Raw genomic sequence first — 47904 nt, forward strand, 5'->3', positions numbered from 1 at the left:
ACGTTCCTCGCGCTCCGGGCTAACAGCATTCATAGTCATCAGTGTCTCCTTCAGGGTGAAGCCTCACCCCTTACACAGACCATTTGACAGGCTCGCGCAGTTGCAGCGCGGGTTCGATGCCCTGCTGAACCCGAAAGTGAACGGGGTGCCGGTCACCGGGCCACGGTTCGACGGCCACGACGACGGTGATCGTGACGAACCGTTGCCGGGCACCGCCGATGACCGCACCCGCACGCAGAAGCAGCACGACGCGTTGGCGATCATGCTGACCACCGCCGCCGAGTCCGCTGCCCTTCCCACCCTGGGTGGTGCCGCACCCACGCTCGTGGTGTCCGTGCGGGAAAAGGACCTCGCCACCGGGCAGGGTGCCGCGTTCCTCAGCGGCCTGAACGACCCGGTATCCCTGTCCGTCGCCCGGCACATCGCCTGTTCCGGGGCGGTGCAGCGGGTCGTGCTCGGCGAGAACGACCGGATCGTGTCGATCCACACCCAGGAACGCGTGTTCAACCGCCGCCAACGCCGCGCGATCGGGCTCCGCGACGGGGGCTGCATCATCCCCGGATGCCACGTCCCCTTCGAATGGTGCGAACTGCACCATGTCGTCGAACACGCCCAGGGCGGACCCACACACACCAGCAACGGGGTGCCCCTGTGCTGGTGGCACCACCGCACCCTCGACACCAGCGGATGGCACATCCGGATGAGACGCGGCGTCCCCGAAATCCGCGGACCCGCCTGGTGGGACCCCCACCTGAAATGGCGACCCGTCACATCCTCACCCACAACACTCCTCGACCGACTCACCTCGGACGTCTGAACCGCGTCGCAACGACGCGACGATGGGTGACGATCGGTGACGACCGCGACGATCCGGGAGGACCGGCGACGACCGATTCCTCTTCGACTGAACGCCAGCGCTCGACCGAACGCGAGTGCGCGACCGACTCACCCCGGACGCCTGAGCACGTCGCAACGACGCAACGACCGGCGCCGGATATGACGCCGCCGTCGGCGAGCGTGAATGCCGCGTCGAGGCCTGTGCCGACGGCGCGCACCGCTCAGCAGCATCCGACCCCATGTGCGCGCAGGCTCGACGATCCGTCCCGCCTCACACGCCGACCCCGTCGAGGAACGTCACGAGCTCGATGAGACCGAGGTAGGCGATGGTGCCGTGTGTGGCGATCGAGATCGTGCGGTAGGTGACGTCCATGCCGAGCGATTCGGCATGCGCGACGTAGCCTTCCGTGTCGGCGGGTCGCACCAGCTCATCCTCGAGCCCCTGAACCACGAGCAGCGGCGCCGAGAACGCGGATGCTCCGACTGAGTTCTCCTCGAGCAGCGTCGCCCACGGTTCGACGGTGGTGGGATCGGCCGAGACGAAGTTGCCGACGACGGGACCGGCGATCTCGTGCAACTCGGAGATGTGGCTGAGCAAGCACAGGTCGTTCATCTGCGGCTGGATCGCCAGGGCCTCCGGCGTGAGGATGTCGCCGAGTTCCGCTCCGCGGTCGGCGTAGATCTCGGCGAAGGCCGAGAACGCGTACGACCCGATGGTGACGCCGGACACATCGTCGAGGTGCGTCTTCATGAGCGCCGTGAGGTCTGCGGCAGGAGCGGCAGCGGCGACGGCACGCACGGTGAGCTCCGGCGCATAGTCCGCGGCGAGTTCGGCGGCGAACAGCACGGCTTGCCTGCCCTGAGAGTGACCCCACAGCACGACGTCCGAGCCGGCCTGGGCGGCGGGGATCGCCTGCGCGGCTCGCACCGCATCCAGGACGCTATGCCCCTCGGTCACGCCGATGAGGTACGAGTCGGGACCGTCCGCGCCCATCCCCGTGTAGTCGGTCGCGACCACGGTGTATCCGCGATCCAGCAGAACCCGCATCCCCTCGACGCCGATGTACGGGTCCACCCCGAGCGAGGGAGCGCAGGATCGCGCAGACCCCGTCGTCGGATGCCCCCACGACACGACCGTCCGTCCACCGGCCGGCGCGGGACCCAGCGGCGTGACGACGACCCCCGTCGCGATGACGGGGTCTCCGTTCAGATCGGTCGAGCGGTACATCACGCGCCACGCCCGCGCATCCAGGGGCACCCCCAACAGCGGCTCGCTTCTCACGAGCGAGCCCGGATCTCCGTCGAGCGCGTCGACCGGCTGGTGGTAGAACGCCTCGAGACCGTCTTGCTCGATCAGGTCGCCGATCAGGCGCACCTCGATCAGCGCGACGACACCGCCCATCATGGTGAGCAGAGCCGCGAAGAGGGCGGCGACCCACCGATGCCGTGGCGATGTGCGTCCGGTCGTCCCCCGCACTCTTTCCACGAGTCCCGGTCCTTTCCTGAGAACGACGGCTGGGGTTCGGTCGACGAAAGACCTGACCCGAGTCTGGACGTCATGACGCCTGTCCGGTAGGCCCCGTCAACGGGAGTCGTTCCGGACCGTACGACCACCCGCATCCTCAGGGAAGAACGGTGCACAACGCCCGAACCTCAGGAATTGCCAAAGACTCTCAGATCCGCTTGTCCCCCTTGTGGCGGACACGTTAGCTTTTTCTCAGACGGGGAAGAAGGCACTGGGGGATCTTGGCGGATCTGCCTTTCGCCTCGTCTCATGGGGAGTCCTGGGGACTGGGGGTCACTGAACTTCCCGCCTTACGGCGGACGTCCCGGACGAGTCAGTTGGCGCTGATCGTCCGGGACGACCTGTACCGGCCCGGAGCCGTCGCGCGCCCGCTGGGGACGGGCATCGGTGCTGGGGGCACCGTGCGACGTAACCGTCGCGGGCCGGTACGGGTCACGTTAGGCAGTCATCCTCCCCCGATCCAGGGGTCGACACGTCGCTCTCTGGCGTGTAAAGGGTGATCAGGCGGTCTTTCGCCGGCGCACCAGGACGATCGCGACGACCACTCCGGCGATCACGACGAGCGCTGCGATGCCCACGAGGATCCAGGGGAACCCGGAGGCATCCGCCTCGGTGTCCGTCGACGTGGGCGAAGCGCTGGGTGTGCTCGACGGCGTCGTGAGGGCCTCGTCGACGGTCACGGTGGTCATCGCGAGCACCGTCTCACCGTCCGCCACCGTGATCGTGAAGATCCCGGGCTCCGTCGCGGTGAACTCGGCAACCGCACCGCCGTCGGCCACGGGCACCGGAACGATGGTGGCGGTCGTCGACTCGTGCGAGAGCATTCCGCCCGGCGTCCCGTCGAGACCGAAGGTCGCCTCGGCGAGATCGCCCAAGCCCTCGGCGGTCACGGTCGCGCTGTCTCCGACACCGATCGACTCGGGCGTCGCGGTGAGCGTGGCAGCGCCCGGACCGGACTCGATCGGCGCCGACACGACGACAGCGGTCGCAGCCAGAGTCGTGCCGCCTTCGACGACCATGATCTCGAACGTCCCCGGCTCGGTCGCGCTGAACTCGACCTGCGCGGTCCCGCCACTGGCGGCGACCTCGAGTGTCGCACCGGATGAACCGCCCGACGACAGCAGACCGCCCGGTGTCGCATCGAGCTCGAAGACCACCGAGTCGATGCCGCCGAGGTCGGTCGCGGTGATCGTCGAGGTCTGCCCGACCGTGATCGTCTCGGGGCTCGCCGCCACGTCGACGAGGATCGTCGCCGCGGCGCTGACGGGAGTGAACGCCGCAAGAACCGCGACCGCCGCGATCGTCAGGATCGATGTGACTCTTCTGAACATGGACGACTCCCCGGTGAACTGCGCGATGGCCGTCCTCCAGTCTGCCCGGATTCCCGCTTCCTGCCCAGTCGAGCCGAGCACTGTCGCAACAGCTCGTGACTGTCAAGCCTCGTGCGCGGCCTGGCCCGCTGGTGTTCGCTGTCCCGAAGGACGCCGAACGAGGGGAGCCCCGATGGCCGCGACGTTCGGCATCGAAGAGGAGTACGTGCTGCTCGACCCGATCACTCTTCGTCCGGTGCCGCTCGGCCTCGACGCGATCCGCGATCTGGGTGCCGCGACCGACGGCGGCCTCGTCGACAAGGAGTTCTTCCCGTCGCAGGTCGAGTTCTCCACGCCGATCTGCCGCACGTCCGCGGATGCCCTCGACGCCGTCTGCGGCTTTCGGCGCCGCCTCGCCGGCTGGGCCACGGATGCCGGAGTCCTGGCGGCCGCGTCGGGCACGCCCTTCGACCTCGCCGCTGACGCCGCGCTCACTCCCGACGACCGCTACGCGCGCATCGGCGCCGACATCGGCGCGCTCGTCCAGGACCACCAGATCAACGGACTGCACGTGCACATCGGGATCGCGGACCGCGAGGATCGCGTGCGTGCGTCCAACGCCCTGCGGCCCTGGATCCCCGTCCTGCTCGCTCTCTCTGCCAACTCTCCGTTCTGGCGCGGTCGCGACACGGGCTTCGCCAGCTGGCGCGCCGTGCACAGCCGGCGCTGGACGACCTACGGCGTTCCGCCGCGCTTCCGCGACGCCGCGCACCACGACGAGACCGTCTCGGCTCTGCGGGGGATCGGCGCCACGAGCGACTCCGCCACGATCAACTGGAACGTGCGACTGCCGACCGCCTATCCCACGCTCGAAGTGCGTGTGTGCGACGCGCAGCTCGACGCGTGGTCGAGCATCGGCCTCGCCGTGCTCATCCGCGCCCTCACCGACGTCGCGACGAAGGAGCGCGTCGACGACGCCGAGCACACGCTGACCGACGCGGCTCTCTGGCACGCGTCCCGGCACGGCACGGAGGCGACACTGGTCGACCCGTCGAGCGGACGCCTCGCACCGGCGCCACAGGTCCTGCGAGGGCTCTATCGCCGCATCATCCCGCATATCCACGACCCGATCGACCGTGCGAGCGTCGCGGACCTGATCATCCAGGCCACGGCGGGCAGAACGGGCGCGGACGCGCAGCGGCGCGCGTTCGCCGCCGGCCCGGTGGCACTCGCCGAGCTCTATCGATCGCGGCTGGTCGAGCTCCCGGCATCCGCGCCCCCTGTCGCCGCGCCCGTCGGTGCGTGACCGCGCATGAGCCGCCGGGCGGCGAGCGCCGTCCGATGCGTGCCCGACTGAGGCGTGCGCCGTTCGCCCGCGAGAGCCGTCGCTAGGCTGACGTGCATGGCCATCGCCACTGTCGTCACCGCGTCCGCCGACGCCGACGAGTCGGTGCTCCGGCGCCTGCGCGAGCTCGGTTTCGACGCGACGGATGCCACGCCCCCGACTGCCGACGTCGCTGAAGCGCGCGAGTACGCGGCCGCCCTCGACGCGGTCGCAGCGCAGAGCGTCATCGCGGCCATCGCGCAACGCGGCGCCGAGAGCCGGCACACCGTCGCGGAGCGGCTCGGCGCAGCAGCCTCCGCAGCCGCTGCCGATGCAACGGAGTCCCCCCTCGCCCTCGTCGTGCTGCCGGCCGCCTCCGCCCCGCTCGCCGGACCGGTCGCCGTCGTGACCCCCGCCGAATCGGTGTCGGCCTACGAGCTCTACGTCGGCGCGGCCCTCGCCTCGACGTCACGCCGTCGCGTCGCGCACCTCAACGGACGCGGCACACAGGGCTCGGCGGTGCACTCCGGCATCGCGGGCCGCGTCATCGCGCGCGCGGCCGCACCCGAATGGCGCGAGTTCCCGCACGCACAGCCCGAACGCTCCCTGCACACCCTCACCTCGCGACCCGGGGCTATCGTCGCCGCCGTGCCGCCCGGCTCCATCGCCGCGGCCCAGCTCATCGCCGACCACCCCGACGCCGACATCGTGCTCGTGTTCGACCGCGCGCACGCGCGGCATGGAGCAGCGGTCGCCCAGCAGGTGTCTTCGATGGTCGAGTTGGCGTTCAGTCTGGGGGCGACGGCCGCGCCCGGCATCGTCGTCTCCGACGCGCCCGCACCGCCCGCCGAGACCGCCGACGCCCCCGGGGCCGCAGAGGCGCCCGAGGATCCGGCGTCGGATCTGCCCGCCATCCGCGCGTCGGACGTCGTGCACGTTCGTCTCACCGACGAGGCGCTCGAGCTGACCAACCGCACGAGTCAACGCCTGCGCGTACATGTCGCACTGGGCGACGGCGCTGCGCCCGACGTCGCGCGCGCCGAGTTCGCCTCGGTGCTCGAACCGCGTTCGGCACGCAGCGAGGCCACGGTCGGCGTGCCCGGCCTCGAGGACCTCCCGCCGCCCCAGGCGGTCATGCGGCACTGGAGCCACGAGTCCGAGGAGGTCTACGAGGGCGGGCGACGGCGCATCCTCGTGTTCCGGATCGAGGTTCTCGCAGCCGACGGCTCCGTGCGGGCGGAACGCTCGTACCGTCCGGGCAACGGCTTGGACTTCTTCGTGACCGCCCGGGATCTGACCGCCCTGATCGGACGGCCCGTCGCGCGCAGCATCCTGCCCGATCCGGCACCCGAGCCCGCTCCGGGGACGCCTCCGGCCGACCTGCTATCGGCTCTCGCGTCTGCGGTCGCCGTCGGCGCCCAGGTGCTGACGGCCCGCGCGGGATGAGCATGAGCGTGCAGGGGCACCAGCCGGGCCGCAAAGACTGGCTGCGGCTCGCCCTCGTCACGATCGCCGTCGGCGTCGGCGCGGGGCTCGCGGGCATCGCCATCGTGCTCGTGCTCAACGCGACGGCGTACCTCGCGTTCGGGCACAGTCCCGGCTCGGGCACGCTGCTCGAGTCGATCGAGCAGACGCCGCCGTGGCGTCGCTTCGCGGCGGTGACGTCGGCGGGCATCATCGGCGCGATCGGCTGGTACCTGCTGCGGCGCCGGCCGCCCCTGCCCATCTCGGACGACGATGCCGTGCAGGGGCAGAAGATGCCGACCTTCAAGACGATCGCCGACGGACTGCTGCAGATGGTGGTCGTGGGACTCGGCGGCTCGGCGGGCCGCGAGCTCGCCCCGCGTCAGATGGGCGCGCTCGTGGGCGCCTGGCTCAGCTCGAAGTCCGGGCTCTCGAGCGAAGAGCGAAAGGCCCTCGTCGCGTGCGGCGCGGGCGCGGGCCTCGCCGCGGTCTACGACATCCCGCTGGGCGGCGCGATCTTCGCCCTCGAGGTCGTCTACCTCGGCTTCCGCGTACCGGTGGTCATCATGGCGGTCACGACCTCGGCGATCGCGGCGACGGTGGGCGGCCTGCTCGTGCCCGAGACGCCGCTGTTCGCGCTCGAGCGCATGGAGGTGACACCGCAGCTGTACATCTGGGCGATCCTCGCGGGACCGATCTTCGGTCTGGGCGGCGCCTGGTTCGCGCGGGGGATCGGCTGGCTCATCGCACGCCGCCCGACGACGGCGCGCATCCTGTGGCTCATGCCCCTCACCTACGCGGCGGTGGGGCTCATCGCGTGGCCCCTGCCCGAGATCCTCGGCGACGGCGGCCCCCTCTCGACGACCGCGTTCAACGCCGACACGACGCTCATCGTGCTCGCGCTCGCGATCGCGGTGAAGGCCGCCGTGACCCTCGCGACCTACGGTGTGGGCACGGCCGGTGGAACTCTGACACCGTCGATCGCCTTCGGCGCCTCGCTCGGCGCGCTCCTCGGCGGCATCTGGAACATCTTCTGGCCCGGTACCCCCATCGCCGCGTTCGCCGTCGTCGGTGCCGCGGCGTTCCTCGCCAGCGCGATCCACGCCCCCATCAGCGCGCTCGTGATCGTGATCGAGTTCACGGGTCAGAGCTTCGACTTCTACGTGCCGATGATGTTCGCCGTCGCGGGGTCGGCCTTCGTCGGACGCTACATCATGCGCCGCAGCATCACGGGCGCGTTCTAGCGTCGGTCAGGGGTTCTCGACGCGCACGCGGATCTTCACCAGCGCCGTGTAGATGTGCTCGCGGTCGGCGAGGTAGGCGCTCAGCGCCTCACCATCGGCGTCGTCGGCGAGCGGTTGCGTGCCGACGACGAGAACGACGTATCGACGGCCGACGGCATTGGCCGTCCAGTCGTCGGTGACGGGCTGGTCGAGCCACACACCCGCCGGGGTGCACAGCTCGACGCGCAGGGCGCGCAGCGACGCGTAGAGGATCTCGGTGCCGATCGGCAGGATGTCGCCGTCGGCGTCGAGCCGCTTGAGCCCCATGCCCGTGACGGCCTCCGCGAGCGTGCCGTCGTCGGCCCGCGTGAGCGGATGCACGAGGACATATGCCGTGGCCTCTCCGAACGGGTTGGGCGAGGACCAGGTGGTCAACCCGACCTCGAGGCCGGTGGCGGGTGCAGGGGTCGTGTCTGTCACGTTTATGAGGCTAGCGGGATGGGCGGCCGCGGCCGCCGTGTTCGGCACGATCCGGATGCCGCCGCTCGAGCATCGGCCGCAGATTGGCCACTTCGTCCGCGAGCTCGCGCACGACGGCGTCGGCGGATTCCCCGCCGTGCGCGGGAGGAGCCGGCACGCGCACGGGACGCTCTTTCACGTCGGCGTCGGCAGCGAAGGACTCGAGCTCCGCCGCGATCGCCTTCAAGGCCGGGAGGTCCGCCGACACATCCTGCGGCGGACGCGAGGCCGAAGCATCCGTGATCCGGTCGGCGACGCGTTCGGCGGCTGTCACGACGGGGATCCACGCCCACGCCTCGCGGCCCGCCGGCGGCGGCTCGGCGAGAGTGCGCTGCACGCTCACGTTGGTGTCCGACAGCGTCCGGTACGCCCGGCGACGATCCGCGGTGATCGTCGCGGCATCCTTTCCGGCTGCGACGTCGCCGGCGTACTGCGTGAGCGCGGCGACCGACGATGCGAACGGGGCGGCGATGCGCGCGTGCCGGGCGGAGGGCCAGATGAGGTAGCCGAAGACGATGACGATCGCGCTTCCGATGACGGTCGTGAGGATGCGGGCCGTCGAGAGGTCCGACACGGACTCCCCCGACGCGATCATCGTCAGCAGCACCATGATGAGCGGCGTCAGCAGCAGTGCCTGCAGGGCGTACGAGCGTGCGGCCGCCCACGGCAGTACGGCGGCCAGGACGGCGACGGCGGCGCCGAGGAGCAGCGGCTCGTGGATGACCGCACCCACGCCGATGGCGATGACGGCGCCTCCGACGGTGCCGGCGCTGCGCAGCACGCCGCGCGCGAAGACCGAGCCCAGATCGGGTTTCATCACCAGCGCGACCGTCAGCGCGATCCAGTACGGGTGCGCGAGAGGCACGAGGTAGAAGGCGATGTAGGCCAGGGCCGTGCACAACGCGAGCCGCACAGCCGTCATGAGCAGCTCGGGGCTCGGCGCCGAGACGCGGCGCCCGGGCGGCGCATCGTCCGCGGGCGCTGAGCTCTTGCCCCAGATGGCATCCTCGAGCATCCCGACCCGCACGAGCGCGCCGTCGGGTGACGTGCGAGCGGCCGGGCGGTGTCCGCTCGCCACCGCGTCGGCCGCGGTCGTGAGCCGCGTCGCGGCCGACGCGCACAGCGCACGGTCCACGTCGTGCGCGAGCAGGCGCGCGAGCAGCTGATCGGCCGCTCGCGTGATGAGAGCCGAGCGGGCGTATTCGCGGGTCGGACCCTGCGCGCTCCCCCGCAGCGCGATCTCCATCTGCGCGTAGGTGTCGATCGCGGCGACCGTGCGGGCGCGCCCGGCCACGACGTCGTCCCCGCCCTCCGCCCGCGTGTGCGACAGATCCGCGAGCGCCCGCAGCACCGCGGCGAGTGCGTCGCGCTGGGGCCGATGACGGTTGAAGAGGGCTTCGATGCCGAGCAGCAGCGCATAGAGGGCAGCGCCCGCGAGAAAGAGGACCGCCGCCGGCCAATAGGGTGCGGCCGCGGGGACGCCGATCGCGATGGCTGCCGTGAGCATGCCCTGCATCGTCGCGACCGAGAGCGGTCCCGAGTAGCCGCTGAGGATCCCGCCGCCGAACGCGAGGAGCGTCATGACCAGGATCGTGACGACGGGCGGCGCCCCGGACAACCAGCCGAGAAGGTAGGAGGCCGACGCGATGGGGGCGCAGATCAGGATGCGGCGGAACCGGGACGGATACGCGTCGGCGTGCTCACCCATCGCCAGCAGCAGCGACCCCATGCTGATCCACATCCCGACCACCGCGTGGCCCAGGAGCGAAGCGACGATGAGCGGCGCGGCGACGGAGATGCTCGTCCGAATCGATCGACCCACGGGCCAGCGGGCCGGCGCGGTCGACGCGAGCGACCTCAGCCACAGCGAGGGCCGCCACGGACGAGCAGGGGTCGGAGTGTGCACGATGCGCCTGACCCTTCAGCCGGCGGGCGGCGGAGCATGCCGCACGGTCGGGACGGAGTGCGCCGGCGGGAGTGCCCCGGTTCGGGCGGGGAGGACGTTGATCACGAGGATGACGACGCCGACGACGATGAGGAGGATCCACACCGACGTCGCCGCTTCGGCGAAATGCGCCTTCATGTCGGCGCCGAGCCCCGCCGCCAGGAGCGCGCCGGCGACCGCGACGCCGAGCACCTGGCCGACCTGTCGGCCCATCGCGATGAGGCTCGCCGCGAAGCCTGCCTTCTCGTTCGGCAGCTCGGAGATGGCGGACACGTTGACGGGGTCGTTGAGCGCTCCGAAGCCGAGGCCCACGAGGAGGAACGGAATGAGCACGAGCCAGATCGCCGCATCGGCCGTGACCCAGAATGCGGCACCGGCGACGATGATGAGCACGGCCGCGAACACCAGGACGGCACGTGCACGGCCCGCCGCGACGACGCGTCCCGCCAGGGGTGCCGCGATCATCGATCCGACCGCCATGGGCAGCGTGAACAGCCCGGCCTCTGCCGGGGAGAGCCCGCGGTAGTTCTGCAAGAAGAGACTCAACGTGAACGCGACGGCGCCCAGGCCCAGCACACCGAACACGAGCGTCAGGATCGACGTCGTGAACGCGCGGCTGCGGAACAGCTCGAACGGGATGAGCGCCTCGGTCTTGCGTCGTTCGACGACGATCATGCTGACGAGCGCGACGACGCCGATCACGCACCCGCCGATGATGAAGGGCGAGCTCCACCCGAGGGTCGACAGCTCGATGATGACGAACACGACGCTGCCGAGGACGAGCACGAGCAGGATCTGTCCCACCGGGTCGAAGGGCTTCGTCTTGGCCGCACGCGAGACCGGCGCCCAGACGAGGAGCGCGATGACGGCGATCACGCCGGGGATGATGTTGACCCAGAACACCGCGCGCCACCCGAGCGACTGCACGAGCAGCCCGCCGAGCAGGGGACCGATCGCGATGCCGGCGCTGGCGATGACCGACCACCAGCCGAGAGCCTTGGCCCGCGCCGCCGGCTGAGTGAAGGTGTTCGTCACGATCGCGAGCGCGGAAGGCGAGATCATGGCGCCGCCGATCGCTTGGAAGCCGCGCGAGGCGATGAGCAGACCCTCGTCGGGCGCGAGACCGCACAGGAACGATCCGACCGTGAACACCGCGACGCCGATCGCGAGGATCCGGCGTCGACCGAAGCGATCCGCGAGCATTCCCGCCATGAGCACGAAGCTCGCGATGACGAGGATGTAGGCGCTCACGATCCACTGCAGCGACTGCAGCGAGGCGCCGAGGTCCTTAGCGATCGTCGGCAGGGCGACGTTCACGACCGTGCCGTCGATGGTCATCATGAGGAACGGCAGACCGCAGACGAGCAGGACGAGGTAGGGGCTGCGGGTCGTCGCTGCTCTCGTCATCATCGTCGGACGGTCCTCACTGGTGTCGCCGGCGGGCTTTCCCGCAGACGCGGAGGAGGCGGGCGGAGGCTCGTCGCCCCGCCCGCCTCCTCACGGGTCACGCGAAACTGCCGGCCGGCGTCGGGTCGACGTTCTTGCGCTTCATGACGAGCGCCGCGATCAGGATCAGGACCGCGATGAGCGCCGAGAGGAAGATCGATGCACCGTTGGCTATGAGCGCATCGGCGAGGAAGCCGATCGCACCGCCACCCGCGAACCCGAGGAGCGTCAGGAAGAAGATGCCTGCCCACTTGAGGTTCGGCGTGCCGTTGATGCCTTCCTTCTTGAAGGCGGCCTGCACGAGGAAGTTGAAGGCCATCTGCACGACGAAGGTGACCGCGACGGCTCCATAGAGCATGCCGTGGTTCTTATGGAACGCGTTGCCCTGTGCTCCGGCGACGAAGCTGATGCCGTACGCGATGTACTGCGCGTGCTCCTTCGGGAGCTTGCCGAGGTCCAGTCCGCTGTCCCACGGCACCGGCGACGAGCCGACGACGACCAGTGCGAAGATCCCCAGCACGATCAGAAGGACGACCTGGACGGTGAGGATGCCCACGGTGAAGGTGCGCCCGCTGCGCAGGAACGCCGTCATCAGGATGCCCGCGAGCGCGGACCCCACCCCGAAGGCGATGACCGAGATGAACGGGAACTGGAACTTCTCCCAGTCTCCCTGGATGAGCCAGTACCCGCTGGAGAGCACGTTGCCCGACTGGACAGTGGAGAACGTCGACGCGTTGGCGAGGGTCCAGGCGTTCAGTGTTCCGGCGATGAAGGCGAGGAGGAAGCCGACGAACGGCATCTCCATGAGGGGAAAGCGGATCTTCTCGGGATGCTCCTGGATGACCTGGACTCCGGTCGGTGCAGAGCTTGACATGGTGTCTCCTTTCGCCTCGGGCTCAGCCGAGGGCGTCTGCAGCAGTGGGCGGTCGGTTCCCGGCCGCGGGGGCGGCGGCGCCGGCACGCAGCGGCGCCACGGCGTCGGTGACGGCGACGAATCGTCCGAGATGCTCGGCGAGGACCTCTTTCGCCGTGTCGACGTCGGGGATCTTGCCGTGCGCGAGCACGAAGCTGAGCCCGTACGGGTTGCCGTCGAGCTTGTTGATCGTGTCGTTCGCGGTGCTCGGGGGCACGAGGATGCAGCCCCAGGCGGCGCCGACGGCGTTGAGGTCGTCGACGACGCGTTCCTGTCCCGCGTGCGCGAAGTTCGACGTCGCCATCGCCGTGAAGGTCTTGTTCACGAACGCGCCGGCCACGGCGGCGTCGTGATTCTCATCGATGAACGCCTTGATCGATGCGGACAAGAGGCCCGTGTGGGCTTGTGAGCTGACGACGAAGCCGTCGGCCCACGCGAGGTCGTCGGCCGATGCGATGTCTCCTTCAGCGGCGGCGGGCTGGACGTCGCGCGACAGCGCGACCTCCCGCACGTGCCGGACCCGCACCTCGGCGCCGAGCGCGCCGAGGGCGGAGTCGGTGAGGCCTGCCAGCTCCGCGTTCGCTCCGAAAAGACTCGAATAGACGACAAGGATGCGGGCCATGACGACTACTTCTGGATCTTCGACTGGTCGTACCAGATCACCGGTGCCGGGGTGTCGTCCGTGGGCAGCGACTCGACGAAGACGTCCGTCGACAGCAGGTGGTCCGCGACGATGTGCACGGGGTTGGATGCCAGCCACTTGCGCGCCGAGATGTCGGAGTACTCCGGGTGCTTGAAGACCTCGACGAAGATGAGCGGCTCGTCGCCGGTGTTCTGCACGTAGTGTCCCGCGACGAGCGGAACGACCCCGACATCGCCGGCCTGGAAGTCGAACGTGCGCGCGACGCCTCCCGAGAGGAACACGGTCATCTTCGCCTTGCCCTGGATGTAGTACTGCCACTCCGCGGCCTTCGGGTGCCAGTGCAGCTCGCGCATGCCGCCCGGTTCGACCTCGACGAAGGCGGCCGAGATCGTCTTGGCCGCGGGGAAGTTGTTGACGTCGACGATCCGCACACGGCCGGCCTCGGACTCGATCACCTCGGCATCCTTCATGTGGAAGGTGAACGGCGACGGCACCTTGCCTGCCGGAGTGGCACGCTCGACGTCGGCGATGGGGCCGGGGACGTCGGCCTTGAAGATGTAGAGCTCTTCCTTCGGGAACTGCGAGATCTCGCCCTCGGTCTTGCGGAAGTTCGCCGCGACGACGTCCTGCGGCGTGTGCATGAACCAGTCCGACAGGAGGAAGGTGTTGTTCTCGGAGAAGTCCGGCTCGCTGAAGACGAGCAGGAACTCGCAACCCTGGTCGAGACCCTGGATCGAGTGCGGCAGGCCAGCCTCGAAGTTCCAGAGGTCACCGGCGACGATGTCGTCGATGAAGTACCGGCCCTTCTCGTCGACCGACGTGACGCGAGCGTTGCCGACGAGCATGAGGCCCCACTCCGCCTCTTTGTGCCAGTGCAGTTCGCGGTAGGCGCCCGGCTCGAGAGCCATGTTGACGCCGGCGACATCCTGTGACGAGGGGAGGTCGCGGTTCGTGACCTCGCGCGCCCACCCGCCGGGCTGAAGCCGCTGGTGGGAGTCCGAGAAGCTGTACCTCATGTTCATCACGGTTCCGCCGTCGGTGGGCGGCGACACGAGGATGTCGGGGTTTTCGCGATCGCGCCAGATGTCGCGCGGTCCGAGGTCGAGCCAGCCCTTGCCATCGGTGGGGCGGATCGGCTGCGGCGTGTCGTCGGTCATGGTGATCTCCCGTTCATCGGCGTTGACTCCCTCGGGAGTCGGCAGCACTTTCACCTGTGAAGATACCGAGTATCCGGGCGGGACCAGGTTCTTGTCTCAACTCCGACCAGCAACTGGGCACGGAACAGTCGATGCCCGGCGACGCGCTGCCGCGCACGCACACGATCGGCGTGCGGACGCCAGGGGGGGTGATTGCCCGGGGTGATAACCCGGCCTCGACGCTCGATCCTCGAGAGAGGCCTCATACGCTGGCGCCGTCGCGATCGAAGGAAGGCTGATCAGAGGGTGAGGGTGACCGCACGGATCTCGCAACTCGCGGACTGTCTGATCGTCTCCGGCGCCGTCGCCGCCGTCGAACGCGCGGCGACGCCTCTCACCGCACGGCGTCCCTACGCCCTGCTCACGCACGTGCGCACGAGCCGCGGCCCGCACGCCGACGCCGTCACGGCGATGCTCCTGACGAGTCTCACCCCACGCATCCCCGCGCCGCCCCGCGCTCACATCGTGGCGCTGGCGGTTCCGCTCGTCTGCGTCACCGGATCATCACTGGCTCCCGTGACGCAGCTCTCGGAGACCGCGCTCGTGCGCGCATCCCGTGCTCTGCTCGAAAGCCTCGCCCGGGATCTTCCGAGCGGCGAGGCGGCGAGCTCGCGTTCGCTCGACGATGCGCTCGTCAGTCTGCTGCGCGGCATCCTGCAGGAACATCCCCGCACCGCCGCGGCGACGTCCCACGAGGCGACCTTCCGCGCACGGCTCGCCGCGGTCGTCGACGCACGGCACACCGACCCTCGCCTCGACGTCGTGCAGCTCGCGCACGAGCTGCACGTCAGCCGGCGCCAGCTCTACCGATACGCCGACAGCGGAGTCGCCGCGATGCTCGCGCTGCGGCGCGTGCACACGGCGCAGAAGCTTCTCGCCGCGCACCCTGATCTCAGCATCAGCGACATCGCGTTCCGTGCGGGCTTCGCGAGCCCTTCGCGCCTTCGTGCGCAGCTCCTGCGGATCACGGGCGAGACTCCGACAGAATATCGACGGAGGAGCGCTCTGCCCGCAGAGAGCGAGCTGTGACGACGGACGCCGACGAGATCGAGGACCCGTGCCCAAGGATGCCGAACGCGACGCGATCTGGAGACGCCTGGATCGGTCGCGCTTCCACGAGCTGTGGGAGCGCCTGCCCTCGCTGACGGTGCTCGCGGCGCTGCCGGGCTGGGGGCGCACGGAATGGATGCGCGCCTGCGACGAGCACCTCGTTCGTCGCGGCGACCCCCCGCGCATGTTCTGGCCGGACGGCCGCGAGGCCGCAGCGGCCGCACTCCTGATGCCCGCTTCGTCGCCCGTCGTGATCTTCCTCGACGACGTCGTGACGGGGCGGGACGACGCGCTGTGGGACAGGATCGTCGCGGCAGCGGGTCCGCGGACGCGCATCGTGCTGTCCACGCTCGACACCCCGGAACCCGAGGTCATCGCCGGGATCGACGCGCGCGTGCTGGATGAGCGCGACCTCCGCTTCACGGAGCACGAGGTGGCGGCACTGGTCGAGGCCTCCGGCGTTCCGCTCGCTTCCGAGATCCGCGATGAGCTCGTCATGCGACTTCGAGGGGTGCCCGTACTCGTGCGGCAGCAGCTCGCGCGCCTGCGCCGCCGACGCGGAGAGGGCGTCTGGGCGAGCCTCGCCTTCACGTTCGAGCGCACGCTCCTCGAGCACCTCGCCGCGCGGACGGCGATAGCGGAGAGCTCGTTCGCGGGACTGCTGCGCAGAGGATCGGGGTTCCGCAGATTCTCACCTCAGCTGCTGGCCGGGAGCGTCGACGATCGAGATGCGCGTTCCGACTCGGCGCAGATCGATCGGCTGGAGGCCATTCCGCTCGGCGAATTCGACATCGATGACGAGACGGGGCAGCGCGATTTCGTGTGGACGACGGGATCCTGGCGCGTGCTCGACGAGCAGATCGACCCTCACGAGCGCCGACGTCAGTGGGAGCTCGCCCTGCGGCGGACGCGCGAGGACGGGCGCATCACCGCACAGCTCTTCTACCTGTTGCAGCTGGGACGCCTCGCCGAGGCCGACGATCTCGTGTTCGATCAGCACCGCCGCTTCCTCGTGTTCACGAACGCCGAGACGCAGGATGCGCTGCTGGCCGCGTCGCGCGATCTCGACGGCCACCCGAGCCTGCTGCTGCTCGCCGGTGAGCTGCGGATCCGCACGATCGGGGCCAACCCGCAGACGATCCGGGATGCCGCGACCTGCCTCGACGCGTTCGTCCCTCCCCACGACATGGACGCGTTTCCCCGGTTCCGGCTCGACTGCCGGCGGGCCATGGCGGCCGCCTACGCCGGGCGACGTTCGGTCGCCATCCAGCATCTCGAGCGCGTGGCCGGGATGCTGGATGCCACGGAGGATTCGCGTGTCCGTCGGCGCGCCGACCAGGACCCCGGCGTGGCACAGCGCGTCGCAGCGGATCTCTTCCTCGCGTTCTGGGCCGCCGTGCAGACGGACCGCCACGACCTCGCGTTCGGCTTCATCGGCGTCATGCGGGAATACGGCGATCCCGCCGACACGGTGACGCAGATCGACCGGTTGACCGCGATGACCGAAGAAGACTTCGCCGGAACCCGATCGTGCGACCCCGGCGGTGCCCGTCCTGACGGGCTCGAGTTCAGTCATGCCGCGCCGCTCGTGCTCATCGAGGAGGGCGACGATCGTGACGCGATAGAGCGGGTGCGACCGCTGGCCGCGCGGGTACGGCCTGCGCCCACGCGCTCCGCCGCGGATGCGCTCCTGCTTCTCTCCCGCGCACTGGTCACCCCCGGTCAGGTGGATCACTCGTTCGTCGTGGCCACGGTGTCGCTGAGCACATCATTCTGGGATGACGCCAGACCCAGCACGTTCATCGCGTTCGCGGCGACCGTCGCGCATCTCGGTGCGGGCCGCGCTGACGAGGCTCGCGCCCTCGTCGCCGGTGCACCGCATCCCGATTGGTTCACCCTGACCGCGGAAGCCCTCATCGAGCTGTACTGCGCCGCGCCGGAGACCGCGCTGGCGCTGCTCGAGGCCGCCACCGCCACGACGGCATTCCCGCGGCTCATCGTCACGGGGGGCGTCCTGAGCGCCGCCGCCCTCGCATGCCGGGGACTGCACGAGGCGGCCGCGGCACGGCTCGACACGCTGTGGAGTGTCCACCCCGCGCCGCGACTGTTCCGATTCGCCCTGCGCTTCCTTCCTGCGGAGGTGTTCGCCGTCGTGGTGCAGGCCGCCGACGGGAACGTCTCCGACGGCGTGGCCGCCGTGCTGGATGCCGCATCCCATGACCGGCGCCCGACGCTCGACGATGCGGTGCCGGCCTTGACGCCGGTCGAGCGGGAGATTCTCGTGCTGCTGCGGCGCGGGCTCGGCAACGCCGAGATCGCCGAGACGCGCGGGGTGTCGCACAACACGATTCGCACGCAGCTGCGCCTGCTCTATCGCAAGCTCCGGGCCGCGAACCGCTCGGAGGCGATCGCGAATGCGCAGCGCGCCCATCTCTTCGACCCGGAGCCCGCCTGACGGCCCGCTCGCCCGACCCGTCAGACCGATCGGCCCAGGACGAGGCCCACGAACGCGGCCGTGCCGGTGATCGCGAGCATCCCGACGGCGTTGAGGACAGCGCCGCGCGCGGCCCGCCGCTGCAGCAGGACGACCGTGTCGAGCATCGCCGTACTGAACGTCGTGTAGCCGCCGAGTACCCCGGCACCGAGGACGAACAGCCACGGTGCGGCGAGCACCGACGAGTCCGCGAGCCCGGTTGCCAGGCCGAGCAGCAGGGATCCGCTCGTATTGACGACGAGGATCCCCCACGGGAACCGTCCGCTCGCTCGACGCATGACGAGGCCGTCGACGACGAACCGCAGCGCCGCGCCGAGCCCGCCGCCGACCGCCACGAGCAGGAACAGTCCAGGGGTCATGCTGCAGCATCCTTCGGCGGCCGACGCGTCGGGAACAGGCGCCCCGCGAGCGCGAGACCCGCGGCGGCACAAGCCAGACCCGCAGCGACGCTGCCAAGCGCGTACGCGAGCGCCACGGACGGCTGCGTCTCCAGCAGCACCACGGTGTCGGTCGCGAGCGCGCTGTACGTCGTGAAGCCGCCGATCGCACCCGTGCCCGCGAACAGGCGCACATCGCGCCGCGCGGCGGTCTCCCCTGCTCCCAGCGCCGCCACGAGGAAGCCGAGGGCGAAGGAGCCGACCAGGTTCACCAGGAGGATGCCCCACGGGACGCCGCCGCCCGGAAGCGCGAGGACGATGGCCTCGCGTGCGGCCGTGCCGATGACGCCACCCGCGAAGACGAGCAGGATCAGCCGCGGCCGCGCGTTCCCGCGCCCGTGGTCAGTCACGGGGCCGTACGGTCGATGCGTTGTCGCGGAAGAACCCGACGCCGAGATCGGGATGGTCCACGAAGACGCCGTCGACACCGGCATCCCGGATCACTTTCCACTCACCCATCCAGTCGCCGAACGCGGACCGGACACGACCGGAACGGAACTGGCCGATGAGAAAGGCGTTCTCAGGGCGGCATGTCCACGTGTAGACGCGCAGGCCGCGATCGTGCGCATCCGAGACGACGCGAGAGGGACCGGTCAGGCGTCCGAGCTTGTCGGGCACGAGGATCATGCGCTTGTCCACGCTGATGCCGTCGACGACGCCGACGAGCCCGTCGAGTCCGTCCGGAGCGGCGGTCTGCCGATAGGTCGGTGCGGCGCGGCCGTGCGCTGCGACGAGATCGGCGGGCCGGCCCGACGCCTCGAGAAGATAGATGTAGGTCGCGGGGATGCCGCGCTCGCGCAGTCCCACGAGCACGGTCGACTCGAACGACTCGATCGTGAGCGGCAGGTCGCCGCTCGCCCAGCCCGCTTCGGCGAGCTCGCTCGCGACGAGGGCCGCGACATCCCACCCGAGCGAGGCGAAGTAGGTCGCATGCTTGATCTCGAGCACCACGCCGATCTCGCGGCCCTGCTCGAGCGACCCGGCACTCACGAGGTCGAGGACGTCACGCAGCCGCAGCACGGGCTGCCCGCCGTCGAACGTCGCACTCGAGGGACGCAGGTCGGGCAGCCGCTCGCGGCACCGCAGCGTCGTGAGCTCCCCCCACGTGAAGTCCTCGGTGAACCATCCCGTGAGCTCGACGCCGTCGATCGTCTTCGACGTGCGGCGATCGGCGAACTCCGGCCGATCGGCGACGTCCGTCGTCGTCGAGATCTCGTTCTCGTGCCGCACGACCAGCACGCCGTCGCGCGACACGACGACGTCGGGTTCGACGGCGTCGACGCCCATCGCGAGAGCGAGGTCGTATGAAGAGCGCGAATGCTCGGGGCGGTATCCCGGCGCACCGCGATGGCCGATGACGAGCGGAAGACGGCGCGGCACGGCTCCAGGCTACTCGCCGCCTCTTGGCCGTCTCACAGGGTGGATCGATCGAAGCGCAGCATCCGTCCGATATCGTGGATCGACAGCACGATGTTGCAACCCATGACTTTGGAGTGTGAGAGCAATGGCCCTCAACAACCCCGCCTTCAACAATCCGGCCTTCCAGGATGAGCGGGCGGTGCGCACGTATCCCGGCGGTCGCCAGGCCGCGAACCTCTCTTCGGCCCAGCAGGCCGGCGTGAACGCTGCGACCCAGGCTCAGCTCGAGGGCATGTACGCCGCCCCCGCCGCGGGAGCCCTCGAAACCGACCGCATGTCGTATGAGGACACCATCTGGAAGACGGTCGGCCTCTTCGGCGTGCTGCTCGTCACCGCCGTGGTCGGCTGGGTCTGGACGATGGCGCCCGTGACGGCGACCAACCCGGCACCCTCGATCGCTCCGTGGCTCATCGGCGCGCTGGGCGGCTTCGTCCTCGCGATGGTCGTCATCTTCACGTCGCGCAAGAAGATCCGCCCGCCCCTCATCGTCGCCTACGCGGCCTTCCAGGGCCTGTTCGTCGGTGGGATCTCCGCATACTTCGAGATGATGTTCGAAGGCATCGTCCTGCAGGCGACCCTCGGCACCCTGTCGGTCGTCGGCGTCACGCTGGCCCTCTTCGCGAGCGGCAAGGTCCGCGCCTCCAAGCGCGCGACGAAGATCTTCATGATCGCGATGCTGGGCTACCTCGTCTTCTCGCTGCTCAACCTCGGCCTCATGGTCTTCAACGCCCCGATCGCCGGCGGAGCCTTCGGCCTGCGCAGCATGGAAGGGCCGTTCGGCATTCCGTGGGGTGTCATCATCGGCGTGTTCGTCGTGATCATGGCGGCGTACTCGCTCGTGCTCGACTTCGACTCGATCCAGCGCGGCGTGCGCAACGGCGCCCCCCGCAAGTTCGGCTGGCTCGGCGCCTTCGGCATCATGGTCACGGTCGTCTGGCTGTACGTCGAGATCCTGCGCATCATCGCGATCGTGCGCGGCAGCAACTAGACGCGGATCCATACCCGCTTCTCTGTACGGAGGGGTCGCCCATCGGGCGGCCCCTCCGCTCGTTCTCCAGCCGCCCGCGCACCTCGTTTCGAGCCGGGCCCCCTTATAGTGACGGCATGAGTGCGCCGCGGCATCCGTTCGGTCGGATGCGCGCGGCATTCGGCGTGCTGCTGTGCGCCCTCCTGGCGTCCCCCGCCGCACTCGTGCCCGATGTCGCGGTCGCGGCCCCGCAGACCGCGGCGACGTACGAAGCCGCGCCCTGCCCCGTGAACGTTCCGGCCGCACATCGCGACCGAGTGCGCTGCGGCTATCTGACCGTGCCCGAGCGCCGCAGCGCCGACGCCGATCCGGAACGGATGCTGCGCCTCGCGGTCGCGATCGTGCCGACGCCGCACGCATCGGCCGAGACGCCGCTCATCGTCTCCGGCGCGGCGCTGTCGTCGCTGTCGGACTTCGTCGACGTGCAGTGGGCCATGGGCGATGTCATCCTCGTCGAGCAGCGGGGCCAGGTGCACGCCGAGCCGACGCTCGACTGCCCCGAACTCGATCTCGAGCACTTCGTCGAGGATGGCGCGCTTCTTGCGGATGGTCCCGCCGACGAGCGACGCCTGCGCCAGCTCCAGCGGTGTCGCGATCGGCTCGTCGAGGACGGCGTCGACCTCTCCGCATACACGACCGCGGCGAGCGCCGCAGACCTCGCCGATCTGCGCACCGCTCTCGGCTACGACACGTGGGATCTCCACGGCGTCGGCGAGGGAACCCGGCTCGCCCTCACGGTGATGCGCGATCACCCCGACGGGCTGCGTGCCGTCGTGCTGGACGGCGCTCGCCCGCTCCAGGCGAATCGACTCGAAGCGCAGCCGGCGGGTGTCATCGCCGCCGTCGACGCGCTGATGACGCTGTGCGCGGCCGAGGCTGCGTGTCACGCCCGCTATCCCGACCTCGACGAGAGCCTGCGTTCGGTGCTCGAACGCGCCGCCGATACGCCGCTGCGTGTCACCGTCGACGATCCGCGGGCGGGCTCGCCGCTGCGCGTCGAACTGAGCGACGTCGACCTTCTCGCGACTCTGCTGGCCGCGCTCGCGGGCCCCGGCGCCGTGCGCACCGTGCCCTTCGTGATCGACCAGCTGCACCGGGGTTCCGACGCCGCGATCGTGCCGCTCGTCGAGCGAGGCCTCGTCCGCTTCGGAGCGGAGAGCGAGGGCCTCGCGCTCACGGTGGACTGCGCCGAGGAATGGGCGTTCCACGACGTCGGGAGGATCGCCGAGGCGCGCGCCGTCGACCCGCTGCTCGATCACCTCGCCGACGAGGCGCAGCGTGCGCGCGAGTGCGAGATGTGGGGTGTGCCCGCCGCCGGCGAGCGCGAGAACGCCGCCGTCACGAGCGGCATCCCGACCCTGCTGCTCGCGGGCGGGCTCGATCCTGAGGCGCCGGCCGCCGCGGCCGAGGCGACGGCGGCGGCACTCGCTGCCGCCCACGTCGTCGTCCTGCCGCAGCGTGGTGCGGGAGCGCTCACCGTCGCCTCCGACCGGTGCGCGGCGGCCGCCACGTCGCTGTTCCTGCAGGACCCCGCCGCGCTGCCCGACCCGACGTGCCTGCAGCGCCCCCTCGACATCGGGTTCCTCACGACAGCCGACATCCACCCCGCTCCCGCGGCGTACCGGCTGTCGAGCGACCTGCGGGATGCCCCGGCCCGACTCGCCCTCGGGATGCTGCTGCTCGTCGCGCTGCTCGCGGTCGTCGGCTACGGCGTCGCCTACGGACTCATCTGGCTCGCACGCCGGCGCGGGCGCGCGCCCGAAGGCGCCGTGCTCGCCGCGACCGTCTCCGCCGCCGCGAACGCCGCCTATGCCATCGCACTGCTCGTCCTGTTCACCCGCGTGGAGCCGCTCTCGCTCGACCTCGGCGTGCCCGCGGCGGCGTGGCCCCTCGTGATCCTGCCGTTCGTGGGCCTCGCGGCGGCCGTCGTGCTCATCGTCGTGCTCGTACGCGCCTGGCGTGCGGGCGAGGGGGCGACCGGCCATCGCCTCGCCCTGTCGTTCGCGGCCCTCGCCTCACTCGGGTTCACGGTGTGGCTCGTGGTCCGCGGCCTGCTCGTGTTCTGAGCATCGGCCGCGCTCGCACCCCCTGGCCGGAGGCGCCGGGCCTCGCTAACGTGACGAAGATGACGCCCGCAGCATCCGCCGCAGAGATCATCGAGGTCGCCGGACACGACGTGCGCATCTCGAGCCCGGACAAGATCGTCTTCCCCGAGGTCGGCCTCACGAAACTCGACCTCGTCCGCTATTACCTGTCGGTCGCCGAGGGTGCGCTGCGCGGAGCCGGCGGGCGGCCCATGGTGCTCAAGCGGTTCCCGAAGGGCATCGAGCAGGAGCCCTTCTTCCAGAAGCGCGTCCCCGAGAACCGCCCCGGCTTCATCGACACCGCCGTGCTGCACTACGCCTCGGGGAGGTCGGCCGAAGAGGCAGTGATCCGCGATGCGGCAGGCCTCGCGTGGGTCGTCAATCTCGGCTGCATCGACCTCAATCCGCACCCTGTGCGGTCGGAAGACCTCGACCACCCCGACGAGCTGCGCATCGACCTCGACCCGCCGTCGTCGTACTCCGGCGAGGAGACCATGCCCGGCGTGGGATGGTCGCAGATCGTCGACACCGCGTTCGTCGCCCGAGACGTCCTCGCCGACGTCGGTCTCACCGGCTGGCCCAAGACGAGCGGGTCGCGCGGCATGCACATCCTCGTGCGCATCGCGCCGGAGTGGGACTACGCGCACGTGCGTCTCGCCGCCGAGAGCCTCGCCCGCGAAGTCGAGCACCGCGCGCCGGGGCTCGCGACCGCGCGGTGGTGGAAGGAGGAGCGCGGCGAGAGCGTCTTCGTCGACTACAACCAGAACGCGAAGGACCGCACCGTCGCGTCGGCGTACTCGGTTCGCCCCCTGCCCGACGCGCGCGTGTCGACGCCGCTCGGGTGGGACGAAGTGCGCGACCGCCGCCCCGGCGAGTTCACGGTCCGAACGGTTCCCGAGCGCGTCGCGGAGCACGGCGACCCGCACGCCGGCATCGACGACGCCGTCGGATCCCTCGACGGGCTGCTGCGACTGGCCGAAGAGCTCGGCCCGGCCGAGAAGCCGCCGCGGCGCGGCGATGGCAGCGGCCGACGTCGCTCGACCATGCCGCTCATCGAGGTGGCCCGCACCAGGACGAAGCCCGACGCGCTGGACGCCCTCGACGAGTGGAAGCGGCGGCACCCCGGCGTCGCGGCCGCGCTGCACCCCGCGGATGTGCTCGTCGACGGCATGCGCGGTTCGAGCTCGCTGTGGTACCGCGTGCGGATCAATCTGCAGCACGTGCCCGAGGACGATCGCCCCGGCCAGGAGCAGCTCATCGCCGACTACGACCCGTGGGCGGGCCGGTCTCGCTGACCCGCTGTCGACAACTCCGGAGAAGCCGACATGCTACGCAACGAAAGCCGAGCATGGCGGCCCGGGGTCGACGGCTCCGGGGTTCCCCCAGAGGGCAGATCTCCGGATTACTCGACGCCTCCGCGGCGAGAAGGCACGGAGAGCACATCGCGAGCGGCTCGGGCGAGGGCTGCCATCGCGTGCTCGGGATCGACGGCGCGGGCGGACTGCGCGCCCTCGACGGCGAGGCGATGGTGAAGCTCGGGGTCGGCGAGGACCCGCACGATCGCGTCGGCGAGCGCGTCGATGTCGCCGTCGGGAACGAGCAGGCCCCCACCTCGCCCGAGCAGCTCGCGGGGACCGTACGGCGCATCGTAGGAGACGACCGGGCATCCGTCGGCGAGCGCTTCGACGATCGAGAGGCCCTGGCCCTCGTATGCCGATGTCGACAGGTACGCCGATGCTGCGCGCAGCGCACGCCCTGGGTCGTCGGTAGGCCCGCGCAGCACGACGTGCGCGACGAGCCCGAGCTCGTCGATGAGCGCCTGCAGCCGCTCGCGCTCCGGGCCGTCGCCGTAGACGTCGAGATGGGCGTCCGGCACGCGCTCGACGACGCGGGGGAATGCCCGCACGGCGTGGTCGACGCGCTTTCCGGCGGCCAGCCGGTTGAGCATGATGACCCGGCCGGGCACGCGCTCGCTGCCCGGGCGAACAGATGCCGCGGCCGGCACGCCGTGCGGGACGACGACGTGGACGCCCGAACCGCCGAAGCGCTCGGCCACGTCCGCACGCTGCGCGTGCGTCGGCCACAGCACGGCGTCGAACCGCTCGGCGAGGGTGAACCATCTCGCCCACAGGGCGTTGACCGGAGCGTCCGGCGTGTACGGAGGCTCGAGGTGCACGGTGTGGATCGTGTGCAGCAGGCGCACGTCCGGGTCATCCCACCCTGCGAGCAGCTCGCCGAGCTGCCGCGACTCGCAGATGACGACGACCGCGCGCGCGGGGCTGGCGGCGCGCAGGTTCGCGACCACGTGCGCGAGCCACGCGCGGTACAGGGCCCCGAAGCCGTCCAGCACGCCGACCTCGCCACCACTCGCGTCGTGCACGACGACCGGCGCCGTGCTGATGTGCCAGTCGGGGTCGCCCGATATCACCGGAAGACTCACGACGGCGCGACCCTCGCCGTCGGTCACCGTCCGATACTCCAGCGCGGGGTCGCGGGCACCCGCGCGGACCGCCTCCCTCAGCCAGCTCGCCGCTCCTCCGCCGGGCTCCGCGGCCTCGTCGAAGAGGTTGCGCATGCGCTCCGCAGCGACGATGAGATCGCGTCCGTCGAAAGCCGCCCGATGCCGGGCGTGATCGCGCGCCGAACCGGGGTCGACCGTCAGCAGGAGCGGCCCGCGTCCCTCGTGCACTCCCGCTGCCGCCATCTGGCGCGCACGGGCGAGGGTCGCGAGGGTGTAGCCGCCGTCCATGTCCGGGATGAGCCGGCTCGAGAGGATGACGTATTCGGCATCGGGGAACTCGGTCACACCCTCATCCTCCCGCAGCACCGCGTCGGAGTCATCGCCCGTCGAGTGTCGCGGTGGCCGGCAACCGGGTGATCCGGACCCGTCGGCCGTGGTCAATGGGCTGGTGGAACGGCTGAGTAATATGTTACACATTGCTTGGCGCCAACCGTGTATCCCCTCCCCTGTGGCGCCCACGCTTCAATGAAGAGGAAGGTACGCAATGACGCAGCACCCGCCCGCACCGCGGCGCAAGGGTCGTCAATGGTCGATCGTGGCAGTGTCCGGATTGCTCATCGCAGGCCTCGCGGTCACCGACACGGCGGTCATGGCCGCCGAGCGGCCGACCGACGACGCTTTCGCCGTCGAGCCGATCGACGCCCAGAACTGGCAGAACCAGTACGACATGACGTGGGATGACTGGAAGGACATCCCCGACACCAACTGGAACGATCCCGACGTCCCGCCGTCGCAGGGCGGTCTGAGCGTCGCGCTCATCGCGGTCGACTTCCCCGACCAGCCGTTCGTCATCACTCAGCCCAAGGGTTCGGATCTGTTCGGCAACCCCCAGATCGATCCGATCCCGCGTGATGACGTGCCCGCGTTCTACCGCGACCAGTACATGATCCCGAGTGAGACCAACGCGGGCCGCACGATCCACGAGTACTGGATGGAGCAGAGCCGCGGTACGTACGGCATCGACTTCATGGACGCCTACGGGCCCTACGAGATGCCGCGCAACCTCTTCGAGTACGGCCTCAACGAGTGGGGCCAGGGCACGGCGTGCCCCGAGGGCGAGACCTGCGACGGCCGCATGGACAACGACGTCGTGACCGCCTGGCAGGCGGGCATGGCAGCCGAAGCCGGCGTCACGCCGGCGCAGTGGTGCGCCGCGAAGACCGCCGAGCTCGGCGGCAACGCGCGCAACTGCGGCTACGACGTGATCCTGCGCACCTACGCCGGCTACGACGAGACCTCGATCTGGCAGGAGTTCGGCCAGATGATGTTCCCGACGAAGGAATCGATCCCCGACGAGTGGGGCCCGCCCGCCGAATTCAACAAGGACGGCAAGCTCGACAACTGGGCACCGACCCGTTACGTCGAGTGGACCTCATGGCGCGCGGCCGCCCAGCAGTGGGGCCTGTCCTCGATCCGCCAGGCGGAGAGCTCGGGCACGATCACGCACGAGATCGGGCACTTCTTCTTCCAGGTCGGCGATAACAACAACAACCCGTTCTCGCACCTGCAGAACCCGCCCACACCGCTTCACCGTGTCGGCTCGGCACCGTGGGACATGATGGACCGCGGCTCGTTCAACGGCCCCGGCGGACACCACATGCGATGGGTCGTCCCGGCGAACCAGGGCGGCTGGAGCCCCTCCGGTCTCATGGTCCGCAACAAGCGCCACATGGGCCTGCTCCCCGAGGAGAACCTGGTGCGCGTCCAGCGCGACTCGCTGGACGACACCGGCCTGATCCTCGACACCGTGACCGCCCGCGCGGTCGATCCCGGCGCCGACGGCACCTCGGGAATCTGGGTGGAATGGCCCCACGCCGACGACAAGACCCCGGCATGCGACGTGAACACCGACCCGCTGTGCGACGGCGGCTCGTGGGACAACTACACGCTCGAGGTCATCGACCGGATGGGCTTCGACTCGTTCAACCCCGACAACGGCGTGCTGCTGGCCAAGAACAAGTGGGGCAACGCGCAGGACCCTGAGGGCGGCGGCCACCTCGGTTACCGCAACGGCGAGGACTCCCTCTGCGGCTACAACTGCCTCAACTGGGTCATCGACGCCAACCCGCAGGACATCGAGATGGTCGACTACTACCAGCCGACCGAGCCGGGCAAGTGGGCCACCGGCGGCGAGCCGGTCATGGCGACCATCGCCGATCACCGCCAGCTCAACGACGCCCTGTTCAAGGCGGGCGAGAACTCCGGATCGCAGAAGGAATGGGTCGACGAGGCCAACGGGCTGCACTTCTACGTCGTCGACACCCAGCGCGACGCGGACGGAGTCCTCAGCTACACCCTCGCCGTGCGCTCCCTCGCCGGTGCCGGACCCCACGCCCGAGGAGTGAGCACGACCGACGTCGCCCCGAAGCTGTTCGAGCAGCACAAGGCCGCCACGTGCACCTTCCCGGTGACCAACACCGGCAGCACGGCGGCGATCGACGCGGCGCTGCACCCCAGCGACGTCTCGACGAAGGTCGACGGCGACGTCTACCGCCTGTCCGCGACAGCGAACGGTGAAGGATGGAACGCCGAACTGGCCAACACCCTCGCCGCCGCCCGCACGGGACAGTTCACCTCGGTGCCCGTCTACGTCTACCCCACCGGTGACGCAGCCGACTCCACCGTCGTGACACTGACCGCGACGAGCGAGTCCGACCCGTCCAAGACCGCCACCGCCGAATGCACCGTCGACACGGCCCTGCTCGAGAGCGACCCCGAGGTCGCCCTCGACGCGCAGGTCACCGCACGCTGCCTCGCCGGCAAGGTCTACACCTCGGTCACCGTCCGCAACGAGGACACCGTCCCCGCCGACATCGCCATCACCAGCGACCACGGCGGCAAGACGTTCACCTCGGTGCAGCCCGGTGCATCCGCATCCGTGTCGATCAACACCCGCACAGCGACACTCGCCGCGGGCGACGTCGACATCAGCGGCACCGCCGACGGACGAGCAGACCACCGCTCGACCGCCACCCACCCCGCACACACCTGCGGATAAAGCAGCGCACGTGGTGGCCCGTGATCGCATCGGTCACGGGCCACCACCCGTCCGCGCCACACCAGGAGCACCCGTGAGCAGAGTTCCCCTCGCCTTCGCCGCGACGCTGGTCGTCGTGGCGGTGGCACTGTCGGGATGCACCACCCCGGCGGATTCCGTCGAGACGGCCCGCCTCGTTCTCAGAGACGGCGAGAAGCGGGTCGCCGGCGAGCCGTGCAACGGCTCGGGACCGTACCGGGACATCCACGCGACGGCCTCGTTCGTCGTCCGCGACGCCGACGGCGACGTGCTCGCCGAAGGCGCCCTTCCCCAGGGCGTCGCCACCAAGATGATCGACATCGACTTCGATGGGATCGCCGAGCCGACAGCGTGCACGTTCACGCTCGATGCCGCCATCCCCGACGGCCTCGGCACGGTCTACCTCGATGCCGGCGAGCGAACGGAGGTCGTCATGATGCCGAACCAGGATGACGACGTGTGGGAGGCTATCCTCCCGTGAGACGTCTCTTCGCCCCCCTGATCCTCGTCGGCGCGCTCACCCTGAGCGCCTGCTCGCCGGCTCCCCCGCCGGGATCGACCCTGCCGGGTCCGGTTCCCGAAGGCGTCGAGTACCACCCGATCGATACGGATGCGTTCCCTCAGGCTCCCGACGCGCAGTTCGAGCTGCTCGACGGGACGGTCCTCTCCCTGTCGGATCTGTGGAGCGATCGTCCCGTGCTGCTGGCCTTCACCGAGAGCTGGTGCGAACTCTGCATCGACGCGCAGGCCGAGCTCAACTCGGTCGTGGAGAAGTACGGCGACGCCGTGACCGTCATCTCGGTCGCCGAGCGCAGCGATGTCGAGCAGATGACGACGTTCGCGCGAGACAACGACGTCGCTCACCTCATCGCGCGGGACCCGTCCAGCGCCGCGTGGAAGTCCTACGCCGTCGCCGAGCCGCCGTTCCTCGTCGTGATCGGCGCCGAAGGCACCCTGCTGCGCGGCTGGCGGGGCGTTGTGGAAGACCTCGACGGCGCGGTCGAGGAGATCCTCGTGAAGAGCGTTCCCCCGACCGGCTGACGACCGCGGAATGCGGCCGTTCGGCCTATTCGGGTTGCCCGGACCACCAGCCGAGGGTGTGGTGGATGTGCCGTCGCATGAGCTGGCGCGCACCCTTCGCGTCGCCCGCCTCGAGCAGCGTCAGCAATTCGAAGTGCTCGGCCGCCGACTCGTCGAGTTGGCGTGACTCCAACAGCGTGGACAGACCGACCAGGCGTGTACGCGACCGCAGTTCGGCGATCGTTTCGACGAGCAGGTCGTTTCCGAGGATGGCCGTCAGCTCCAGGTGGAATGCACGGTCGGCTTCGAGATACGCGCGCAGGTCTCCCGCGGCGGCGCCGGCGACGATCCCCTCGGCGAGCTGGACGAACTCGGGCTTGCGCTCGGCGGGGAAACGACGCGCAAGCTCCTCCATGGCGGGAGGCTCGAGCAGCTGGCGCACCTCGACGATCTGACGCAGCCCGTCCTGGCTGACCTCGGTCACGCGAAAGCCCTTGTTCTTGATGGCTTCGACGAACCCGCGGCGCTCCAGTTCGAGCATCGCTTCACGGACGGGAGTAGCCGAGACGTCGAACTGCGCGGCGAGGGTGGGCACGGACACGAGCGTCCCCTCGGCGAGCTCGCCCGACACGATGACCGAGGCGAGCGCGCGTTCGACGGATTCCCGGATGCTGCGCGGTGTCTCCAGTGGCGTGATCACGAACTCGGGTGCCGGCATCGGTCTCCTCATATGCTGCAGACGGCAAGCCACATGACCGTCGGTGGCGTCAAGTTTCGCACGTCGCGCGTGAGCGGAACGAGAATCCGTGGAGGCGCAGGCTATCGGTGGCCACGCTCCGCGACGCGCTCACTCCCACTCGATGGTGCCCGGGGGCTTGGAGGTGACGTCGAGGACGACGCGGTTGACGTCGCGCACCTCGTTCGTGATCCGGTTCGAGATACGGGAGAGCACGTCGTAGGGCAGACGCGTCCAGTCCGCCGTCATGGCGTCTTCGGACGAGACCGGGCGCAGGACGATGGGGTGGCCGTACGTCCGACCGTCGCCTTGCACGCCGACCGAGCGCACGTCGGCGAGGAGGACGACGGGGCACTGCCAGATCTCGCCGTCGAGCCCCGCGTTCGTGAGCTCTTCGCGGGCGATCGCGTCGGCCTCGCGCAGGATCTCGAGCCGGTCGGCGGTGACCTCGCCGACGATGCGGATCCCGAGCCCCGGACCGGGGAACGGCTGGCGGCCGACGATCGCTTCGGGCAGTCCGAGTTCGCGGCCGATCGCGCGCACTTCGTCTTTGAACAGGGTGCGCAGCGGCTCGACGAGCTCGAACTGCAGGTCTTCCGGCAGACCGCCGACGTTGTGATGGCTCTTGATGTTGGCCGTGCCGCTGCCGCCGCCGGACTCGACGACGTCGGGATAGAGGGTGCCCTGCACGAGGAAGCGCATGGGCTCGCCTTCGGCGGCGGCTTCGGCGATGAGATCGGCCTGCACCTTCTCGAACGAGCGGATGAACTCGCGGCCGATGATCTTCCGCTTCTGCTCGGGATCGCTCACACCGGCGAGCGCCGACAGGAACTGCTCGCGCGCGTCGACGGTGACCAGGCGCACGCCCGTCGATGCGACGTAGTCGTTCTCGACCTGTTCGCGCTCGCCCTTGCGCAGCAGCCCGTGGTCGACGAAGACCGCGACGAGCTGGTCGCCCACGGCCTCGTGCACGAGCGCCGTCGAGACGGCGGAGTCCACGCCGCCCGACAGCGCCGACAGCACGCGGCCCGCGCCCACCTGCGCGCGGATCCGCTCGACCTGCTCGGCGATGACGTTGCCGCTGTTCCAGTCGGCGGGCAGACCCGCCGCTCGGTGCAGGAAGTTCTCGATGACCCGCTGCCCGTGGTCGGAGTGCTTGACCTCGGGGTGCCACTGCACGCCGTAGAGTCGCTTTTCGTCGTTGCCGAACGCGGCGACGGGGGTCACGGCCGTCGAGGCGAGCACGTCGAAGCCCTCGGGCGCGCGCGAGACCTGGTCGCCGTGGCTCATCCAGACGTTCTGCTGCGCGGGCTGGTCGGCCAGCAGCACCCCGCCGTCGTTCGCGATCGCAGCATCCGTCGCACCGTACTCGCGCAGGCCCGTGTTCGCGACCTCGCCGCCGAGGGCCTTGGCCATGACCTGGAAGCCGTAGCAGATGCCGAGCGTCGGCACGCCGAGCTGGAACACGTCGGTGTCCAGCGCGGGGGCGCCGTCGGCGTACACCGACGACGGTCCACCCGAGAGGATGATGCCCACGGGGTTCTTCGCCGCGATCTCGGCGGCGGTCGCGGTGTGCGGCACGATCTCGCTGTAGACGCCCGCTTCGCGCACGCGGCGGGCGATCAGCTGCGCGTACTGCGCCCCGAAGTCGACGACCAGAACGGGTCGCTGCGAGGTCTCGGTCTGCTCGGTCAACGTGAGCCTTCCGTTGCGGGGGTGGTGAGGGGGGATGACTCGGCGGCTTCACGCGCCGCGAGGTACTGGCGCACTTCGCGGGACACGCGTGCCTCCATGAAGAACGACAGCAGGGGCACGACGCCGCCGAGCGCGAGGACGATGAAGCGCAGGAAGGGCCAGCGCATGAGGCTCCAGATGCGGAAGCACGAGAAGAGGTACACGACGTAGAACCAGCCGTGCACGACGAGGATCGCGAGCGAGACGTTGAAGCCGTCGCCGACCGAGGTCATCTCGCAGTCGTTCGTCATCGGCAGGAACAGCGACCACCACTCGCAGCCGGGGCCGACGATGACGGGCGCGAGCCACAGGAAGCCACCGGATCCGCCCACGAACAGCTCGAGGTGCAGCGGCGTGTACTTGAGGATCATCTCGGCCAGCAGCAGCAACAGGCCGATGCCGGTGATGACCGAGCAGATCTCGTAGAACTTCAGGGCTCCGCGGATCGCCGGGAAACTGGCGAGTTTGGGGGGGCGGGGCATGGCGTCCAGTTTACCCGGGCTGCGCAGGGCTTCTTTCCCCCTCGGATGCCGCATCCTCGAGGTCTTCGAGCTCCTTCTGCCACGCGTCCTTCGCGAGGCGATACCAGAGGTAGAACGCGAAGCCGGCGAAGATGGCCCACTCGGCGGCGTAGAAGATGTTCAGCCAGTTGACCGGCGAGCGCTCGGTCGGCGGCGGCGAATCGATGTCGACCAGACCCGCGGGGGCATCGGGTGAGGCGATGTACGCGCGGTAGACGTCGAGCCCCTCGGTGTCGTGCCAGCGACTCAGCAGCGCCGGCGTGGCCATGCGGGTCATCGTGAACGGGTCGGCTTGGCTGCGCGAAGAGGCGGGCCCCTCGTCGGAGATGAGACGCCCCTGGACGCTCACCGTCGCGCCGACGGCGGCATCGGCGTCGAGTTGTGCGGCCACCGTCTGCGCCTGCTCGAGTGTGGGCGCCCAGCCCACGGCGACAGCGATCGAGGTCGGCTCGAGGATGCCGGCGATGCGCAGCTGGCCGGTCACCCAGAAGCCTTCTTCGCCGCCGTTGAAGCGCGATGCGACGATCAGGAAGTCCCCGGGGACCCACGTGCCCTCGACCTCGACGCGCTGTCCGACGAGCGGCTCGGGAACGTACTCCCCCGGTCCGGCGACGTCGGCGAGCGGTCGCTGCACTTCGGTCGCACCCGGCGGCGGCGGATCGGTGTCGATCGCGTTGGAGAGCTGCCACTGACCGAGCCAGGCGAAGACGCCGGCCACGACGAGGCACAGCAGCAGCATGCCGATCCACTGCGGCCGCAGCATGACCTCACGCAGCGTCGGAGGAAAGACCTCCGGAATGTCCGACTCCAGCCCCGCCCCGGCCCCTGAGCCCACACCGGTCCCTGAGCTCGCCGAAGGGTCGCTCCCCGCGCTCGTACCCTCGGCCCCTGACCCGACCCCGGTCCCTGAGCTCGCCGAAGGGTCGGTCCCTGAGCTCGCCGAAGGGTCGCTCCCCGCCGGACTCATCATCCGCCCGTGTAGGGCGCGACGACGACCTCGACGCGCTGGAACTCCTTCAAGTCGGAGTACCCCGTCGTCGCCATCGACTTGCGCAGCGCGCCGATGAGGTTGGCGGTGCCGTCGGCGACGGGAGCGGGCCCGTAGAGGACCTCTTCGAGGCTCGCGACCTGGTCGACCCGCACGCGGCGACCGCGCGGGAGCTTCGAGTGGTGCGCCTCGGGGCCCCAGTGGTAGCCGCGCCCCGGTGCATCCGTCGCGCGCGCGAGCGCGACACCGAGCATGACGGCGTCGGCGCCCATCGCGAGCGCCTTGACGATGTCGCCGGACGTGCCGACCCCACCGTCGGCGATGACGTGCACGTAGCGCCCGCCCGACTCGTCGAGGTAGTCGCGGCGAGCGCCGGCCACATCAGCCACGGCCGTCGCCATGGGCGCGTGCAGTCCGAGCGTCGCGCGCGTCGTCGAGGCCGCTCCGCCGCCGAAGCCGACGAGCACACCCGCGGCGCCCGTGCGCATGAGGTGCAGGGCAGCGGTGTAGGTGGCCGCACCGCCGACGATGACGGGCACGTCGAGGTCGTAGATGAACTTCTTCAGGTTGAGCGGTTCGTCGACGCTCGAGACGTGTTCGGCAGAGACGGTCGTGCCGCGGATGACGAAGAGGTCGACGCCGGCCGCGACGACGGTCTCATAGAGATCCTGCGTGCGCTGCGGCGTGAGGGAGCCGGCCACGGTGACGCCGGCCTCGCGGATCTCGGCGAGGCGATCGCGCACCAGCTCGGGCTTGATGGGCTCGTCGTAGAGCTCTTGCATGCGCCGCGTCGCGGCGGCCTTCTCGAGCCCCGCGATCTCGGCGAGCAGCGGCTCCGGGTCGTCGTAGCGCGTCCACAGGCCCTCGAGGTCGAGCACGCCGAGTCCGCCGAGCTGACCGAGCATGATCGCCGTCTGCGGACTGACGACCGAATCCATCGGCGCCCCCAGCACGGGGATGTCGAAGCTGAAGGCGTCGATCGTCCACGCCGTCGAGACGTCTTCGGGGTTGCGCGTGCGACGCGAAGGGACGACCGCGATGTCGTCGAACGAATACGCGCGGCGCGCGCGCTTGGCCCGACCGAGTTCGATGTCCATGCTCACGCCCCCAGCCTACCCGCCGGGATCGACACTGCCGCGGGCGTTCAGGCTGCCGAGTAGCGGCCCGAGCTCTCGGCCCGCGCGCGCGCCTTCGCGGCCTCTTCTTCGCGGTTCTTCGGCGGCGCCGACGTCACGAGCTCGTCGAGCAGGTGCTGCGTCGCATGCTCGATCGCGTGCACGGCCCGATCGAAGGCGTCCTGATTGGCCCGCGACGGCTTCGTCGTCCCGGCGATCTTGCGCACGTACTGGAGCGCCGCTGCGTGCACTTCGTCTTCGCTCGCGGCCGGCTCGAAATTGTGGAGAGTGTGGATGCTGCGGCACATGCCGCCGACGATACGCCGGGGCGCGGCATCCGTCACCCCCTCATCTGCCGCGCAGCACCCTGGTCAGGGGAGCATCCAGCAGGAACAGCAGGAAGGCGATCGAGCCGATGAGGGGAGAGGCGACGGCGACCGCTGCGCCGAGCACGAGGGCGCTCAGCGCACCGCGGCCGTAGGCGCGGGCCTCGCCGTCGGTCAGGTCGGGCAGCATGACATCGCGGTGACGCACCGCCCAGACCCACTGGAGCCAGCCGAACAGGATCGCGAGGAAGAACGTCACCGGCATCGCGATGCGCGCCGGGAGGTAGCCCGAGTACTCGGTCGTGAGGTTGGTCGCGAACGGCACGAGCACGATGAACAGCAGTCGCGCGTTGTTGAGCCAGACGAGCATCCCGTCGACACGCGCGATGTGCTCGAACTGCCGCACGTGCGTCATCCACAGCAGGCAGAGCAGCACGAAGCTGAGGGCGAAGTTGAGGAACAGCTCGCCCATGCCGCCCAGCGCCGCCCACATCTCGGCGTCGGAGCCGACGGTCCCCAGGGAGTGCGTCGTGAGATCCAGCACGAGCAGGGTTGCCGCGATCGCGAAGACGCCGTCGGTGAACGCCTCGAGACGCGTCGTGGACTGCGTGGCCGCCGGGTGCCGCCGCTGCCGGATCATGCGCTCAGGGTAGCGCCACGCACCCGCGCGCGTCAGCGCTCACGTCATGCGTCTGCGTGTGAGACCACGGCGGGGGCGTCCTGCGTCTGCGTGCCCGGCGCGAGCGCCGTCCTGCGTCTGCCCCGGGACCCGGGCGCCGTCCTGTGTCTACCCGGAGACCCCGGCGCGACCGCCGTTGCCCGTCTGCCCCCGGGACCGCGCGAGCGCACTTGCCCCGAGACCGGGCGCGAGCGCCGTCCTGCGTCTGCCCCCGGCGCGAACGCCGTCCTGCGCGTCTATCCCGAGACCCCGGCGCGACCGCCGTTGCCCCGAGACCCGGCGCGAGCGCCGTCCTCCGTCTGCCCCCGGCGCGGGGGCGCCCTGCCCCGAGACCCTGGCGCGAGCGCTCTTGCCCCGAGACCCCGGCCCGAGGTTCGGAGTCTCGCGCCGACTTCGGACCGCTGCGCACCCGGCATCCGAGGTCGGCGCTCATCTCCGAATCCGGCGCTGATCTCCGAAGTCCGCAAGGCGGAGTGTCACGCCGCGAGGTGAAGACCAGCCGCGACAGCGCGCCGGATCGTTCGCTCGACGAGCCGCCGATCGTGGACCACCTGTGCGTAGCTGAATCGAAGCACGGTGTACCCGCGCAGGCGCAGTTCCGCATCGTGGGCGATGTCGCTGGTGCGTTGGGCCGACGATGAGTGGTGAGCGTAGCCGTCGACCTGCACCACCAGGCGATCACCGACAAGCAGGTCGACCCGATGCCCAGCGATCAAGATCTGCTGACGCACCTCAAGGCCCCAACTGCGCAAGGACATGGCGAGGAGGGTCTCGAGACCGGAATCGGACAGCCCGGTCACGCTCTGGGCGCATTCGGATGCCGCGCGCGACGGCCATCGAATCTGTCGAAGCCCTTCGGCCGACAACCCTTCGACTCGGATCGCCGATTCCCACAGCACGAGCGCCTGGTCGCGGGGCAAGCAGGTCGCGATGTGCGCGAGTGCGTCTTCGGGTGACTCGCACAGACTTCGGGATGCCACGGGGGCAATGGACTTCGTCCAGTGGAGGACCCCGTTCCACTTCTTGCCGAGGCGCACCGGTCCGGCTTTCGGAGCCAATCGCAGGTGCACCCGCTCGTCGATGCCTACTGGGAGCCACCACTTCTGCCTGCGCGCGAAGGATACGCACGCGAGGCGGCCGCCGGCGCGTGCCGCCGTGAGAAGGTCGGGCGGCGCGGAACTCAGAGCCAGCCACGCCCGGCGGATCACGGTGACGCCGTCGCTCCGCATCTCGGCACGCAACGCCGCGACCGAATACCCGGCGCGCAGTATGTCTTCGCGGTGGACGATCCCGCCCTGCTGAGCGATCCAGTCAGTGAGCTGCATCGCGTCAGCGTCGCAGCATCCCGATCATGCGCGCAGAGGCGCGCGCCCATCTGTGTGCAACCGGTGCGGCTCGCAACTTGGGGAGGGTCCGCACGCCAACCTCGGCATGCGCGCGAATCTCGGAGATGCGCGCGAACCTCGGAGATGCGCGCCAACCTAGGAGATGCGCACGAACCTCGGACCCCTGTGGGTAAAAGCTCCGAAGTACGCGCCGCCCTCCGCGCTTCGCGGTACCCAACGCCGTCTGGGGAGGGTCAGGCGGCACGCCAACCTCGGAGATGCGCGCCAACCTAGGAGATGCGCACGAACCTCGGACCCCTGTGGCGAAAGGCTCCGAAGTACGCGCCGCCCTCCGAACCTCGCGCAGCGGCGTCCGTCGCGAGACGAACGCCGCCGAGTCACTTCTTGTAGTTGGGCGCCTCTACGACGATCTGCACGTCGTGCGGGTGGGACTCCTTGAGTCCCGCCGCCGTGATCCGGACGAACTTGCCCTTGGACTTGAGCTCATCGATCGTGCGTGCGCCGACGTAGAACATCGACTGACGCAGGCCTCCGATGAGCTGGTACGCGACGGCCGACACCGGTCCGCGGTAGGCGACCTGTCCCTCGATGCCCTCGGGGATGAGCTTGTCGTCGCTGGGGACGTCGGCCTGGAAGTACCGGTCCTTCGAGTACGAGGTCTTCTTGCCGCGCGTCTGCAGCGCTCCGAGCGAACCCATGCCGCGATAGAGCTTGAACTGCTTGCCGCCCTGGAAGACGATCTCGCCGGGCGACTCGTCGGTGCCCGCGAGGAGCGAGCCGAGCATGACCGTGTCGGCGCCGGCGACGAGGGCCTTCGCGATGTCGCCGGAGTACTGCAACCCACCGTCGGCGATGACCGGCACGCCCGCCTCGCGCGCCGCGAGGAACGCCTCGTAGATGGCGGTCACCTGCGGCACGCCGACGCCCGCGACGACGCGTGTCGTGCAGATCGACCCCGGCCCGACGCCCACCTTCACCGCGTCCACGCCCGCGTCGATGAGCGCCTGCGCGCCCTCGCGCGTCGCGACGTTGCCGCCGATGACGTCGACGTGATCGAAGGATGCGTCCGCCTTGAGCCGCTTGACGATGTCGATGACGCCGGCCGACTGGCCGTTGGCGGTGTCGACGACGAGCACGTCGACACCCGCGTCACGCAGCGCCTCGGCGCGCTGCCACGCGTCGCCGAAGAAGCCGATCGCCGCTCCGACGCGCAGTCGCCCGTGCTCGTCCTTCGTGGCGAGCGGGTACTTCTCGCTCTTGTCGAAGTCCTTGATCGTGATGAGGCCCGCGAGCTTGCCGTCGTCGTCGATGAGCGGCAGCTTCTCGACGCGGTGATGCGCGAAGAGGGCGATGACGTCGTTCGCACCGATGCCGACTTTGCCCGTCACGAGCCCTTCACGGGTCATGACGTCCTTCACGAGCGTCGTCTGACGTTCGAAGCCCGAGACGAACCGCATGTCGCGGTTGGTGATGATGCCGAGCAGGCGTCCTTCGTCATCGATGACGGGCAGCCCCGAGATGCGGTACTGCGCGCACAGCGCGTCGACCTCTTCGATGGTCGCGTCGGCGGTCGTCGTGATCGGGTCGGTGATCATGCCCGATTCGCTGCGCTTGACCCGGTCGACCATCGAGGCCTGCTCGTCGATGGACATGTTGCGATGGATGATGCCGAGCCCGCCCTCGCGCGCGATCGCGATCGCCATCCGTGACTCGGTCACGGTGTCCATGGCACTGGAGAGCAGCGGTGTCGCGACGGTGATGCGGCGGGTCACCCGCGAAGACGTGTCGGCTTCGCTGGGGATGACGTCGGTGTGACCGGGCAGCAGCAGGACGTCGTCGTAGGTCAGTCCGACGAAGCCGAAGGGGTCGTTGTGCTCCATGGGGTCTCCTGCGCGGTGCAGGTCCTGCACGGCGCGTGTTGCTCGGGGGTGAACGGCGACGGCCGGTGCACACGCGGAACCTGCCGTACCGAGTCTAAGTCTCGGGCTCGCGGGTTTGTTCCGCGCAGTGCGGCACTTGAGCAACCCTCCCGTGTTCCGATTCGATCACGTCCAAAAATGCGTTGTGTACGAATCGCCGACGACGCAATAAGGTCGAACCGTCGTTCATCACGGCCGATTGCGACCCGAGCCTTCGGTGTCCGTGGTGCCGTACGGGAGGTTCTGTGGGTTCTACGACTGTGGCCGCGACAAGATCGCGGCGATGGCTATTGGCAGTTATCGCGGCGACGTTCGCCGCCATGCTGCTCGTTTTCAACACGCCGCAAGGCGCCTGGGCTGATACGGGTGATCCACCCGAGGAGCAAGAGGTAACCGACTACTACTTCGGTGGAATCATCACGTTCGAAGGCGAACCGGTTCCCGATGTGACCATGACGATCGAAGGAAACGGGTTCGACGCCGAAACCGTGACCGACGCCGAAGGCAAGTGGCGTCTCTACGTTCCAGAGAAGGAATCGTACGTTCTCACGGTCGACGAGTCCTCGCTGCCCGACGGTGTCATCGTCGACCCGGCGCAGCTGGGCGAGGGCATCGCTCTGAAGGACGGATCTTCGGGTTCGTTCGACGTGGAATTCGGACTCACGGGGTCGAAGATCATCAACCTCTTCCTCGGTGAGGGTGAGCGGGTCACGACATCCTTCCTGGATCAGTTCGTCGAGCGCGTCATCAACGGACTGAACTTCGGTCTGCTGCTCGCACTCGCGGCGATCGGTGTGTCGCTCATCTTCGGAACGACAGGGCTGACGAACTTCGCGCACGCCGAACTGGTCACCTTCGGTGCCGTCATCGCGGTCGCGCTGGGCGTCGGATTCCAGATCCCGATGTGGCTGACGATCCCCATCACGATCATCGTGGGCGGGTTGTTCGGCTACGCCTTGGATGCGGGGCTGTGGAAACCGCTGCGCCGAAAAGGGATCGGGCTCGTACCGCTGATGATCGTCAGCATCGGCCTGTCGCTCGCGGTGCGCTACGTCTACCAGTTCTTCATGGGCGGGTCGACGTCGCAGCTGCCGGGCGCAGGATCGGCGAAGATCCAGATCCTCGGCCCGATCGCGCTGTCGCCCGTCGCCATGATGTCGATGGGGATCAGCATCGTCGTGCTCGTGCTGGTGGCCTTCTGGCTGCTGCGCACCCGCGTCGGCAAGGCCACGCGCGCCATTTCGGACAACCCCGGCCTGGCCGCGGCATCCGGAATCAACGTCGACCGCGTCATCCGGATCGTCTGGATCCTGTCGGCGGCCCTCGCGGCCCTCGGCGGAATCCTCTGGGGCTACTTCCGCCCCGGCGTGCGGTGGGACATGGGCGTGCACATCCTGCTGCTCATCTTCGCCGCCGTGACACTCGGCGGGCTGGGAACGGCGTTCGGCGCGCTCATCGGTGCGATCATCGTCGGTCTGCTCGTGGAGGTCTCGACCCTCTGGCTGCCGTCCGACCTGAAGTATGTGGGTGCGCTCGTCGTGCTCATCTTGATTCTGCTGGTCAGGCCACAGGGCATCCTGGGCCGTAAAGAGAGACTCGGATAGGAGGCGACCATGGACTGGGGAGGAATTCTCAATAACACCGCGGGTTGGCTGTTCAGCCCGACGACGATCGCCTACGCACTCGCTGCGACGGGCCTCGCTGTTCACTTCGGCTATGCCGGCCTGCTGAACTTCGGTATGGCGGGCTTCATGGCGATCGGCGCGTACAGCTACGCGATCTCGATCCTGACGTTCGGACTCCCGTGGTGGGTCGGCATCCTGATCGGAATGGTGGCGGCGACCGTGTTCGCCTTCATCCTGGGTATCCCGACGCTGCGACTGCGAGCCGACTATCTCGCCATCGTGACGATCGCGGCAGCCGAGATCGTACGACTGCTGTTCACGACGACGGCGTTCGACGCGGTCACCAACTCGGCCGACGGCCTCGGCGGATACCACGCGGGCTTCCGCGCGGCGAACCCGTTCCCGCCCGGGACGTACGGCTTCGGACCGTGGACCTACACGGCTGACGCCTTGTGGGTGCGCGTGTTCGGCGTCATCCTGCTGGCGATCGCGGTCTTCATCGTGTGGGCCGTCATGCGCAGCCCGTGGGGACGCGTCCTCAAGGGCATCCGTGAAGACGAAGACGCCGTGCGCTCGCTCGGCAAGAACGTCTTCGCCTACAAGATGCAGGCACTCGTGCTCGGTGGCATCTTCGGTGCTCTCGGCGGCGTGGTCTTCGCGCTTCCGTCGGCGGTCGTTCCTGCCACCTACACGACGAGCCTGACGTTCTTCATCTGGACGATCCTGCTGCTCGGCGGCGCAGCGACGGTCTTCGGACCGGCTCTGGGCGCCGTCATCTTCTGGGTGATCATGGCGTTCCTCGATGGGGTCCTTCCGGCGCTCGCGTCGATCGGGATCCTGCCGATCTCGCCGATCCAGGCCGGCACACTGCGCTTCGTCCTCGTGGGCATCGCGCTGATGCTGCTCGTTATATTCCGCCCGCAGGGCATCCTCGGCAACAAGAGGGAGCTGACCTTTGTCAAATAACATCACTCCCGAGGGCGGTGTCGCCCCCACAACGGGCAACATCCGTCGCCCCAAGGCGACCGGGCTCGCGAAGGGCGAGGCCGTTCCCGGCGTCGCCAAAACCGACCCGATCCTCGTCATCGACAACGTGACCCGCCGCTTCGGCGGTCTCACGGCCGTCGACGTGCAGCACCTGGAGGTTCCGCGCAACGCCATCACGGCGCTCATCGGCCCCAACGGTGCCGGCAAGACGACGCTGTTCAACCTGCTGTGCGGGTTCGACAAGCCCAACTCGGGCTCGTGGAGCTTCGACGGGACTCAGCTGGCCGGTGTGCCGTCCTTCAAGGTCGCGCGCATGGGTCAGGTGCGAACCTTCCAGCTCACCAAGGCGCTCTCGCTGCTGACGGTGCTCGAGAACATGAAGCTCGGCGCCTCGAAGCAGAAGGGCGAGCGCTTCTGGACGAGCATGATCCCGGCGATCTGGCGCAAGCAGGAGACCGAGATCGAAGAGAAGGCGCGCGGTCTGCTCAAGCGCTTCAAGCTCGACGCGAAGTCCTCGGACTACGCGGCGTCGCTGTCAGGCGGTCAGCGCAAGCTGCTCGAAATGGCACGGGCGCTCATGAACGACCCGACGCTCGTCATGCTCGACGAGCCGATGGCCGGTGTGAACCCCGCGCTGACCGAGTCGCTGCTCGAGCACATCCTCGACCTGAAGGAGCTCGGAATGACCGTGCTCTTCGTCGAGCACGACATGCACATGGTGCGGCACATCGCCGACTGGGTCGTCGTCATGGCCGAAGGCCGTGTCGTGGCCGAGGGGCCGCCGGACACCGTGATGCAGGATCAGGCGGTCATCGACGCGTACCTCGGCGCCCACCAGGATGTCGACCTCGGCATCGTGACCGGACGCATCGAAGGTGAGCTGAACACCTCCGCGATCGAGATGCTCGAGGACATCGAGCAGGCCGAGGCCGAGTCGATCGCCGAAGCCGAGGAGGAGAACAAGTGACCAAGGTGACGACGGCCGGAGCCCCCGCGGGCGAGGCCGCCAAGAGCGACCGCATCGTCGTGGAGGTCAAGGATCTCGACGCGGGCTACCTCCCCGGCATCAACATCATCAACGGTGCCAACCTGATCGCCCGCAAGGGTGAGCTGATCGGCATCATCGGACCCAACGGCGCCGGAAAGTCGACGCTGCTGAAGTCGATCTTCGGCATGGTCAAGGTTCGGGCCGGCGAGATCATGGTCAACGGCGAGAGCATCGTCGGGCTCAACTCCGACAAGCTCGTGTCGCGCGGTGTGGGCTTCGTGCCGCAGACGAACAACGTGTTCCCCTCGCTGTCCATCGAGGAGAACCTGCAGATGGGGCTCTACCAGAACCCCAAGGCGTATGCCGAGCGGCTCGAGTTCGTGACCGGGATCTTCGCGGAGCTGGGCAAGCGCCTCAAGCAGCGCGCGGGCTCGCTCTCGGGCGGTGAGCGCCAGATGGTGGCGATGTCGCGCGCACTCATGATGGACCCCGCCGTGCTGCTGCTCGACGAGCCGTCGGCCGGTCTGTCGCCCGTGCGCCAGGATGACGCGTTCATCCGCGTCTCGGACATCAACAAGGCGGGTGTCACGACGATCATGGTCGAGCAGAACGCCCGTCGGTGCCTGCAGATCTGCGACCGCGGCTACGTCCTGGACCAGGGCCGCGACGCGTATCACGGCACGGGCCGCGAGCTGCTGAACGACCCGAAGGTCATCGGCCTGTACCTGGGTTCGCTCGGGCAGGACTGATTCCTCGGTAAACAGAGAAGGGTGGATGCTGCGGCATCCGCCCTTCTCTGTTTCTGTGTGCGCCCACATCGTCCGGTCCGCGTCCCGTCGTTCGGTGCGGGGCCTCCCCCGAACGGCCCCCGGTGAGCGCAGAGGGTGGCCCGCGGCCGGCGTAGCCCCGCAGCCCGCCGCACGCCCCGCTGGCCGCGCTCTCCGCCGCAAGTCCCGCGTGCCCGCGAGTCCGCTGGCCCCGGCGTCCCGCAGCCCCGGCGTCCCGCTCCCCCGCAAGCCCGCAGCCCCGCCGCAAGCCCGCAGCCCCGGCGTCCCGCACCCGAGGCACCGACGCCGCTCTGGCTACCCGGCCTGTCCCCCGCGCTGCGCACCCGCCGAGGGCGCCCGGTGAGCACGGGACACCGCGCGCCCGAGGCCGCGCACAACACCAGAAGGGCCCCGGTTCCGTGAGGAACCGGGGCCCTGAGTGGCTGAAGAGCTCAGCGCATCAATCAGTTGATGCGGGTGTGCTCGTTGCCCTCCTGGTACTCGAAGACACCGATCGACGCCTCGGTCGGGTCGCCGGCCTCGTCGAACGCGACGCCACCGGAGTAGCCGTCGTAGTCGGCGACGCCACCCGCGAGGATGATGTCGGCGCAAGCGGCGAAGGTGTCGCACTTCTCGCCGTCGCCAGAGCCGCCCGAGACTTCCTGCAGCTTCGCAGCGATCTCACCGGCATCCGTCGAGTTCGCGGCGAGAGCAGCGAGCGCGAGGAGCACGACGGCGTCGTAGGACTCACCGGCGTAGTTGAAGTCGACGAGCTCTTCGCCCGACTGCTCCTGCCACTGCGCGATGAGGCGGTCCTGGAAGTCGTCCGACAGCACCGGGCCGGGCTGCGTGCCCTTGGAGCCGGTGATGTCCACGGGCATGTCCGCACCCCACTGCGAGGTGTTGCCGTCGACGAAGTAGAACTTCGAGCCGTCGAAGCCGCTGTTGACGAACGACGGAGCGATCGTCGCGGTCTCCTCGAAGCCGATGACCGAGATGGCCTCCGGGTTCTGCGCGAGGATCGACGAGACCTGTGCCGAGAAGTTCGTGTCGCCGGCGTTGTAGGACTCGGATGCCACGACCTGGCCACCCGTCGCCTCGAACGTCTCGGTCAGCGCGGCCTCTAGGCCCGTGCCGTACGCGTCGTTGAGGTAGATGATGCCGAGCGTCGATGCGCCATCTTCGGCGATCAGGTTGCCCAGCACCTCACCCTGCAGCAGGTCGCTGGGGGCGGTGCGGAAGTACAGGCCGTTGTCGTCCCACGTCGTGAAGTCCGGCGACGTGTTGGCGGGCGAGAACGTGATGACGCCGGCGCCGACTGCCTGGTCGAGGAAGAGCTTCGTGACGCCCGATGCCGCAGCACCGATGAGCGCCTGGACGCCATTGCCCAGGAGGCGCGGGACGGTGGTCTCGTAAGCCTTGTTGTCGGGGTCGCCCGAGTCGCCGTACTCGACATCGACAGTGATGCCCTTGGCTGCGTCGTTGATCTCCTTGACGGCGAGGCCGACGCCGGCCTCTTCCGGCGGGCCGAGGAACGCGAGTGCACCGGTCTGGGGCAGCACGGTTCCGATGCTGAGCGTGAGGTCACGCTCTTCCGACGTGGGGGGTGCTTCGGTGCCTTCGCCACCCGTTCCTCCGCCGGCACAGCCGGCGAGAACGAGTGCACTGGCACCGGCGAGCGCGATCCCGCCGAGAATGGCGGACTTGCGCGAGCGGGTGAAGACGCTCATGTTTCTCCTTGTTGTGGGTGACACGGGCTCGGCTCGGGTGCCGTCCCAGTGCTCATAACCTAACGGCGCGAGCGGCTTCGCAATGTTGCCATTCGTTAACGATCTATAACGGAGACGATTTCGGATGCCGCAACCCCCGGAATTCCGCGGGTTTCGCCCCGCGTGGCGGGGGCGCTGCGCGGGTCAGCGCACGCGCTGTCGCCGCGAACGACGCACGTGCAGGACCGAATCCGCCATGAGCACGGCCAGCGCGACCCACACGAGTCCGAACCCGATCCAGCGCTCGACGGGCATGGGCTCGCCGAGGATCCACGCCCCCGAGATGAACTGCAGGAAGGGGGTGACGAACTGCAGCAGGCCGATCACCGTGAGAGAGGTGCGGCGCGTGCCGGCGGCGAAGAGCAGCAGCGGCACAGCGGTGACGATCCCCGCGAGGCTCAGCAGCACGGTGTGCCAGGCGCCGTTCGCGCCGTAGGTGAGGCCCGTCGTCATCGCGACCACGATCAGGATGACCGTGGCGATCGGCATGAGCCAGAGGGTTTCGAGCGTCAGTCCGCTGACGGCGTCGACCGACGGGCCGACCTTCTTCTTCACGAGGCCGTAGAGGCTGAAGGATGCCGCGAGCGTCAGCGCGATCCACGGCACGGAGCCGTACGCCACGACGATGACGATGACCGCTGCCGCCGCGATGCCGATCGCGACCCACTGCGTGACGCGCAGCTTCTCTCGCAGCACGAGCACGCCGAGCAGGACGGTGGCGATCGGGTTGATGAAGTAGCCGAGGCTCGTCTCGATGACGTGGCCCGACAGGGCGCCGATGATGAAGACCTGCCAGTTGACGTAGATGAACACGGCAGCCAGCGCCGTGAGCCCGAGCACCTTGGGCTGCCGGAAGAGCCGCGCGAGCCGCCCCCACGTGCGGGTCACCGACAGCAGCAGCACGCAGAAGACCAGCGACAGCACGATGCGCCAGGCGACGATCTCCCAGGGCCCGGTCGGAACGAGCAAGACGAAGTACAGCGGCAGGAAGCCCCACCACAGGTACGCCGCGAAGCCGTAGATCCCGCCGAGCAGGCGTTCCCGCTCGGCCGCGCTGCGTCCGACGGGAATCGGCACGCCGCCCGTCACGACGGCGGCTTCGCCGAGGTCGCCACCCGTCGTGTCAGCGGGCTCGGCGGCGGGCACGTCTCGGGTCACCAGTCCACCCTAGGGCCGGACGAACACCGCGACGGTCGGGGTGTGAGCGACGTGTGCAGCTGTGCCCCGCGGCACCTCGAACATGACGAAGGACTCGGATGCCGCAGCATCCGAGTCCTTCGTATCGCCTGTGTGAGGCGGGGTTCTCAGCGAACGACGACCGCGAGGACGTCGCGTGCCGACAGGACGAGCAGCTCGTCCGCGCCGAACTTGACCTCGGTGCCGCCGTACTTGCTGTAGATCACACGGTCGCCGACAGCGACGTCGAGCGGAATACGGTTGCCGTTGTCGTCGATACGACCGGGGCCGACCGCCACGACCTCGCCCTCCTGGGGCTTCTCCTTGGCGGTGTCAGGGATGACCAGACCGCTGGACGTGGTCTGCTCGGCCTCGACCTGCTTGATGACGATGCGGTCCTCGAGCGGCTTGATGGAAACCGACACGGTCTACCTCTTCTTTCCTTGAGACTGAAGACTCGTTAGCACCCGCACAGTGAGAGTGCTAACGCAAGTCTAGGCAAAGCGCTGGCACTCGCGCAACGTGAGTGCCAGCTCGGTGTCTCAGCCTAGGCTGGCGGAGTGGACACGGCCGAGCTCACCGCGCTGCTCACCCCGGAGGGGATGCGCCTGCTCGACGAGCTTCCCGCCACGCATTCGACCGAGGACGTCGCCCGCACCGTCACGCGTCTGCGCCGTGCCGGGCACTCCCCCGACCTCGTCTCGGCGGTCGTGTCGCAGGCGCGTCTGCGCGACCGGGCGCGCGCCAAGTTCGGCGATCTCGCCGAGCGCATGCTGTTCACGCGAGCGGGGCTCGAGCAGGCGACGCGCCTGCCCGTCGCGGTGCGCCACGCCGCGCGCTTTCGCGATGCGGGCCTGACGAGCGTCGCCGACCTCGGCTGCGGAATCGGCGGCGACGCGCTCGGTCTCGCGGGCCTGGGGCTGCGGGTCTCGGCCGTCGACGCCGACGAGATCACCGCCGCGATCGCGGCATACAACCTCGCACCGTTCGGCGACGACGTCACGGTCGCGCACGGCACGGCCGAGGCGTTCGATCTCAGGGCGACGGATGCCGCGTGGCTCGACCCCGCGCGCCGCACGGCGGGCCGCACCGAGACGACCCGCACGCGCCCCGCCGACTGGTCGCCGTCCCTGGACTGGGTGTTCGATCTGGCCGAGCGCATGCCCGTCGGGGTCAAGCTCGGACCGGGGCTCGACCGCGACCTGATCCCGGAGGCGGTCGAGGCGCAGTGGGTCAGCGCCGACGGCTCGACGATCGAGCTCGTGCTGTGGTCGGGCGCGCTCGCGCGTCCTGGCATCCGGCGCGCGGCGCTGGTGATGCGCGGGGAATCCGTGCACGAGCTCACCGCCGACGCCGATGCGGCCGACGAGCCCGCACGGCCGCTCGGCGCCTGGCTGCACGAGCCCGACGGCGCCGTCATCCGGGCGCGGCTGATCGGCGACGTCGCCCGGTCGCTCGAGGCGGGCATGGTCGATGAGCACATCGCCTATCTCACGTCGGACTCTGCGCTCACCTCGCCGTTCGTCGCGACCTTCCGCGTGCGCGAAGTCCTTCCCGCCGATCCGAAGAAGCTCGGCGCTGCGCTGCGCGAACGCGGCATCGGGCGTCTGGAGATCAAGAAGCGCGGCGTCGACGTCGATCCCGCCGCGCTGCGCCGGTCGCTCAAGCTGCGCGGCGACGCCGAGGCGACGCTGTTCCTCACGCGCATCGGCTCCAAGCGCGTCGCCGTCCTCGCCGACCGGGTCTGACGCCGACCGCGCTCCCTTACCGCGAGACTGCAACGGGCGGCCGAGACTGCGGGGTTCACCCGCAGTC

General features: G+C 69.5%; 41 protein-coding genes. 17 read left to right on the forward strand and 24 right to left on the reverse strand.

What is annotated here, in order from left to right:
- A partial coding sequence (locus ACFC3F_RS10635; RefSeq protein WP_376129214.1) for a DUF222 domain-containing protein occupies positions 1–817 on the forward strand: 817 nt, incomplete at its 5' end.
- A gap of 291 nt (positions 818–1108) precedes the next feature.
- Here the strand turns inward: ACFC3F_RS10635 and ACFC3F_RS10640 are convergent.
- Positions 1109–2323 carry a lipase family protein gene (locus tag ACFC3F_RS10640; RefSeq protein WP_376129216.1) on the reverse strand — a complete coding sequence of 405 codons (1215 nt, stop codon included), beginning with the start codon at positions 2321–2323 and terminating at the stop codon, positions 1109–1111.
- A 539-nt stretch (positions 2324–2862) separates the two neighbouring features.
- A complete protein-coding gene (locus tag ACFC3F_RS10645; protein WP_376129218.1) occupies positions 2863–3693 on the reverse strand; it encodes a hypothetical protein in 831 nt (276 codons plus the stop codon).
- A 172-nt stretch (positions 3694–3865) separates the two neighbouring features.
- Here ACFC3F_RS10645 and ACFC3F_RS10650 point away from each other — a divergent pair, with 172 nt between their 5' ends.
- The 3 genes from ACFC3F_RS10650 to ACFC3F_RS10660 all read left to right on the forward strand — a co-directional run bounded on the left by ACFC3F_RS10650 (position 3866) and on the right by ACFC3F_RS10660 (position 7704).
- The gene (locus tag ACFC3F_RS10650; RefSeq protein WP_376129220.1) at positions 3866–4978 is read left to right on the forward strand and encodes a YbdK family carboxylate-amine ligase; all 1113 of its coding nucleotides are present in this window, start codon (positions 3866–3868) and stop codon (positions 4976–4978) included.
- Positions 4979–5074: 96 nt separating this feature from the next.
- Positions 5075–6442 carry a hypothetical protein gene (locus ACFC3F_RS10655; RefSeq protein ID WP_376129222.1) on the forward strand — a complete coding sequence of 456 codons (1368 nt, stop codon included), beginning with the start codon at positions 5075–5077 and terminating at the stop codon, positions 6440–6442.
- Between the two features lie 2 nt (positions 6443–6444).
- Complete coding sequence (locus ACFC3F_RS10660; protein ID WP_376129224.1) at positions 6445–7704, forward strand: chloride channel protein; 1260 nt, start codon at positions 6445–6447, stop codon at positions 7702–7704.
- 6 nt (positions 7705–7710) lie between these two features.
- Here ACFC3F_RS10660 and ACFC3F_RS10665 read toward each other — a convergent pair whose 3' ends face one another.
- The 6 genes from ACFC3F_RS10665 to ACFC3F_RS10690 all read right to left on the reverse strand — a co-directional run bounded on the left by ACFC3F_RS10665 (position 7711) and on the right by ACFC3F_RS10690 (position 14306).
- Positions 7711–8163: a hypothetical protein gene (locus tag ACFC3F_RS10665; protein ID WP_376129226.1), complete on the reverse strand. Its 453-nt coding sequence runs from the start codon at positions 8161–8163 to the stop codon at positions 7711–7713.
- Between the two features lie 10 nt (positions 8164–8173).
- Positions 8174–10108: an FUSC family protein gene (locus ACFC3F_RS10670; protein ID WP_376129228.1), complete on the reverse strand. Its 1935-nt coding sequence runs from the start codon at positions 10106–10108 to the stop codon at positions 8174–8176.
- Positions 10109–10123: 15 nt separating this feature from the next.
- On the reverse strand, positions 10124–11557 hold the full coding sequence (locus ACFC3F_RS10675) for a DHA2 family efflux MFS transporter permease subunit (RefSeq protein ID WP_376129230.1): 1434 nt from the start codon (positions 11555–11557) through the stop codon (positions 10124–10126).
- A 94-nt stretch (positions 11558–11651) separates the two neighbouring features.
- On the reverse strand, positions 11652–12467 hold the full coding sequence (locus ACFC3F_RS10680; protein ID WP_376129232.1) for a DUF1275 family protein: 816 nt from the start codon (positions 12465–12467) through the stop codon (positions 11652–11654).
- Positions 12468–12489: 22 nt separating this feature from the next.
- On the reverse strand, positions 12490–13128 hold the full coding sequence (locus tag ACFC3F_RS10685; RefSeq protein ID WP_376129234.1) for a flavodoxin family protein: 639 nt from the start codon (positions 13126–13128) through the stop codon (positions 12490–12492).
- Between the two features lie 5 nt (positions 13129–13133).
- Positions 13134–14306 carry a cupin domain-containing protein gene (locus ACFC3F_RS10690; RefSeq protein WP_376129236.1) on the reverse strand — a complete coding sequence of 391 codons (1173 nt, stop codon included), beginning with the start codon at positions 14304–14306 and terminating at the stop codon, positions 13134–13136.
- 291 nt (positions 14307–14597) lie between these two features.
- Between ACFC3F_RS10690 and ACFC3F_RS10695 the strand changes: the two genes are divergently transcribed.
- The gene (locus ACFC3F_RS10695; RefSeq protein ID WP_376129238.1) at positions 14598–15374 is read left to right on the forward strand and encodes a helix-turn-helix domain-containing protein; all 777 of its coding nucleotides are present in this window, start codon (positions 14598–14600) and stop codon (positions 15372–15374) included.
- A gap of 28 nt (positions 15375–15402) precedes the next feature.
- Positions 15403–17850: a response regulator transcription factor gene (locus tag ACFC3F_RS10700; protein WP_376129240.1), complete on the forward strand. Its 2448-nt coding sequence runs from the start codon at positions 15403–15405 to the stop codon at positions 17848–17850.
- 20 nt (positions 17851–17870) lie between these two features.
- Here ACFC3F_RS10700 and ACFC3F_RS10705 read toward each other — a convergent pair whose 3' ends face one another.
- The 3 genes from ACFC3F_RS10705 to ACFC3F_RS10715 are packed head-to-tail and all read right to left on the reverse strand — an operon-like array spanning position 17871 to position 19706.
- A complete protein-coding gene (locus ACFC3F_RS10705; protein ID WP_376129242.1) occupies positions 17871–18248 on the reverse strand; it encodes a fluoride efflux transporter FluC in 378 nt (125 codons plus the stop codon).
- Positions 18245–18676 carry a fluoride efflux transporter FluC gene (locus ACFC3F_RS10710; protein ID WP_376129244.1) on the reverse strand — a complete coding sequence of 144 codons (432 nt, stop codon included), beginning with the start codon at positions 18674–18676 and terminating at the stop codon, positions 18245–18247. The genes ACFC3F_RS10705 and ACFC3F_RS10710 overlap by 4 nt, the downstream gene beginning before the upstream one ends.
- Positions 18669–19706, reverse strand: a complete 1038-nt coding sequence (locus ACFC3F_RS10715) for a glycerophosphodiester phosphodiesterase family protein (RefSeq protein ID WP_376129245.1) — start codon at positions 19704–19706, stop codon at positions 18669–18671. Before ACFC3F_RS10715 ends, ACFC3F_RS10710 begins: the two co-directional genes overlap by 8 nt.
- A gap of 124 nt (positions 19707–19830) precedes the next feature.
- Between ACFC3F_RS10715 and ACFC3F_RS10720 the strand changes: the two genes are divergently transcribed.
- From ACFC3F_RS10720 to ACFC3F_RS10730, 3 genes are all read left to right on the forward strand, one after another.
- The gene (locus ACFC3F_RS10720) at positions 19831–20733 is read left to right on the forward strand and encodes a Bax inhibitor-1/YccA family protein (protein ID WP_376129247.1); all 903 of its coding nucleotides are present in this window, start codon (positions 19831–19833) and stop codon (positions 20731–20733) included.
- A gap of 116 nt (positions 20734–20849) precedes the next feature.
- Positions 20850–22838, forward strand: a complete 1989-nt coding sequence (locus ACFC3F_RS10725; protein ID WP_376129249.1) for an alpha/beta hydrolase — start codon at positions 20850–20852, stop codon at positions 22836–22838.
- Between the two features lie 59 nt (positions 22839–22897).
- A complete protein-coding gene (locus ACFC3F_RS10730) occupies positions 22898–24151 on the forward strand; it encodes a DNA polymerase domain-containing protein (RefSeq protein WP_376129283.1) in 1254 nt (417 codons plus the stop codon).
- Between the two features lie 107 nt (positions 24152–24258).
- Here ACFC3F_RS10730 and ACFC3F_RS10735 read toward each other — a convergent pair whose 3' ends face one another.
- A complete protein-coding gene (locus ACFC3F_RS10735) occupies positions 24259–25662 on the reverse strand; it encodes a glycosyltransferase (protein WP_376129250.1) in 1404 nt (467 codons plus the stop codon).
- A gap of 199 nt (positions 25663–25861) precedes the next feature.
- Here ACFC3F_RS10735 and ACFC3F_RS10740 point away from each other — a divergent pair, with 199 nt between their 5' ends.
- The 3 genes from ACFC3F_RS10740 (at position 25862) to ACFC3F_RS10750 (ending at position 29434) form a co-directional block, all read left to right on the forward strand.
- Positions 25862–28375, forward strand: coding sequence for a peptidase M6 (locus ACFC3F_RS10740; RefSeq protein WP_376129252.1), 2514 nt, complete (start codon positions 25862–25864; stop codon positions 28373–28375).
- Between the two features lie 73 nt (positions 28376–28448).
- On the forward strand, positions 28449–28874 hold the full coding sequence (locus ACFC3F_RS10745; RefSeq protein ID WP_376129254.1) for a hypothetical protein: 426 nt from the start codon (positions 28449–28451) through the stop codon (positions 28872–28874).
- Positions 28871–29434, forward strand: coding sequence for a TlpA family protein disulfide reductase (locus ACFC3F_RS10750; RefSeq protein WP_376129256.1), 564 nt, complete (start codon positions 28871–28873; stop codon positions 29432–29434). Before ACFC3F_RS10745 ends, ACFC3F_RS10750 begins: the two co-directional genes overlap by 4 nt.
- Before the next feature lie 25 nt (positions 29435–29459).
- On the opposite strand, the gene ACFC3F_RS10755 is transcribed toward ACFC3F_RS10750, so the two are convergent.
- The 9 genes from ACFC3F_RS10755 to guaB form a co-directional block, all read right to left on the reverse strand.
- The gene (locus ACFC3F_RS10755; RefSeq protein ID WP_376129258.1) at positions 29460–30131 is read right to left on the reverse strand and encodes a GntR family transcriptional regulator; all 672 of its coding nucleotides are present in this window, start codon (positions 30129–30131) and stop codon (positions 29460–29462) included.
- A 129-nt stretch (positions 30132–30260) separates the two neighbouring features.
- Positions 30261–31844: a glutamine-hydrolyzing GMP synthase gene (guaA, locus tag ACFC3F_RS10760; protein WP_376129260.1), complete on the reverse strand. Its 1584-nt coding sequence runs from the start codon at positions 31842–31844 to the stop codon at positions 30261–30263.
- The gene (locus tag ACFC3F_RS10765) at positions 31841–32365 is read right to left on the reverse strand and encodes a DUF3817 domain-containing protein (RefSeq protein ID WP_376129262.1); all 525 of its coding nucleotides are present in this window, start codon (positions 32363–32365) and stop codon (positions 31841–31843) included. The genes guaA and ACFC3F_RS10765 overlap by 4 nt, the downstream gene beginning before the upstream one ends.
- 10 nt (positions 32366–32375) lie before the next feature.
- Positions 32376–33374: an SURF1 family cytochrome oxidase biogenesis protein gene (locus ACFC3F_RS10770; RefSeq protein WP_376129264.1), complete on the reverse strand. Its 999-nt coding sequence runs from the start codon at positions 33372–33374 to the stop codon at positions 32376–32378.
- A complete protein-coding gene (locus ACFC3F_RS10775; RefSeq protein ID WP_376129285.1) occupies positions 33371–34489 on the reverse strand; it encodes a GuaB3 family IMP dehydrogenase-related protein in 1119 nt (372 codons plus the stop codon). The genes ACFC3F_RS10770 and ACFC3F_RS10775 overlap by 4 nt, the downstream gene beginning before the upstream one ends.
- Before the next feature lie 47 nt (positions 34490–34536).
- Positions 34537–34815, reverse strand: a complete 279-nt coding sequence (locus tag ACFC3F_RS10780; protein ID WP_376129266.1) for a DUF2277 domain-containing protein — start codon at positions 34813–34815, stop codon at positions 34537–34539.
- Between the two features lie 40 nt (positions 34816–34855).
- The gene (locus ACFC3F_RS10785; RefSeq protein WP_376129268.1) at positions 34856–35473 is read right to left on the reverse strand and encodes a TMEM175 family protein; all 618 of its coding nucleotides are present in this window, start codon (positions 35471–35473) and stop codon (positions 34856–34858) included.
- 515 nt (positions 35474–35988) lie between these two features.
- The gene (locus ACFC3F_RS10790; protein ID WP_376129269.1) at positions 35989–36837 is read right to left on the reverse strand and encodes an endonuclease domain-containing protein; all 849 of its coding nucleotides are present in this window, start codon (positions 36835–36837) and stop codon (positions 35989–35991) included.
- Positions 36838–37235: 398 nt separating this feature from the next.
- The gene (guaB, locus tag ACFC3F_RS10795; RefSeq protein WP_376129270.1) at positions 37236–38738 is read right to left on the reverse strand and encodes an IMP dehydrogenase; all 1503 of its coding nucleotides are present in this window, start codon (positions 38736–38738) and stop codon (positions 37236–37238) included.
- Positions 38739–39097: 359 nt separating this feature from the next.
- Here guaB and ACFC3F_RS10800 point away from each other — a divergent pair, with 359 nt between their 5' ends.
- From ACFC3F_RS10800 to ACFC3F_RS10815, 4 genes are read left to right on the forward strand one after another with little or no spacing between them, the layout of a single operon-like run.
- Positions 39098–40381: a branched-chain amino acid ABC transporter permease gene (locus ACFC3F_RS10800; protein WP_376129272.1), complete on the forward strand. Its 1284-nt coding sequence runs from the start codon at positions 39098–39100 to the stop codon at positions 40379–40381.
- A gap of 9 nt (positions 40382–40390) precedes the next feature.
- Positions 40391–41368 carry a branched-chain amino acid ABC transporter permease gene (locus ACFC3F_RS10805; protein WP_376129274.1) on the forward strand — a complete coding sequence of 326 codons (978 nt, stop codon included), beginning with the start codon at positions 40391–40393 and terminating at the stop codon, positions 41366–41368.
- Entirely contained in the window at positions 41358–42356 is a 999-nt protein-coding gene (locus ACFC3F_RS10810; RefSeq protein WP_376129276.1) for an ABC transporter ATP-binding protein, read from the forward strand. Before ACFC3F_RS10805 ends, ACFC3F_RS10810 begins: the two co-directional genes overlap by 11 nt.
- A gap of 5 nt (positions 42357–42361) precedes the next feature.
- A complete protein-coding gene (locus ACFC3F_RS10815) occupies positions 42362–43126 on the forward strand; it encodes an ABC transporter ATP-binding protein (protein ID WP_376129287.1) in 765 nt (254 codons plus the stop codon).
- Positions 43127–43608: 482 nt separating this feature from the next.
- On the opposite strand, the gene ACFC3F_RS10820 is transcribed toward ACFC3F_RS10815, so the two are convergent.
- The 3 genes from ACFC3F_RS10820 to groES all read right to left on the reverse strand — a co-directional run bounded on the left by ACFC3F_RS10820 (position 43609) and on the right by groES (position 46514).
- Positions 43609–44874, reverse strand: a complete 1266-nt coding sequence (locus ACFC3F_RS10820) for an ABC transporter substrate-binding protein (protein WP_376129278.1) — start codon at positions 44872–44874, stop codon at positions 43609–43611.
- 183 nt (positions 44875–45057) lie between these two features.
- The gene (gene rarD / locus ACFC3F_RS10825) at positions 45058–46002 is read right to left on the reverse strand and encodes an EamA family transporter RarD (protein WP_376129289.1); all 945 of its coding nucleotides are present in this window, start codon (positions 46000–46002) and stop codon (positions 45058–45060) included.
- A gap of 215 nt (positions 46003–46217) precedes the next feature.
- Positions 46218–46514: a co-chaperone GroES gene (gene groES, locus ACFC3F_RS10830; protein ID WP_376129280.1), complete on the reverse strand. Its 297-nt coding sequence runs from the start codon at positions 46512–46514 to the stop codon at positions 46218–46220.
- 135 nt (positions 46515–46649) lie between these two features.
- Here groES and ACFC3F_RS10835 point away from each other — a divergent pair, with 135 nt between their 5' ends.
- Positions 46650–47837: an SAM-dependent methyltransferase gene (locus tag ACFC3F_RS10835; protein ID WP_376129282.1), complete on the forward strand. Its 1188-nt coding sequence runs from the start codon at positions 46650–46652 to the stop codon at positions 47835–47837.
- Positions 47838–47904: the final 67 nt, after the last annotated feature.

This window comes from Microbacterium sp. NPDC055910, from assembly GCF_042271185.1.
Taxonomy (GTDB): Bacteria; Actinomycetota; Actinomycetes; order Actinomycetales; family Microbacteriaceae; genus Microbacterium.

Coding starts and splice junctions, on each gene's coding strand:
- ACFC3F_RS10785 (WP_376129268.1), bottom strand. CDS start 35,473: ATGATCCGGCAGCGGCGGCACCCGGCGGCCACGCAGTCCACGACGCGT.
- ACFC3F_RS10675 (WP_376129230.1), bottom strand. CDS start 11,557: ATGATGACGAGAGCAGCGACGACCCGCAGCCCCTACCTCGTCCTGCTC.
- ACFC3F_RS10805 (WP_376129274.1), top strand. CDS start 40,391: ATGGACTGGGGAGGAATTCTCAATAACACCGCGGGTTGGCTGTTCAGC.
- ACFC3F_RS10820 (WP_376129278.1), bottom strand. CDS start 44,874: ATGAGCGTCTTCACCCGCTCGCGCAAGTCCGCCATTCTCGGCGGGATC.
- ACFC3F_RS10730 (WP_376129283.1), top strand. CDS start 22,898: ATGACGCCCGCAGCATCCGCCGCAGAGATCATCGAGGTCGCCGGACAC.
- ACFC3F_RS10705 (WP_376129242.1), bottom strand. CDS start 18,248: ATGACCCCTGGACTGTTCCTGCTCGTGGCGGTCGGCGGCGGGCTCGGC.
- ACFC3F_RS10790 (WP_376129269.1), bottom strand. CDS start 36,837: ATGCAGCTCACTGACTGGATCGCTCAGCAGGGCGGGATCGTCCACCGC.
- ACFC3F_RS10725 (WP_376129249.1), top strand. CDS start 20,850: ATGAGTGCGCCGCGGCATCCGTTCGGTCGGATGCGCGCGGCATTCGGC.
- ACFC3F_RS10720 (WP_376129247.1), top strand. CDS start 19,831: ATGGCCCTCAACAACCCCGCCTTCAACAATCCGGCCTTCCAGGATGAG.
- ACFC3F_RS10755 (WP_376129258.1), bottom strand. CDS start 30,131: ATGCCGGCACCCGAGTTCGTGATCACGCCACTGGAGACACCGCGCAGC.
- ACFC3F_RS10680 (WP_376129232.1), bottom strand. CDS start 12,467: ATGTCAAGCTCTGCACCGACCGGAGTCCAGGTCATCCAGGAGCATCCC.
- guaB (WP_376129270.1), bottom strand. CDS start 38,738: ATGGAGCACAACGACCCCTTCGGCTTCGTCGGACTGACCTACGACGAC.
- ACFC3F_RS10800 (WP_376129272.1), top strand. CDS start 39,098: ATGCTGCTCGTTTTCAACACGCCGCAAGGCGCCTGGGCTGATACGGGT.
- ACFC3F_RS10740 (WP_376129252.1), top strand. CDS start 25,862: ATGACGCAGCACCCGCCCGCACCGCGGCGCAAGGGTCGTCAATGGTCG.
- ACFC3F_RS10780 (WP_376129266.1), bottom strand. CDS start 34,815: ATGTGCCGCAGCATCCACACTCTCCACAATTTCGAGCCGGCCGCGAGC.
- ACFC3F_RS10690 (WP_376129236.1), bottom strand. CDS start 14,306: ATGACCGACGACACGCCGCAGCCGATCCGCCCCACCGATGGCAAGGGC.
- ACFC3F_RS10765 (WP_376129262.1), bottom strand. CDS start 32,365: ATGCCCCGCCCCCCCAAACTCGCCAGTTTCCCGGCGATCCGCGGAGCC.
- ACFC3F_RS10650 (WP_376129220.1), top strand. CDS start 3,866: ATGGCCGCGACGTTCGGCATCGAAGAGGAGTACGTGCTGCTCGACCCG.
- ACFC3F_RS10685 (WP_376129234.1), bottom strand. CDS start 13,128: ATGGCCCGCATCCTTGTCGTCTATTCGAGTCTTTTCGGAGCGAACGCG.
- ACFC3F_RS10770 (WP_376129264.1), bottom strand. CDS start 33,374: ATGATGAGTCCGGCGGGGAGCGACCCTTCGGCGAGCTCAGGGACCGAC.
- ACFC3F_RS10775 (WP_376129285.1), bottom strand. CDS start 34,489: ATGGACATCGAACTCGGTCGGGCCAAGCGCGCGCGCCGCGCGTATTCG.
- ACFC3F_RS10660 (WP_376129224.1), top strand. CDS start 6,445: ATGAGCGTGCAGGGGCACCAGCCGGGCCGCAAAGACTGGCTGCGGCTC.
- ACFC3F_RS10655 (WP_376129222.1), top strand. CDS start 5,075: ATGGCCATCGCCACTGTCGTCACCGCGTCCGCCGACGCCGACGAGTCG.
- ACFC3F_RS10645 (WP_376129218.1), bottom strand. CDS start 3,693: ATGTTCAGAAGAGTCACATCGATCCTGACGATCGCGGCGGTCGCGGTT.